Source organism: Exilibacterium tricleocarpae, assembly GCF_007004655.1.
GTDB lineage: Bacteria > Pseudomonadota > Gammaproteobacteria > Pseudomonadales > Cellvibrionaceae > Exilibacterium > Exilibacterium tricleocarpae.
In genome coordinates this window covers 1-51440 of record NZ_ML660117.1, presented here as the reverse complement: position 1 = coordinate 51440, position 51440 = coordinate 1, and the positions used below count along the sequence as shown (strand labels likewise).

Genomic DNA, 51440 nt, shown 5'->3' with positions numbered 1-51440 from the left:
CGCCATGTGCAGGCGCCGGTGGACTTTGCGGCGGGGATGGCGGCGTTGTCGGCGGCGGGGGCGGATGTGTATCTGGAGTTGGGTCCGAGCCATACGCTGGTGGGGATGGGGCGGGCTTGCGGTGTGGCGGCGCGGGCCTGGTTGCCGAGTCTGGTGCGCGGTCACGATGCGGGCACAAGCCTGGGTGAGGCGGTGGCGGGGTACTACGCGGCGGGCGGCCAACCGGACTGGGCGGCGTACTATGCCGGGCGCGGCTGCCGGCGTATCAGTGTGCCGACCTATCCGTTCCAGGGCAAAGACTACCGGATAAAGGGCCTGGATTCTTTCTATCATCCGAGTTTGGGTAGACCGGTCTCCGGAAATAAGACTGCGGTGAAAATCTATAAGTCGGCATGGGTCGAGCTGGATTTCGGTCTGAGCAAGGAGACGCAAACTGGTGGCCCTCTTTATACGGTTGTCTGCTTTGAAAAAAGTGACTTCATTGCGCAGCTTGGAAGTGTATTTACTGAGCTCGGCGGCGAAGTAGAGATACTCTGTATCGAGGATTTTCCCGCCTGTGACGACGAATTTAGAACAATTGAACGACTAACCGACAAACTCGGCGCTGTAGCTCCAAATCGCACGTATAGCGCTTTATTGGTTTTAGAATCCGACCTGGTTGATAAAGTTGGGCAGGATGCGGATGGGATAGACAGCGCCATCAATGACACCCGGATATTTATTGACCGGACAATCTGTGTATTAAAATCTGTCCTGGAGAGCACGGAGCGGGCGGAGAATACGAAGTTGCATATTGTCACCCGGGGGCAGTACAGCCCTGCGTCCGCGAGCGGCAGTACCGGTTTGGCCACTGTTGGTGGTCTGGGTAAAACTATCGCCCACGAGCACCCGGATATATTCGGTTCTGTCTGCGACATCTCGCAGGTGTATTCACAGCGAGACATTGCGCTGCTTTTTCGGGTTATTTCAAACCCCGGAGTTAATACCGTCACGATAAGAAATGGTCAGGTTTTTAGACAAGTACTGTCTTCTGTTGATCTACCATCGAGACCCGAAAAATCAAACCGATTTGTAAGCGACGAGGCTGCCTACATTGTAACCGGCGGACTGGGGTCTCTCGGTTACTCGGTTGCGAGGACTTTAGCCTCAGGGCCTGTGGGGAAAATTTTTCTGATCGGCAGAAGCGAACTCGACCAGAGTAAACAACAGAAATTGTCCGAATTAGAGCGTCTTTCTCCCGTTGAGTATGTGCGACTGGATATTGCTGACTACAAGCAAGTGGCGTTATTTTTCGATTCCATTCGAGAGAGTAGCCTCCCCGTAAAAGGTATCGTTCATACTGCCGGTATTCTGAAAGATGGTGTTACCAGTCAACAGCGTCGAGAAGACTTCTACAGCGTCTTCCCTGCCAAAGTCCAGGGCGCATGGAATCTACATAGGTTGAGCAAGGACTTGGAGCTGAGTTTTTTTGTACTATTTTCGTCGGTTGCAGCGACTTTTGGCTCTCCCGGTCAGGGCAACTACGCGTGCGCCAATAGCTTTCTTGAACAACTAAGCAGATACCGGCGATCGGCAGGCCTGGCCTCTACCACAATTAATTGGGGCGCATGGGCCGTTGGTATGGCTGACAAGCTGAGCCGTCAAGATAAACTGCGGCTGGAAAAAAGGGGCGTAGGCATGTTGGATGCCGATGTCGGCTCGCACTACTTTGAGGCAATTGTAACGGATTATGCCGAGCCGGTTATCGATATTGTCAGTATTGATTTTGAGAAATACGTGAGGTCTGTTTCTTCACCGCTGGTCAAAAGCATGGCAGCCCCTCTAATAGACACTGAGAATCTCGAGGCAGTGGGAGACTCCCCTGATGAGGGAGAGTCTGTGTCTTTCAAAGAAAAAATAAAGGGTCTGGATGAAAAAGAGGTCGTTGTTAAAATCAGAGAAAAGCTCAGGACAATTATTGTTGACCTGCTCGGTGACGAGTCTGATAGCCTCCTAATCGATGAGGACCTGCTCGAGAAAGGCTTTGATTCTCTCGTGGTAATGGACCTGGCCAATGCGGTGCAAAAGATATTTGATATTGCATTTTTTCCCAGGGAATTTTACACCAATTCAACTATTGAAAAACTGTCACAGCATATCGCCAGGGAAATTAACCTGGACTTTAACGATATGGATACCGGTAGAGCTATAGATTTTTCTATCAAGGGGATTGCCGGTGCGCGTGGCCCGGACGAGGACGAAAACGAAGAGAAACTCCCCAGTTCCATCTTCCTGTTGTCGAGCCCGAGGGCCGGTTCGACTTTGCTGCGTGCCATGTTAGCTGGACATTCTCATCTGTTTGCACCGCCCGAGCTGCACCTGCTGCCGTATCACGATATCACTCAGAGAAACTCTCAGTTAGAAGCCAGTTTGCAAAGCGGCTTGCAGAGAGCTTTTATGGAGCTGTATCTTATGGACGCAGAGGCGAGTGGTCACTATATCGAGAAGTTGATTGCAGAGAAGTGCACCATCAGAAGTATTTACCAAGAAATTATACAGTCGATAGGGGAGAAGACGTTAGTCGACAAATCGCCAACCTATGCTGTCAGTAAACAGGTTCTGCGCCGGGCAGAGACTCTTTTCAGAAAACCGAAATATATACACCTTGTGCGCCACCCTTACTCTGTTATTGAGTCTTTTGTCAGAATCCGCATGGACAAGTTCGCCTCGATTCTGTCTGGTGCTGCGGCAGAGACGCCTTATGAGATTGCGGAAAAGAGTTGGACCATCTCTAATCGAAACATTATTGAATTTATGGAGGAAAACGCATTAGAGGAAAGGCTGCATCTGGTCAACTACGAAAAACTTGTAAACAACCCAATTGATGAGCTGGTAAAACTATGTGAATTTCTCGATATACCTTTTGAGCAGTCGTTGTTGGAGCCTTTTGCAGAAGGACGCATGACAGATGGTATTCACAGTAATTTACTGTCAGTTGGTGATCCTAATTTCGATAAGCGAAAAGTGATTGACGCCGAGTTGGCTAATGCCTGGAAAAATATTGAATTGCCAAGGGTTCTCGATAAAACCACTTTTCTATTGGCGCAGCGCACCGGGTATACCTGTGAAAAGGAAAAAGTAGTTTACAAGAAAAAAGATAACGCTTTTGCCATGCGGGAAAAGGTTATCCTTTATAAGGGTACACCCCTTTGCGTTTGTGAATGGGGAGACAAAAACGCCCGACCGGTCGTGCTCCTACACGGTATTCTCGAGCAGGGTATGGTCTGGGATAAAGTCGCGCAACAACTTGCCGGCAACGATTATCGTGTTGTTGCGCCGGACCTCAGAGGGCATGCGAGGTCAGAATGGTCGGGCAGTTTACACCTGGTGGATTTTGTCGCAGATGTAAATCATATTGTTACGCAATACGTGGGGCAGCCGGTGTCTTTAGTGGGGCATTCCTTCGGTTCCCTGATTGCCTGTCTGGTGGCATACAGTCTGCCCGAGTGGATTGAAAGCACTTTATTGGTCGAAAGCTTTGTTCCGAAAGATGACGGGCGTTCTCCTTTGGACTTCTTAGAACACTATCTGCAAACAGTTGGAGATTCAGCTTACGGCACCGAATTTGATTCCGTTGAAGAGGCTGCGGATAGACTGAAAAATTCCTACCAAGGTATCGATGGTAACTTTGCCGCCGCTCTTGCCGGCAGGCTGTGTAAGAGACAGCAAAATGGCAAATATGTTTGGTCGATAAATCCCGGGGTTACAACAAGAGCGATAAACTCCGCCGGTTTTGGGGTGGAGGAGTATCGGTCGGTCGTTTCAAGCTTAAGCAGGCAACAGCGGTTGCACTTTTTCTTCGGTGAGCGAAGCAGAGCCAAGGAGGCTGTTCTGTCGTCCCTTAAAGAGCATGCGAAAGGTCTAGACGTAAGAATGTTGCCGGGCGAACACAATCTTCACATAGAGAGCCCTCAGCTTTTGGCGCAATCCTTGCTGGAGATTTTGCAAAGGGAGTCAGGCGGCAAAAACTTTGAGAACACCAATGACAAGCTGGAGGTTGTAGTGTAATGGCTTTAAAAGCGGAGCATATCCCAATACAACCCTCAGTGACGAGATCTTCTGATAAAGTTGGTGCCGGTGAGCTACTTGTGGATGCCTGCGAAATCTTTATCTCTATGATTTTTAGAGCAAGAGAGGTAAAGAAAATAAAACAGAATTATGCCGGCAGTCTTCAGGCAGATGATGCATGGTTGGTGATAAGTGGTTCGCAGTTAAAGAAAAACCAGAAGCTGCTGCCTTTTTTAATGGTCAGCGCACCAAGGTGGAATGTGCACGCCGTCATTATCGCGAGTCCTGTTTTTTCAGTGAAAGAAAAATTGGGGATAGAAACCGCAAGCCTGTCTCGCTTTTCAGACCTGTGGAATTTGTCTGTCATTGATGTTTCTACAAAGCAGCCGGTATGGAGCGGGATCTCGACCCGGACCAGAACCAAGCGAGTTAATGTGACTTTGTCTCCCGGTGCGTACAGAGTGGTGGTGAGATTGTATGAAAGCACAGGTGACCTCGACTCGCCCGTCTTGACACTAGACAGTGATAGAGCTTTGCCGGCTAGGAGGCTGGATCATGACAACAATGAATTTTACTCCAAGATGTCAATGGATAACTATGCTTTCTATAGGAGATTAAACCTTTTCCCTATAAGGTTGCTTAAGTACAGGAGGTATTTAAAGCAAGACCTTTTAAAAAGAATATTCTTGCCTGCAGCAGACCCGGGAACGCAATTTGAATTTGGCTACCTTGGTTTCGGCAAGGAGTTGGACGTCAGGTTTGATGATTTTGATTTTTCTAAATTCAGGGTCTATTTCTGTTTTTATAATGAGGCCAGTTTCCCGGTTTTTTGGTGTGCGGTTGAACATAAAGACTTTAGATACAGGGCAAAGACTGCGGCGGGTTGCTATTTATTGCGAATTCTGTCGCTTGAGTGCTGAAGTGCCGTTTTAACCTTCTCGTCAAAGTCGTATGCTTCACGACGTATTCGGCCGGGTCAGTACTACAAAAATCTTTAAGTTAATTAGGGTAGTGTTATGAAAATTTTTAGAAATTATATAGGCTTGAGTGTTACTGGCCATGACAATGCCATAGCGATTATCAACAGCGAAGGCGAGGTGGTATTCGCGGAGGCCGCGGAGCGTTACATGCAAAACAAAAGAGCTTTTTGCTGTCCTGCCGATGACTTTCTGAGAATAAGAAGCCTGATAGACGACTATTGTGAGCCGGGCGCCGAACTGGTCGTTGCAAAAACCTGGAGTGATACGGCGGTAAGTGCCCTCGAGTTGGAGGCTGCGAAAATCAAAGTGGAGATGAATAACAATACCGCTTATCCCTCTGTCTGGCAGCAGCGATACCTGGCTTACAAGGGCTTTATCGATCTTTTTCTGCCCAGTATCAAGGACGCGGCAAACAACATAAAGAGCTACGTTGAGGGCAGCCCAAAATGGCATATGAGTTCCCGTAGTTATGACCACCACTTGACCCATGCCGCCAATGGGTATTTTAGCAGCCACTATGACCGTGCTTTATGCCTGGTCATAGACGGATTAGGCGAGGCTACGGCGACAGGGGCTTATAAATGCGAGGGGAATATCATCGAACCGGTAAAAGCCCGGAGGGCGCCATTGGATGGGTTCGCGAGTCTGGGGCTGTTTTATGGGCTGACACTCTGCCAGCTCTGTGGCTTTGACGGGTGGAAAGGTGAGGAGTGGAAGGTTATGGGGCTGGCGGCTTATGGTCAAATGGACGAAGAGCTGTATCAGCTAATGCGCAATTATATGGTGGTTGACGGGTTTAGCTTGAGGTATACAGAAAACAGCCGTGACAACTATTTGAAGATTATGTCCAGAATGAGAAAACCCGGGCAGCCGGCCGAAGATGTCGCTGATGTCGCCTATACAGGCCAGCAGGTATTTGCAGAGTGGGTAAGCGAATTGCTGTCCAACCTTCACCAACTCGACTTCTGCGATAATCTGGTATTGGCGGGAGGTTGTGCGTTGAACTCTTCCTACGCCGGGAAAATTATCGAACATACGCCGTTCAAGCAGGTATATGTGCCCTCGGCCCCGGCGGATGACGGCAATGCGCTGGGAGCGGCTTTCCTTGCCTATATTGAGGACCATGAGCATTACAAGAAAGAAACTAAAGTACTTTCTGCATACCTGGGTTCGACGTTTCGCAGGGAAACACTGAGTAATCTTGAGAGGCACGGCAAGATTGCCGGGCTTACGCAGCTACAAGCGGGTGAGGCGCCTGTTATAGCAGCCAGACTGCTGGCGAAGGGGAAGATTATCGGGTGGGGGCAGGGGCGGGCTGAGTTCGGCCCAAGGGCGCTGGGTAACCGCTCGATCCTCGCCGATCCGCGAAATCCGCAAATGAAAGACGAAATCAATGCCAGGGTGAAATTCAGGGAAGAGTTCAGACCTTTTGCACCGTCGATTCTCGCCGAGCACGGCGACGAATACTTCGAGAACTATCAGGAAACGCCCTATATGGAGCGGACCCTGCGTTTCAAAGACAGCGTTGTCGACCTGGTGCCTGCCGTTGTCCATGCCGATGGCACCGGACGCTTACAAAGCGTGAAAAGAGAGTGGAATGTCGACTACTACGAGTTGATACGTGAGTTCTACCGAATTACGGGAATTCCGCTGGTGTTAAACACCAGTTTTAACGTGATGGGTAAACCTATTATCCATTCCGTTGAAGATGCGTTAGCTGTGTTTTACACCTCTGGAATTGATGTCATGTTTTTGGAAGATTATGTGATATCAAAAGATTCGAATCTTCTTGCGGCGGTAATATCGACATTTAAAAAAGATGAAAGTGTTTTGGAAACAGCGTAATAGATGGCGCAAGAATCTTCGGTTCTATGCGTTATTTTTCCGATGTTTGTTGACTGATTTCGCCGGCTTGTTAGTATCTGATAGTTTGGCAGATGAAATATAATTTTTTCTTAAAAGAGGGCCATTAGAGTGTCTGATGAAATTTTGAAAATACCAAAGACCATGGAAAAATTTTTCGGGGGCTCCGGCAAAATGGTGAAGCCATCGGTAAAAACCGTAGTCAGGTACGTGAATAAAATACCACGGGGAAAACTGGCCTCAATCGAGGCGTTGCGGGACAAGCTGGCACGAGTGAATAAGGTGGATGTGGCTTGTCCGGCGGGCACTATGAAGTCCATTAAAATGGCTATAAAGGATGAAGAGAAGTTATGCTATTGGCGCCTGATTAAAAAGGATGGCAGCCTTATCAGTCAGTTTCCCGGCGGTGTTAAAGAGCAACAGCGCTCCCTGCTCGAGGAGGGGATAGAGGTAGAGGAAAATAAGGGGAAACCGCGAGTAACGAACTTTGACAAGAAACTTTTTTCGTTTGGTTAAGTAGAACCGCTATTTGGAGGTGATTATGTCACAGAGCGAACGCCCCGTAATTTCTCATGTTTCTATTGGTACCAATAATTTTGAGAAAGCCACCGCTTTCTATGATCGTGTAATGGCATCCCTGGGGTTTGAGAAGACAATGGAGTATCCGGGGGCAGCGGCATATGGCAGAGATGGCTTGCCGATTTTTTGGGTTCAGACACCGGCCGATGGTGAAGATGCAACGGTAGGCAACGGCACTCATATCGCGTTCGATGCACAGGGCAGGGACATGGTTCACAAGTTCTATGAAGCTGCGATTGCGGCAGGCGCGCAGGGCCAGGGAGAGCCCGGCCCGAGGGCCGATTATGGAGATGCTTACTACGGCTGTTTTGTGCGGGATCTCGATGGCCACAAAATCGAAGCTACCTGGTGGGATATGTCGAAAATGTAAGCCCAGGTAACTTTGGATGGCTTATCAGGGTCCATGCCGAGATTTCTATAGGGCGGGAAGTTTCTACTGCAAAGGAAGGCATCTATTGCCGAAGGCTAGACAAAAAGTGCTCAGTAAAATAGCTGCTTTAACGGCCGATATTGAAATATTGCTGATGATATCTTTATAGTTTTTTTGCAGTCATAAACTGCGTTTTCATCTTTTTTTGAGTTTATTGGTTTCTAAACCATGCGTAACATCGCTCTGGCCTGTGGAGTGGTAAAGAGCGGTTTTGTTCGTGTAAACAGTAGGAGAGTAGTTGTAACGAGAAAGCAACAATCATGTTAAACCATTAGGAGATAGGTAATGAAAAAGGTATTTTGGTTTTGTGTTTTACTTGGCTTTTCTTTTAGTCAGGCGTCTTTGGGGTCGGCAGAGTTGGATATTGAGGGTTATGAGTTTTTTGATGAAAAAGCCTTTGACTCCCGATCTTTCAGCAACTTGAATCTTTTTGAGGTGACGAGTGAATACCGCACCTTTAACGGCAGTTTTAATAATTTGAGCAATCCCTCTGCCGGTGCGATCGACAGTGATTTAAAGCGTCTGGCACCGAATACCTACGGAGACGGGGTTTCCTCTATGGCCGGTGCAACTTTGAGCAGTCCGCGTATAATCAGCAATTATGTGATGAATGAAGATACGGTTCGGGAGAACCGGCGCCGGGCCAGCGCGTTTTTATGGCAGTGGGGCCAGTTTATCGATCATGACCTGGATTTAACGCCTGCTGATGAATCGGGAGAAAGTGCGCCGGTTTTTATTCCGCTTGGCGATCTCGCATTCGATCCCTTGAATACCGGTAATGTACAAATTTCTTTTAGTCGATCACTGTTTAATGAACAGACCGGCACGGGCGCGGGTAACCCGAGGGAGCAAATCAACAGTATCACCGCCTGGGTAGACGCATCGAGTGTCTATGGTTCTACCGCTGCACGGGCTTTTGCGCTGCGAACACTTGATGGCACGGGACGGCTGAAGACAAGTGAGGGCAACCTATTGCCTTTCAACGAAAATGGCATTCCCAATGATTTAGGGCCTAACGTGTCGGGTTCTCCCGCTGACTTCTTTATTGCCGGTGATCTGCGGGCCAATGAACAAGTTGGCCTGATGACCATGCATACCCTTTTTGTTCGTGAACACAACAGGCTGGTCGATCAGTTTAATGCCAGTGGTATATTCGGCAACGAGGCGTATGAGATAGCCAGGCAGCTCGTCGGGGCGTTTATGCAGGTTATCACTTATAAGGAGTTTTTACCGGTATTGTTGGGGCGCAACAATGACCTGGCACCTTACACAGTGTATAACGAGGCTGTGGACCCTAATATTTCCACAGAGTTTTCCACCGCCGCTTTCCGTCTTGGCCACTCTATGCTGAATCCTTTTTTATTGCGGTTGGATTCTCTCGGCAATGAAATAGCTGATGGCCATCTGGCTTTACGGGATTCATTTTTTACGCCCGATAGACTGGTTCGAGAGGGTGGGCTCGAACCTGTTTTGCGCGGCCTCGCGGCCCAGCGTGCGATGGATATCGATGTACAGATAGTTGACGATGTCCGCAATTTCCTGTTCGGACCTCCCGGCGCCGGCGGTTTTGACCTGGCGAGTTTGAATATCCAGCGAGGCCGCGATCATGGTCTGCCGAGATACAATGATGCCCGGGAAGCGATGGGTTTGCCGCGTGTGAACAGCTTCAATGAGATGAACGCTACCGGGGCTACCAAGAGAAAGCTCAGAATGGTCTATAACAGTGTGGACGATGTAGACCTGTGGGTAGGTGGTTTGGCTGAGCGTCATGTTCAAGGCGGGCTTGTCGGCGAACTGTTCCATGCGATCATCAAGGACCAGTTTACCCGCCTGCGCGACGGAGACAGATTCTGGTATCAACGTGTGTTTACAGGCAATACCCTCCAGGACATTGAAAATACCCGACTGTCTCACATAATCGTCAGGAACACCGATATTGGCCAAAATGAAATCGCAAGGAATGTTTTTAGGGTAGCAAACTAGTCACTGGCTGCGCAGGCCCTGCGGCGCTATTCATCTCTGGATAGCGCCGTATTGTTCCGCCTCTGCTTAGACCATTGTGCGACACAGCATACCCCTTACAAGCCCTCTCCAATAGGGGCTGGTAGAGTATTGCCGGGACTAGTCCTTCACAGGCTGGGTGTTTTTGTAGACTTCACTCATCTTCTGCTTGAGTTCCTGAATATCGGACTCCAATGTTTCCATTCTCGCGGCGCTGATCAGTTGTTCCTGGGCAAAGACATTGGTAATTTTTGCCTTAATTTCCCAAATCTCAATAACCTCATCCAACTTGAGGGTATAGGTTTTGAAGTCTGCATTGTCGCTTTTCAGGATAAGAAGCGACATGTCCAGTTCGTCCTGGTAAGCGCGCTTGGCGACAATGCCATCTTCGGCTATGACAATACACAATGTTCCATTTTCGAGATTCTCTGTGGTTTCCACTTTCTCAGCGACGACAATCTCTCGCGGATGAATTGTCGGCAGCATACTGTCACCTTCGATCTCGAACAGGCGGTAATTGCCCACCTCGTACCCCGGAATCTTGTAAACGTCCAGTGTACTGATAAACTCCAAATCCTGACACCGCTCGATATAACCTGCCCGGGCCTCTTCGTTAATCAAGGGGATCAGGCCCTCTTCATGGCTATTTGCAACCGACACATCAACTCCTGGTGACTCTTCTTTCATCAACATATCCCCGTCACCGTTGATCAGCCAGTTGCAGTTGACCGAGTAGGTATGGCTAATCTTCCTGATCGTATCCAGCGACAGCTTGGACTTCCCCGACTCAAGCTGGGACAGGGCGCCCTGGGTAATACCTACCTCTTCTGCGAATTCCAGTTGCGAAAGACACAGCCTGTCGCGAATATAAGCGATTCTCTCTTTGATGGCTCCGGGTGTTTTCATCATCATCAGTTTAAATATTACCAAGCTAATGTTGCAAATTCCATATTAGTAAGCTAATATGCCGGCCGTAAAGATAGATGGACCTTTGATATCCCTTGCTATTACCGTCCCGCTACTGTAAACCTTGGCACTTATCGATCTTGCGGTTACCAGCTTGATAGTGGGTTAGGCAGCAAATAACTGCCAGTGGTATGACCCGGAACATGATAAAACCTAGCTCGGTCGGGTAAATTGCAAAATTAATACCAGTGTTAGCCGGGTACTTAAGCCTACAAGACCATTACGCGCTGCCTGGGAGCAGCTTACTATGAGCCTATCACTTTCCGCAGATGTCGTTCCCAAGCCACAATTGATAATAGCCGAGGATGATCCAGACGACCAGATGTTAATGAAAGATGCCTTGGTCCAAAACGGGGTTCGGGAAAAGGATGTTCGTTTTGCCAGCGACGGCCAGGAGCTGCTCAGCTTACTGGCGTGTTCGGTGCAAAATCCGGCTATTATTCTGTTGGATTTAAATATGCCGCGCAAAGACGGCCGGCAGACGCTCAGGGAGATTAAAGGCACAGAAAGCTACAAGCACATCCCGGTGATTGTCTTCACCACCTCCAGCTCCGATGAAGATATCCTTCTAACGTATCAGCAGGGCGGCAATACATTTTTCACCAAGCCCTCTACCTTTGATGAATTGGTTGATATCTTTGCCCTGATTAAAAAATATTGGATAGAAACTGCAGTGCTGACAAGGTAATCTTACGGCAGTAGGGCACTTTCTGCAGAACTTTGGAAGTTTTACACAAACCAGGGACGCAAGGGCATACAAGCAATAGCGACAAATGGAGCCAATAAACAGTGGCATCAATACTATTAGTTGATGATGACAACGCTTTTGTTCAGGCCGCTGCTGAGTTATTAGACAGGTTGGGACATCAAGTGCAAACCGCAGCCAGCGTCAGTGAGGCCCGAGCGCTGGTCGTTGAGCGGCGTTTTACTCATCTTATTTTGGATTTGTTTCTACCCGATGGCAGTGGTTTCAATGTGGTTGAAGCGCTGCCGTCGCAGCGGGAAGACACCCAGATCGCCATAATCACAGGGCATCCGTCGGTTAAGTCTATCGGTATGACCTTGCACGGCCCCAACATCACCTATTTTATCAAGCCGTTAGAGCTGGAGGCGCTACAGTCTTTCCTGGCGGCCAATAGGGATGCGAGAAACACTGACGCCGCAGGTACCACCCTGCATTTCGGCTGTTTGGTGGGAGAGTCGGATTGCATGAAGGCGCTGTATACGATGATTGAGCGGGTTGCCGCCGCCCATGCCAATGTGATGTTGATGGGAGAGAGTGGGGTTGGGAAAGAGGTGGTTGCCGCGGCTATCCACAATGCCTGCGCGCCGGACACCCCCTTTGTGGCTACCAATTGTGGTGCCTTTGCCCGCGACCTGATTGGCAGTGAATTGTTTGGCCATGAGAAGGGTGCTTTCACCGGTGCGACGCATCGTAAAGCCGGTGTCTTTGAACTGGCTAAAAATGGCACCTTGTTCCTCGATGAAATCACGGAAATGCCCATTGATTTACAGCCTAATTTGCTGCGTGCGCTGGAAACGCAAAAGATTACTCGCCTGGGGGCAACGACCCAAACCGACATCCACTGTCGCGTGATATCTGCCACCAATCGTAAAGAAGCCGACATTGCCAGTGACAATTGCCTGCGTGAAGACTTGTATTATCGCTTGGCCGTATTTCCCATCCAAATTCCCCCCCTGCGAGAACGCAGGGAGGATATACCGCTGCTGGTCAGGCACTTTCTGGCTGATTTTAATGAGGTTCATCATACTCATATTGGCGTAAGCGATGTAGATTTACTCCGTATTCAACAGTACAGTTGGCCTGGCAATGTGCGAGAATTACGTCATCTCGTGCACCGGGCCTATATTATGGCTGATCCCGCCACGGGTAAAATCCAGCTACCTGAGCAGTTATCCTCGCCATTTTCGCGAGTTGAGGCGGCCGCTGAGTCGTCGCCGGCGAGCGGCTGGGTGGGCAAAACTGTGAGCGATGTGGAGCAGGAGCTGATCGAAAAAACCCTGGAGCACTTTCAAGGTGACAAAAGAAAAGCGGCTGACACACTGGGCATCAGTCTAAAAACGCTTTATAACAAACTTAATACCTATGTCCGGAACTAGTGATTGGGCCGATACTGCCGTGAGTGATGCAATTAACACCCTAATCCACGATCTGCGCAATCCACTGAATAACATCGCCATGAATGCTGAGTTGGGTAGCTTGATCTTGCACACCGATAGCTATGATAAAGAAAAGCTGGAAGAGCTGTTTGCAGTTATCGTGCGTCAATGCCGGCAATGCTCGGTTGAACTGGAGCGGTTAAAAGCCGCTGTTGACGAGTTGGCGAGTTAGGCTTGGCTATGCCACCCATCAAGTTGTTGATGGTTGACGACGACGAAGATGATGTGCTGATTATCCGGGCGTTATTAGACGATATTGGCCGTCATCGCTTTCAGCTCGACTACGCCACGGATTTTGCCGACGGTGAAGCGCAGTTAAAATCAAACACCCATGACCTGTGTTTGATGGACTACCGGCTGGGAGCCAGAGACGGTATCGAGCTGCTGAAGCGTGCTAAAGCCCTGAGCTTCACCGGTCCGATAATATTTTTATCCGGTATTCATGTCAATGAAGTCGATAATCGGGCCCTAAGAGCTGGTGCGGCAGATTTTTTGACCAAAGAAAATCTGACTGCGCAGACTTTGGAACGTGCCATACGTTATGCTTTAGGACGCAAAGAAGTCGAGATGGCGCGTATGGAGCAACTGAAGGCCGAAGCCCAGAGCCGGGCAAAAAGTGAGTTTCTTGCCTACTTAAGCCACGAGTTAAGGTCTCCTTTATCGGCGATATTGGGTTTTACCGAATTACTCTTAGCTCAGGTTTATAGCGCTCAATCTATCGATAGCAGCGAGTTGAGCGATAGACTTCGTATCATTGATCGCAATGGTAAACACCTGCTGGGGTTGTTCAATGATATGTTGGACTTATCCAGGCTGGATGTCGGGCAGTTGGCGCTAGAGAAACAACCGATTGAGCTTGCGGCCTTTCTTGCCGACATATATGCATTGGGCCACAGCCAGGCTGCAGAGAAAAATCTGACCTTCCATTTGGAACCGCCAAACATGGTTCCCCTGACCATCGTCTCCGATCCGATGCGATTGCGTCAAGTGCTGCTTAATTTGATCGGCAATGCCGTTAAATTCACCGATCGCGGTGGCGTTAGGCTGAGCGTGGACTGGATTGACAATGCAGACCACTGCCTTTTGCAGTTTAGTGTTAAAGACACCGGCATGGGCATTGCACCCGCCGACAGAGAGAGGGTTTTCCTCCCTTTTTTTCGCTCTACCCAGGGGCGGGTCCAGCCGCGAGCGGGCGCGGGTCTCGGTTTGGCAATCAGCAAGCACTTGGTGACGTTCCTCGGTGGTGACCTGTGGTTGCAGAGCCGTATGGGGCAGGGCAGTGAGTTCACTTTCTCTATAAATCCCGGCAATATCGATAGCAGCCGTCTACAAGCCCTTACTTTCGATGGTGAATTGGACGCGACTACAGAAAAAGTAGTCGTACCGCGGTTCTCCGGCAGTGTATTGATCGTCGATGACTTGCGCGATATTCGCCAACTGATTGGTCAATTTATCGAGACTACCGGCCTAGATGTCGTCTACGCCAAGAACGGACGCGAAGCGCTGCAGGCAGTCGCTCAGGCGGAACAGCGCGGCCGGCATTTTGCCGTTGTTTTAATGGATATCCATATGCCTGTGATGGGCGGCCTTGACGCTACTGTTAACCTGCGTCAAACAGGCTTTAGCAGCCCCATTGTTGCGCTGACTGCCGGGCATATAAAAGGGGATAACGATAGTCTCAGGGAGGCAGGATTCAGTGACTATCTCAGTAAGCCGGTGACTCGGGCCCGCCTATATCACTGTCTGGCTACCCATTTGGCGCGCCTGTCCGAGGGGGAGACCAGGTCGGAGCCAAAAGCCCGACAAACCATGCAGGTATTGGTTGTCGATGACGATGGGGATGCCGCGCAGGTATTGGCTGAGTGGTTGACCCGCTTGGGACATCGGGCGACTATCGCCAACTCAGCATCAGCGGCACTCGCTATTGCCGGCGCTGAAAAGATTGACTTGGCTCTGGTTGACCTGCACCTGGGGGAAGACGACGGTTATCAACTCTGTGCGCAATTGACCGCTCTGGACAGTGCGATAAGAATTGTCGTTATCAGCGGTGCCGAGGTGGATTTCTCCAAGGCGGCGGCAATGGGCGTTGAGAGGAGTGTTTTAAAACCAATCACTGCGGAGGTCTTAACCTCCATTTTGAGTGAGGTGGACTTCAATACACCAAGTTGAACGGCACTTTCCTCGCCGCGGGTACCGCTGTAACAGCCCGAAACCATTGCAAGTTTTTCAAAAAGCAACCAATTTACAAAGTCCTTGTATTAATCGAAGTGGCTTGGCCTGCTGTCTTTTCCTGCCTGTTAATAACCCTGCGGAATATCGGCATCATCCTATAGTGATCATTATGCCTGCCTAATGTGCCTGCGGCAGGACTAGGGGGTTAATCTTCTGATGAGCCTGCTTTTACCAATGGCAGTTTACGAAATCCGCCGGCAATAATTCCTAAGAATTAACTTTGGTACAGACCTTGCGTTAACCCGGGTGTGCAATCTCTAAATACTTCTAACCCTCTTGGAGGATATCGCTATGTTACATTGGGCTCTGATCTTTTTAATCGTTGGTTTGGTTGCTGCTGTTCTAGGTTTTTCAGGAATCGCCGGTGCGGCAACGAATATTGCCTGGATCTTGTTTGTTGTGGGAGTTGTTTTGGCTATTGTTTTCGCTCTTGTAGGTCGAAAGCCGAAAATTTAGCTTGAAAGTCGGTGCAGATATATCGTGTAACATCGGCAAGAAATGTGATCGACAAGGGTGAGCATATTGCCTAACATCAAACCTGACTCACGGCCACCACGTGCATTAGCCGTCGTCGAATGCTGTTGCTGGTTTCTGTCTGTTGTGCTGATTGCGCCCTACGGTTTAGCGGTAGTAGGCCAGTTTTTTTTCACATCGACTGCCGCTAGTGAACAGGATTATGGTGCCAGTGAGGTGGCTGCCGCTGCACAGACCTTGGACGTTGGCACTGTATGGTCTGTGCCGGCGGCGAAAAACCGGCAGGAAAGTCAAGCGGGTGGGCAACAAGACCAGTCACTCTGGTCAGTCAGTAGAAAGCTCGCTTATCAAAAATTGGTCGACAGCGGGATGGCTCCGGTCAGGTCTGGAATTTTGCATGTTCCCTCTCAAACCAAAGTCATTCCGGTTTTTGCCGGCGTCAACGAAGTCTCTATGACGCTTGGAGCGGGGCATCTGTTGGATTCCAGTCCGTTGCTCGGTAACGGCAATATCGCCGTTACTTCCCATAGAGACGGTCCTTTCCGGTTTTTAAAGGATTTGGTGGTTGGCGACCGGTTCTTATTGCAGGTGGGGAATACGATTCGGACTTTTAGTGTAAACCGACTTGCAATTGTAAAACCGGAAGACGTATCGGTTCTCAATCCTACCCAGGCGACTACGCTGACTCTTATCACCTGCTATCCCTTTTACTTCGTTGGTAAAGCTCCGGAGCGATACATCGTGCAAGCACGGCTGCTGCCTGTGACTGAGACTGGTGGTTAGGTGGCACAGTGCTATTAACTGTAAAAAGATTTTTCCTTTTAAAAATTTTTAGGAGAATTATTATGAGACACTCGGTTATAAGTATATTTACGTTTTTTTTGACTATTTGTTTACCATTACTAGGGTTGGCGCTGGAAAACGATCAACTGCGAGGCGAGATTATTGGCATGGACCAAAGCCGTCAACAACTTCAGGTTCGTGTACTGGAGGCTGGTGACCAGATGGCGTCCCGTGTCGATACTATTGAAACTTTTCGCCTCAGTCGAGACACGGAAATTGAGTACGAGCTGGACTCCTACGTATACGGCCCATATTTTTATGGTGAGCCGGATTTCGGCGATCTAAATATCGGTGACACGGTAATCTTGGATTTCGATATTGCAGCAAGGGAAAAGCCCGCTCGTAAAATCCGCAACCAAAAAACCCGAAATCAGGGGCTGGCGGATCGCGTCAGACAGAGCAATCGTAATCCTACTCCGGCGGAGAACAGGGTGGTAATGGCTGGCGCTGGCAGAGACCGCCTGCCGGATTCGGCCTCTTTGCTTCCGGCAGCGGCTTGTGTTGGTGGGCTGTTTGTGCTGCTCGGCTTAGGCTTGAGAAGCAGGCGTCGAAGCGCTGCTTAAGTGCTGCAGTTGCCATTGGTTTAGCCCGGGAGGCTACCGGGTTAAACTGTGAGTTTCAAACCATAGTCGGCGCAGATATATTGTTACTTTCATAAGGGGGCTCAGATATGCTGACGCTGGTATTGAAGTGTATGGTGAAGAAGTCGCCGGCTTTGACATTGGCTAAGTGTGCTTTCAGTCAAAACCGGCAATTTCTTATAAGACAGATGAGAGCGAGCTGGTTGAAGCCGGCTCGCTTATCTATAGACTCTGCTATTTCTGAGCAACCTTTAGATTGTTGACAACATCCTCAACTTCCTTATTGCGCACTGCGATTGCTTCTGCCAATGCTTTCTCTGCTGTTGTTTCAACGCGACCGGATAAGATCACTTTGTTCCTGTAAGTATCTACATTCACATCGAGACCACTGACGTTGGAGGATGCCAACAGCTCACCCTTTATTTCTGCTGTTGTTGAAATATCTTCCATATACTGAGAGAAACTGCGCCTTGATTGATCTGGGCGCTTGACTTTCTTTTCTGTACTCTTTTCCACTTTGAGTCGGTTGTCCACCGAGTCTATACCCTCGATACCAAGGGCAATATTCGTTGCCAGTTCTTTATGGGTGTCTGACTCGACACTTCCCGACAGTCTTGCCTCATTGTTGTCAACCGATATATCGATATCAAAGGCATCTAAGTGACGATTGACAATAAGGGCTGTTTCCAGCTTACCTTCGATCCAGCCATCCCGAAAAGCACTTTTGGTGTCTTCCCAATTTTGCTCGCTATCCTGTTTGAACTCCTGCCAATACTCCTTGGCGTTGCGTTTTTCTCCGTCCTGGATTGCGTGTTTCCCCTTCTCCCCGCTGATAGCGACGCTCGAGGCGGTCAGACAGGCAAGGAGAGCTGTTGCCGTTTTAACATGACTGGAAAGTCTCTTCTTAGTCATAAGTATTTCTCACTCCAAATTTTTGCTATGTTGGTTTCCAGCACACCCTCGGTTACCGGTGTACCCTGACAGAGTATTTGTAGCTATTTTTATGCCACTATGGCCGATTTCGACCGAATCTTATTCTTTAATGGAGAAGCTGAAGGGGAGTGAAGAAAAATTGAGTTCTTCAACTGGAACGCTGATAGGTCCGGCGTGTTGTAGAGCAGTTAATCCGATACCTGGCACGATAAATGACACCTGGCACGATAAGTGAAGGGGATCATACGATTGGTGCTAAGCGGTTTCTTAATCGGAGTTTTTTCATCATTCTCCCTGCTTTGCAAGACCCATATAGTTTTCGGACAGGCGGAAGGTAGAATCTCGCTTGCGTTTTTTATGTGTTGTCTGTAAGAAATACAAGCGGAAAGCCATATGGCAAAGGCCACGACCTCGAGATACCAGGTGGGTACCAGGTCTATGGTTACGCCTGTAAGAGTAAATTCAACGCAACCTGTGTAGCCTAGAGTTTTTCAGTTCTATTACGGAGTGGAATATGCACTACCCTGATGAAATAGCGCCGGATTTTAGCGATCGTAAAGTTGCCAGAGAGCTGCATCCATTACTGGCCAGGCGTTGGTCTCCAAGGTCGTTTAAGCAGTACACTATCAGTGAAGAAGATGTAGACACACTGCTGGAGGCCGCCCGGGTGGCGCCGTCTTGCTATAATGAGCAGCCCTGGCGTTTTTATCTTTCCAACCCTCAAAACTTTTCCGATTGCTTGAGTTTATTGGTGCCGGCCAACAGGCGCTGGGCTAAAAGCGCCTCTCTGATCGGCTTTATCGCTTCGAAAATCGCCTTTAGCCGTAACAATGAGCGCAATGATTACGCTGCCTTTGATTGTGGGGCTGCGTGGATGAGTTTAACAGTGCAGGCGCGATCCATGGGGTTATATACCCACGGTATGGGTGGTATTGATCATCAACAGGTTGCGAAGTACTTTGGTATTGACGATGCGTATCAGGTGATCTGCGGTTTTGTGATAGGCGTAGCTGATAGCCCGGAAGCCTTGCCCGATGAACTGAGGGAAAAAGATAAGCCCAGTCCGCGTAAGTCGCTAAGCGAAATAATCAGCAGTCGGTAATATGTATACCTAGTGGTCTGATCAGTAAATCTTTTCACTCCAAAACAGGTCTTGGTATCCTTGGTCGGCCCGGATTGAGACCTAAGTGCCACCAAAGTGAAATTCTTTTCTGGTCGAAGCACTAGTTTGTTTGAGTGAAGCGCCCCATCGGCTTGTCTTGGATCAATTTTATCCCGGTCGGGACCGATATGGCGGCGCAGTTGGGTCATAAACGCTTGGCAGAAGCGTTTGATTTCCGCGTCGCTCTTGTCGTGGGGGGCAAAACCAGAGTCATCTTTGGTACCCCCCAGAGGGCGGCCCGTCAGCGCATTGGTCTTATTTGTATCCGCCCCAGCCACCGCAACTTTTATACCAGAAAAGTTTTACTTATCGTTCAGGTTTTTATCAAAGATAGAGGCTATATGCCTCGACCTAGGCTATATAGCAAAAGCCGCTGGCCGATTTTGCGACTGATAAGCAAGCCGATGGAATCTGACCGGTTATGCTGCCTGGTGAAAGGCAGTGAAAGAGCGACCACGAGCGGGTCTTTCGACAGTTTGTAATTTTTACAATCGGCAACACCTACCGTTTTCAGTGGCTTGATTCTAGAAACTTTATACCCTACCATCTCACCACTATACATCCAGGTTTTAGTTACAACTAATGAGATGATTGCCAAGGTTATAAAAGAACACACTCACCTTGCCCACACCCAGGTAGAGCGCAGGATAGGCAGGCTGTTATTTGATCCCACACTGTGTGCCGGCAGATATTGCCATATCCTGCAGAGGTTCTATCACATACACAGTCAGTTGCAAGAACAATTTGAGCTGTATCCACTGACCCGACAGCTTATGAAAGACCGAAGCAAGCTGTCGTGGTTGCAGCAGGATTTGGTGGCGCTCAACTGTGACAGCGAGCCGGTATCGCTGGCTGGTGAAAGCTGTCCCGGTATACAGTTGCAAGGTCAAGCGGCGGCACTGGGCGCTATGTATGTGGCGGAGGGATCAACGCTTGGGGGGAAGGTGATTGCGCAGCGACTGAAAGCGCTGCCCTGGCTCAATGTCGCTGCGGGGTGTCCACATTTTTTCCAAAGCTACGGCGGCGCCCGCGGAGAAAAGTGGCGCGAGTTCCTCGAGGTCCTCAATGGTTATGCCCGCGACAACCCGCAGCAACAGCGAGCCGTCCTGTCCGGAGCAGAAACCACATTTAGGTTTTTTAAGGCGATGTTTGTTCGCCTAAAGTGCTCTTGCCCTGCCTAGCAGGCCTGGTTGTCCCGATAGCCGCGCCACCTGCTGTGGCCATTGATACAAGGCCGGGTATGTTATTCTGCTCGTTTTACTCTTAACCGATCGGATCATAAAATGCCTACCGACAGTGATTCAATTCAAGCTCAAGCAGGTGTCACCCTGGACAATTGTGCCGAGGAGCCCATCCATATACCGGGTTTGATTCAACCTCACGGTTATTTGTTAGCTTTAACACCTGAGCAATTAACGGTCAGGCATGCCAGCAGGAATGCTGCGGTGTTGTTTGGTATGGAATTTGATCAGTTACTTGGGAAAAGTCTTGCAGAGCTATTTGATGACGAACTCTTCAAAACGCTTAGCCACCATGCCACTAATCATACCTTGCATAAAATCAATCCAACCCAGGTAGTTCTGGGGGAAGGTGAGCACAAGAAGTATTTTGATGTCATAGTCAGTGATAGCCAACAGTATATTATTATGGACATGGAAGCCTCTGACCCCCATATCGGAGTCTTCTTTGAGGCTCAATATCATCGAACTCAAAACTTTCTTAACACAGTGATTAACCTGCAGTCGATCAATGAGATATTCGATTATGTCGCTGAGGAAGTGCGTGAAATCACCGGCTTTGACAGGGTCATGGTTTATCAGTTTGATAAAGATTATAACGGTGAGGTGATTGCCGAGGCGAAAAAAGCCGAACTCAACTCCTTTCTCAAGCAACACTTCCCAGAGTCGGATATTCCGGCTCAAGCCCGCGCACTTTATTTGAAGAACAGGCTGCGTCTGTTGGTTGATACTGATGCCGAGCCTGTGCCTTTACACCCGAATGACGAAGATGTCGATCTCGGCAGCAGTACGCTGCGCAGCGTCTCACCGATACACCGGCAATACTTGCGTAACATGGGTGTGTGCGCGTCGATGTCGATCAGCATCACCGTCGGTAATCGTCTCTGGGGCCTGATCGCGTGTCATCATTACGGGCCTCACCTGGTACCTTTTCGAGTGCGTGAAAACGCCGCTTACTTGGGGCTTACGCTTTCTCATCTGGTGGCTGTAAGGTCGCGGGAACAGCGAAGCCTATTGGAGGCCAGGGCACAGACGATGCTGGCGTCCGTCACCGAATGCCTGTCACAAGAACAACACTTCCTGGAGGGATTGAGAAAAGCAGCGGATAAAACTATCGCGCTTTTCAATGCCTCGGGAATGGCCTGGCGATTGAATGGTGAGATTGATACGTTTGGCGATACACCGGCGCAAAGCGATATCGAAAAGGTTTTCACTTGGTTTCATTCTCGAATAGAGATTAGCGATACCATTTTTCACTCCGACCAACTGAGTGCTGAGGACCCGGTATTCGATACACTGAGTGAGTACGCCAGCGGGGTGTTGATACTACCTATATCAGTGAAAGAACAGCATTATATCATCTGGTTCAGGCGCGAGCTGATACAAACGAAAAACTGGGGTGGAAAACCGGAGAAAGTCATCGAGTTTGTGGATGACGGCAGCCACCGTTTAATGCCTCGAAGCTCTTTTAAATTATGGCAAGAACAAGTTCGCAACAAGTCTTTACCCTGGTCAGATGTCGAGACTATCAGTGCTTTGAAGCTTCGAAACATTGTTATTAACTATGTCTTGCTGCATAGTGAAAAGCTCAAAGAAATCAACCAAACTCTGGAGCAAAAAGTTAGAGAGAGAACCACAGAGCTCGAAGAGCAGATGGCCGTCAGAAAAAAAGCACAAAGAGCGTTGAAAAGGGCCCTCTCGGAAGCAGAAGCCTCTAACCAGCAATTGGAACAGTTTGCTTACGTTGCTTCCCATGATCTGCAGGAGCCTTTGAGGAAAATTCAGTCTTTTGGCAGCCGCATACAGACCTTGGTGGAATCTTATGATGATCCGACCTTAAAAAACTATCTCGACAGGATGATCGCCGCCGCCAACAGAATGCAATTGCTTATCAAGGACTTGTTAAGTTTTTCCCGCATCAACCGGGCGACGAAAAGCCTCGAAACCTTCGAGCTGGCTTCTTTAGTCAATGAGGTCGTTTCTGATCTCAATGTTCTTGTGCAGGAGAAGAGGGCGGAAATATCTGTACGCGACTTATCTGCTATCAGGGCGGACCGGTCACAGGTTTACCGGTTACTGCAGAATCTAATACAGAACTCCTTGAAATTTTCTCGCGAGGGCGTAACACCAAAAGTCGAAATTTCCATTGCTGAAGAGACCGGACGATACCGGATTTATAAAATCGTCGATAACGGCATTGGCTTTGAGCAACAGTACAGCGATCAGATTTTTGAATTGTTTCAACGATTGCATGGCCGTAGGGAGTATGAGGGAACCGGGCTGGGGCTGGCAATCTGCAAGAAAATTATGGCCCGACACGGCGGCGCCATTTGGGCCGAGAGTCTGCCCGGTGAGGGAACAACAGTTTTTCTCAAATTTAAGTTATAGAGCTGATGCGCGCATCTGAACAGTGTCCGGCATTCGGAGTTTGCCGCCTATTTGGATCTGGTAAATCCAAAAAATATATTAAAATCAATAAGTTAAAAAGGTTTCTATAATAGATTGTCCAATGGCGCTGTGCGTGATCGCCGATTCTACAACGCTGTGAAAATGGCCATTTCTAACCGGAGAATGGCACTGGAATATCGGTCAACATGATCTGCAACCTTTTTATATGAAAATCGTATAGTCAAATAACGTCCGATTTGGCTCAACCGGAGCTTCGGTGGTCTGTCTGCTCTGCAACTGTATATGACCTTGGTGGCGTAACAGAAGCTCACGCCCAACTGGCGTGAAACACGAATGCAGAACCAGTAATCACGACGACGCCTCAAACAAACAGGTTTTGATCGCCCGGATAGTAATAAACCAAAACTTCAGGAGTATCTCGGTGGCTGGCAATTTGTACGGTTTAAAAAAGTATATCCGGTCTGCAGGTAAACTCGCGTGTTGTGGAAACTTCCAATACGTTCTCGATGGTAAACTCGCAAGGGGCAGTCAGCCCAATTATATGTCGGGAGACAAAGAACATTCCGTCACCGAGATTGATGTACAGCAGTTTAAGCAGCAAAGAATTGGCTGCATTATCAGCGCGAATCACTGCAGAATGGACGATAATGGGAAGCGTCGACTGGGAAAGGCCGGTATCGGCTTCTTTCATTTCAAAGTAGTGGATTTCGCAGCGCCGGCACCGGCGCAGCTACAAAAAGCAGCCAACGTTATTGAACTTTTCAGCAGGCGAGGGGCAACGCTGGTTTATTGTGGTTTCGGCCAGGGAAGGACAGGTAGCTTTATCGCCGCATGGGCGATGCTGAGGTATATGAAGTCACTTGCCGGCGATATCGATGAAATGTGCAGGGAGTCCTTCCTGAAAAGTAATTTCGGTGTGGAAAATCTCAAGCAGACGAACGCAGTCAGGGAGGCGGCCGGCCTTCCTGCTCTTACGGGCACCGGTCCTACACCTGGCTCTTTACCGCCGCCAGGCTCCAGCGCTTCCTGGACACCGCCGGCAATGGCAGGTTCAGGCGCTTCCTGGACACCGCCGGCAATGGCAGGTTCAGGCGCTTCCTGGACGCCGCCGGCAATGGCAGGTTCAGGCGCTTCCTGGACGCCGCCGGCAATGGCGGGTTCGGGCGCTTCCTGGACGCCGCCGCCACTGCCGGATTTATCATCAGGCGACTCCTGGACACCGCCCGCAGCGATGTTTTCTACGGGGAGTGCTCCGCCGCTCCCCCCTTCGCCCGCGCCGCTGCCCAAGGTACCTGCCTCGGGCCGGGGGCCCAGTGGCCTTGGTTTTCCCGACGACGATAATTTTGGCATGCTGTAGTTCGCCGGCCTCAGCAGTGGCGGACCTGCCCACAGTGTTCTCAATCAAGACCAGTAGGACTGGCGCAGGCATCAATAAACCGGCGCAACCCTCTTAAGTAGGTGCCATTAAAGGGCCTGTTTTCAAAACAGGCCCGTCGTTGTTGATCGACCAATTGCCGTCGACCGTTCAAGAGGGTTTTGGGCGTTGGCGGCAATCTCTGGCAACCGTTGTGGAATGCCTCTTGCGGTAAGCTGTCGGTGTAGTCCGCGTTATTCTTTTAAAGGACGTGCTGAAGTGGCGATGGTTCTTAAAACCCACCGCTTCGGCAATATCGGCGATGCTGAGTGGAGCGGTTAACAGCAGATGCTTAGCCTTATTAATACGGTACTCATTTAGAAATTCTTTTGGACCTTTGCCGATCAGAGCTTTCAGTTTATCCAGTAAATGGCCTGGACTGATATGTAGACAACGCGCCAGCTTTTCAACAGTGGTGTTGATATCCGTATAGTTGTCTTCTATTGCCGTTTCCCATTTCTCGATAAAGACCCTGTCCCTGGGGGTGAGGCCAGCCATGGGACGGCTGCCGGTGGATACAGGCTGTTGCTCCAATAACTGCTCTTTCAGTGATTCCTGCCGTCGCCTTTGCAACGACCACATAGCGTGAAGGCGTGCTCTCAGCTCGTTACCGTCGAAGGGTTTGGTGATATAGTCGTCGGCCAGTTTGTTCAGACCGGTTAACCGGCTCTCTTTGTCGCCTTTAGCCGTTAGCATAAGCACCGGGATATGCGCAGTGAGGAGATTTTCGCGCAATTGATCCAACACATCAAATCCGGACAAACCCGGCATCATAACATCGCAGATAACAAGGTCGGGCGGGTGTTGGTTAGCCATGGTGATACCGGTTGCGCCGCTTTCGGCGCATTCGCAACTAAAGTCTTGCTGTAAAAGCTCTGCCAAATAGCACAGCATATCCGGTGTATCATCGATAATCAGCAACCGCCGTTTGGCGCCGCTGGCGGGAGAGGGTTTATTGGGAGACCGTGTGGTGTCATTCCGGTGGGTAAATACCCGACCCAGGTAATCGATCTGCTGTTGGATTTCCGGTGCCAGTGTTGTCGGTGTCGATAGCGGCGGCGGTGCGGGTATTTCGGTCACCGGTAGATGGACCTGAAATTCGCTGCCAACCCCCGGTTCACTCTCCACATGAAGCTGCCAGCAATGCAGATCGACCAGTTGTTTTACCAGGGCCAGCCCCAGACCCACGCCTTCGACACTCTGACCAGACCCGCGAGGCAGACGGGCAAAGCGCTCAAAGATGGAGCCCAATTGATCATGGGGTATCCCGACGCCGGTATCTTTCACGCTGATGGTTGCCGTCTTGCCCTGGCGGCTGAGGGTAGCTGTTATGCTATTGCCGCCGGGTGTGTATTTGAAGGCATTGGCGAGTAAGTTGACGATCATCTCTTCGAGCGCCTGATCGCATGCCAGCGTGTGGATATTGGTTTGGATATGGTAATCAAAATCCAGCCTTTGTGAGTCGGCGATACTCTGAAAGGATTGGCACAGTTGATCAGTAATATCGCTCACCGACTGCCTTTGCAGTCGCGGTTTTTGTACATCATCAAACTGCTGCAGGCGAGATAGCATCAGTAACTGCTCCACCAGCGCGGTTAGCCGATCGGTGTTGCGTTCGGCGATTCGCAGCGCATTCTTTTCCGCCGCTGTGTTCAGGTTTTCGATCGCACGGCTAATCGGGCCGCGGATCAGGGTCAGCGGGGTACGCAGTTCGTGAGAAATATTGGCAAATAATTCATTCTTTGTTGCCAACAAATGTTCAATGGTCTGTTTTTGCCGGCTGATTTTTTTATTGCGGCGCTGTAACTGGTCTTTCCGGCGTGTCACTTCCTCGGTGCGTTGATACACCTGCTTTTCCAACTCAGCGGCACGTAGTCGCAGAGTGCGGGTGCGCAGTTTGTAAAAACTAAAGACTATACTCAGCAACAGCAGAATATAAGATACGGAAGCCCAGCGAGTTTGCCACCAGGGTGGTAAAACAGTGATTTTAAGTTCGGTGATCTCGGGGCTCCAGTCCTGCTCCGACCAGCCGGCCTTGACTCTGAAGGTGTAGTTTCCGGGCTTTTGCAGGGTAAAGGTTGCCACACGGTTTTGTGCGTTGGTTGAAATCCACGCCTGGTTTTGGGTGACCCCCAGCATTTGGTAGGCGTATAAATGATTGGTGTTTGAGTAATTTAGCGCGGAGAATTCAAAGCTCAACATATTTTGGCGGTAATCGAGAGTTAACTGATCGGTGGTTTCGATCGCCTGCGGCAGGGCTTTCGAGCCGGGCGCTACAGGTCGGTTAAACAGGCGCAAGCCGGTAATGCGGGTGGTAAGCGGGTCAATGGTTTTGGCCAGTATATCCGGGGCAAAATAGAGCAGGCCTTCCGGGGTGCAGAAGTACAGATACCGACTGTCGGCCGCCGGGCGTCTACAGGTATTAATGCCAATGGTAAAGAGATCGCTGTCAAGTTGGATTTGATTGAACTCCCGGTCGCCGATGCGGAAAGCCGCCAGGCCTTTTTCGCCGCCGGCCCAAAGCCGATTGCCCCTGATGGCGATATCATAGACTTTATTGTTAGACAGCCCGTGACGGCTTGTATAATGAGCGACGATTCGGCGGTCTTTCAGTTTGAACAGGCCCTGACTGGACCCTACCCAGAGAACATGATTGTCGTCTGCCGCGGCGGTAAAAATAACGGCGTCGTCAAGAGGGGTAGTGTGTGTCTCGAGGTTGTACTGGGCCAATACCCCTGTCTCTGTCAAGTAGTATAGTCCCTTTGCGGTGCCGACAATAACCGTCCCCTTGTAGAGGTGGATATTGGTGGTATCGCTATCGCGCCTTTGTTGTGGCGACGGACCGGTTTGATAGAGCGCTGCCTGTTGTGAGTGAGTATTCCATTTTATTAAACCGTAGCGTGAGGACAGCAGGAATTCCTGTGGATTGAGCGCCATTGCGTAACTCAGGTTCTTAGTCGACTTTTCTCTCAGCGGCTCTACCGCCGAGGTAAGGTTGGTGATTTGTCCGGTCTCTCTGTCCAGCATGAAAAACCCGGTCGAACTGGTCATCCAGACTTTGTTGTCCGTCCCTACCGCATCAAAAACCGGTTTGATGCCGGTGTGGTTTTCGTGGCTTGCGCTTTGGGTATGGTAGATGCTGAGGCCGCCCGCTGTGCTGATTAAGAACTGGTTGTTATTGCTGAGGTTAGCCCCCCAAACGACCCTATTCGGTAAGTGGTGTCGGATCATAAAAACCGGCAGCGATAAATCGATACTATTCACTGAGTAGTGACCGATCCAAAGGCGATTTTCTGCCGCATCAAAAAATAGCGTGGCAAGATTATTGGAACCCAGGCTGTTGTCGCTGTTTGGGTAAGCGTTAAACTGCTGCACGGTTCCATCCCCGGGGAAGTATCGATAGAGCCCGTGGCCTCTTGTCGTTATCCAGAAATGGTGATTTTTGTCGATAGTGATATCGGTGAGTTGCTTGTCCTGCAAAACGGTTGCCTGCTTAATCGATCGTTGGGTGCGAGGGTTAAATTTAATCAATCCCCCGCCCGTCAATAGCCACAAGTGGTCGTCGAGGGATACGATAGCGGTAATTTCGTTGGCTGAACCCAGCTTTTCCGTCGAGAACGTATAGTGTTTGAGTTGTCCGGTGTGCTCACGGTAATGCAGTAAACCGTTTTCGCGGGTACCGAGCCATAAACTATCGCCCGCTCCCTTGTAGACCTGCGTAATGTTATAGCCTTGCAACACATTGTTGATTGCACCGGACTGGAGGTCGATGGCATCGAGCCCGCGGACGGTTGTGACCAGGAGGCGCTTTTTATCCAGCAGAAGGGAATTGATGTGATTGTCGCCTATAGTCCCCTGACTTTTGCTGCTGTGGAAATAGTGGGTGATTTTTTCGGTTTTGAGGTCGAGTCGATTCAAGCCGTTATGTGTCGCTATCCAAAGCCTCTGGAAAGGGTCCTCGACAATGTCCTCGACATAAAGGTTGGAAAGGCGTAATGCGGCTGCTGCATCATAAGTATAGTCCCGAAAGTCATAGCCATCGAACCGTGCCAGTCCGCTGGCTGACCCCAGCCAGATAAAGCCTTTGGTGTCTTTGAAAATTTTGCGGACGTTAATGGAGGGCGGCTGCAGCGAATCAAACAGGTAGTGGTCTGCGGGCACACCGGCTGCTGTATTCGCCCACAACGTCTTACTGGTGGTAATGACACAAGCGGTTATCCAATAACACACCTTTAGTATTCGGTTTGCTGTTGGTGTTGCCATACTCAGGGAACCGGGTTTCTCGGTCTCCGGGCTGACCGGGAGCTGATAGCGAATACAAGGTTATACCTGCTTGATATCCTATATGCCATGCCGATATTTCGGAGAACCCAGGTATTTATGAACTTTTTCCCTGGAAATGTGGTAACGGCCTGAGTTCGAGGTCTCTACACTGATCGAGGGAAGCTGTTTGGCGCGGACCTTTGCACGATGCGGTGTATTGTTTAGAGCTGTTGAACGCATAGGAGACCCAGGCTATTTGTAATGGGTGGCAGCCAATCCTGTGCAAAACTGGCAGGGTTTTTGTATTCACAGCCATTACGGCCTATAGGCTCCAATCGGAAGGTATATAGGAAAAACAGATGCAACGGGTTGTACGGCAGGCGGGAAGATAAAGATACGGCACAGGGAAGCACGCCGCTACAGTCTCGCCTAAGGCCGACTCTCAGCCCGGTTCGCCACTTGCGATGACCGACCCTCTGGTCTGGTTTAATGGGGTGACCCAGCCTGATGTCTGATAATAACGAAACTGACGACCAGCCGTTCTCACAACGAAAATTAGAACGCAGCTTTTCTCGCAGTCTCAGTCGCTATAAAACGGCCGCAGCGTTTGCCGCCGGTGTTACGCGCATTATCAAGCGCCTGGGTTACTCAGACTACTCCTTTATAGGGCTGTCCAGCGCTGACAATCCCAGCGGCAGGACCGCCCTGATCTCGAGGATTTTGCTGACAAGCTACGGAGGACAGGCCGGTCAATGCGGCTCGGTAATGTTCCAGGCTGTTGCCGACAGTTTACGCAATCGCCATCTATCCATGCTGTATCTTTTTATAGCCAGCCTCCGTGTAGACAACGAATTGACGGGTGCCGGCAAAGAGCGGTATTTGATGATTGCCGACGCGGGGGGGGCACGCTACTACCTGGCACCCTGTGGTGTGCCGGCGCTCAGAGGTCGGGTTTCGGTTGACCTGTGTGGGAATGCGGGTCGGGACGTCGAGAAAACAACGCCGCAGATAAACGAGCTGCACCCACTGGATATACTCGCCGGAGTCGTAGAGGCGGCTGCCAAGGAGACGCTTCCGGCTATTTTGCGTGACGCGGAAAATTCGGGTAGACGCAAGCTGACGGCCCGACCAAAGCGCTTGCTCAATACGATAGCACACCGGGATGTGAGCCTGCGGGAGGCGGCCGATATCTTGTGCCTGAGTACGAATACTGTCGACAAGCATATGGCGGCGGCTAAGTCGGCTTTGGGCACCAAGACCATTGCCGGAACATTGTGGTCGGCGGCGAAGCAAGGCGTGATTGAGGATGAGTCCTGTTAGCGGCGTTGTGGTACCCCTCACGGCGTCGTATCGGCATTTTCTCAATGCTTTGATAATACCTAACAAGCCGGTGCTGAACTCCGAGGGTGTGCTCGACCGCTGGGTGCGGTGCTTGAATCCTTTGCGGCGCAGGTCAATGAAATCTTCGCCGATACGGCAGTGCCCGCCTGCTCCCCGGCCGCTACCGCGCAGGCTACCGCTGCCCTGGTGCAGGGCGACCGCTGGACGACCATCCCCTGGCTCGCTACCTGGTGCGCTTGTATATCGAACAGGGGCAGGGCATGCTAAGCGCGCTGAGTGCCGGGGAGCTTGCGCAGTGGCTCGATCCTGAGGGGGATGTGGACGGCGATGGTGTGAGCAATGCCGATGAGTTAGTGAACTATGCGGATGAATTGGAGGCGCCGCTCTGAATGCCAGGGTAGGCATTGGGCTGTCGATACCGGATTGGTGAATAATGCATACGCGGAGCTGGCAGCATTTTACTTTATTTGTTCGTGCGATACGTCATAGTTGCGACGGTATGAGGGAGGATGCAAGAGGGTGCCTTTAGTGACTTATGAATTATTTTTGCACCAGGTGTCCTGTTTTCTCTCTCGATTCTGTTAAAAGCGTGACGTGCGGAATTTGCACGAAACTTTTTTGGGGGATTATTATTTTGATGAGATATTATTCGCTACATCTACCGTTATTACATTTTTCACTACGTTTTTTTAGTGTGCTGGCCATCAGTATGGGGTTGCTTTCAGCTCTTGCCTGGGCCGCAAAGGGCCCGGGAGATATCAAAAGTGTGGATAGCTGCCCGGCGGGTTACCGCGCCTCTCATTGGCCTGAGCTTGACGATGTTTGTATTGCCCAAGCCGTTACGAGTCCGGTATATCCCGCTGACGGCGCAGGTGAATGTTGGGGCAACCTCGTGCGCCCACGAGGCACGAATTTCTGTGTCGGCGCAGATTCAATACGTATCAATATTGATCCGGATACTCATAAATACCTTTTAGATGCCAGTTTTGGCGAGTGCAAAAGCGGTTATGATGAGACAGAGGACGGGCGTTTTTGTATTGCGCAGCATCTGACGCTCGCCCTGACCGAGGGAGAAAACGGGGAGAAAAAAGCACAACTTCGCCTGCCTTCTTTTACATGCGGGGCCGATGATCGGCGCCTGCCGGGAGCCACAAACTGCACGCCGAGGCCGCCCAGGTTGAGCTGGTCCGCCAATGCGCTGGCCTGTGCCCCGGGCTCTCTCAGGGCGGTTGGTTTGCCCGAACAGTGTATGACGTTTGCGCTGGCAAAGGCGATATCGACCGACAGCCCCATTTTGCCTGTGTCCATGGCACCTTGTCCCGAGGGCACCAAGCGCTATGTCAGCGGCGGTATGTGTTTTCCGAAAAATGTTATGCACTTCTGTACGCCCGATCCTGCTCTACCGAGTAAAGTCATCGCCGTGGTTACTGACGATGGGCTGGACAGTTGTCCAATCACGCGCAATGCCTCGGTGGTACCCTATCCCTCGACAGATGGCTTGGGCGTCAACAAGTTAGTGCAGGCAGTCGCCTGTAATGTATACAAAGGTGGGCCGCAAGGTGCCGGGCATGTCAACCTCTCTTGTCCGGAGCCGGTGGTCATTGATGATGTGGTGTCACCCTAGGTCGGATCGTCCATAGGCCGGCTCGGGTGATGTCCCGGCCGGCATCGGTGTCGCACAGGGCAGTGGCGCCGCAGGCGGGGAGCTGCGGCGCCTTATCTGGCGAGTGTTGAAAGTGTGGTGCGACCGAGAGTAAGCAGTTGCTTGCGCGTCCCATAGTTGAACAGAGGGTTTTGATTCAAGACTGCCAAGCCCTGCGTCAGGTGCCGTTCGGCCTCACTTTTGTCTCCCTTGATACTGGTTGCCAGCCCCAACAGCACCTGAGTTTCGGCGATCATACTGTGCTGTGACGGGTAGCGTGCCGAGCGCAATTCCAGGGCCGATCTTAGCAGTTGCTCCGCCGCATTATGATCGTTCAGCTCCAGGAGTACCTGGGCGTATCCCACCTGGGCCAATGTAAAACGTATATTGCCGGCCGGCATAATGCGCAAGGCTTCCTCGTACACCGTCCGTGCTTTCTGCAGTTGCCCCTGTGCCAGCGCTAAAGAGGCTATTTGACACAAGGCTCTGCCGATGATTTCGCCGCTTTCTGTATGTTGTCGAAATAGCTCTATCATCTTGGTGTAATGGCGGTCCGCTTCCAGATGGTGGCCACCGTCCTGCAATACGGCCCCGAGCCACAGATGGTTATCGGCCTGTACCAGTGGCGCCGGTTGAGCGGACTCGGCCTGTAGATCGACGGTGTTGCGCAAATAGCGCTCCGCATCTGCCAACTCCCCTCGTCGATAAGCCAAAACCCCCAGTGTTTTCAAGCTGTAAGTAATGTACAGGTGGCGCTTGTCGAGAATTTTCTCCTGCATTTTTAAGGCTTGCTCGGCGAGCGCCTGTGCCTCATCAAAAACCTCCATGTCGGTGAGCATGGTGGCAAAGTTCCTTACATAGAGGCTGTAGTAGGAGTGCTCCTCGCCCAATACGGCCCGATGAATACCGATGGCTCGCCTCATATTTTCCCGGGCGGCGGTGAAGTCGCCGCGAAAATGCTGAATCACAGCCAGATCATTCAGGGCTGAGGCCAGCTCCTCGTGCTGACCGTTGTCAATCGGTTCCAGAATCGCAATGGCTCGCTGGAGGTGTTTGATAGCGCTTTCGTAATTGCCCTGTTCGTAAAACAAGTAGCCGTAAAGGGAGAGTGTCTCCGCATATTCGACGCTTTCGGTTTCTCGTGAATGATGGTATATGGATAGACTTTCCTCCAGTAAGGCTTTGGCTTCCGTACCACGGCCTGCATATTGATAGGAAAACGCCAGTTGGGTGAGTGTGGTGGCGAGCCCGAGGCTTTCAGGTCCTTCCAGTTCACGTCGTCGTTGCAATGCTTCCTCAAGCAGCCTGGTACTGTCCGCCAGATTGCCCTGACTGAAATAGATTTCGCCGATCAGTGTCAGCATATATGCCTGGACTTCGGGGATATTATTCAGCTCTGTGACAATTCTGTCCTGCCCCTGGTCCAGCAGGGCCTTGGCGGTGATGGTCTCCAAACCGGCTACATTGGGGTCTGCCGCCTTAAAGATATTGACCAGAAAATCCGATACCCGCTGCGACTTGTTCTGCTCTATCTGGCTTTTTTCCAGTGCCATGCGAATCTCATTGGCTTGATAAGTCATTGTCGTGGCATAGGTGCCGAGCAGGGCGAAGAATACCGAGACCACCGAAACCGGGCGCCAGTGGCGGCGCAGATATTTCTTACTTTGATAGGCCAGGCTTTGCTTCTGGGCCGTGACGGGGCGGTTGTCGAAGTAGGCAATGATATCGGCCCTTAACGCTTCCACCGATGGGTAGCGCTCATCGGGCAGATGCTTGAGCATCTTCAGAACGATGGCATCCAAGTCGCCCTCAAGTTTCTTGCGTCGCTTTTTGGGTTCTGCAAAACAAAGCTGTCTCGCTGGCTTATCTCCGGTTTTCGACGTATAGATATCGGGGCTGGTTATCGCGACACTTGGCGGACTCGGTTCTTCCTCGCAAATCATCCGGATCAATTCGGCCAGCGACTTGGCCCGATCCTGGTACGGTTGTCTGCCGCTCAGCAGATAGTAAGTCACCAAACCCAATTGATAAATGTCAGTAGCAATGGTGATATTGCCGTTTTGCAACTGCTCCGGCGCGGCGCAACCCGGCGTCAAGAGCTGCTCGCCGGTTCGGGTCAGGTTCGTATCCTGTTGGGTGTCTAAGAGTTTCGCAATGCCAAAGTCAAGTAGTTTTATGTGGCCTTGTTCTGTCACAAAAATATTGGAAGATTTAATATCCCGGTGCACAATCAGGTGCTTGTGAGCAAAACTGATCACATCTGCCACGCGCAGCAAGAGTCGCAGGGTATCGTCGACATCCAGTTCCCGCCGATCGCAGTAGCGGTCCAGCGGCTCCCCGGCAACATACTCCATAACGAAGTACGGGTGACCCTCTTCGGTCAGACCACCGTCGTAGAGCTGGGCGATGCTGGGATGTGTCAACGAAGCCAGCAGTTGCTGCTCCTGCTTGAAGCGGTCCAGTGCCATATCGCTTTTATGTCCGCTCCACAACAGTTTGATGGCGACTTGCTGTTCGAACTCTCCCTGCCTCCGCTCGGCGCGATACACCACTCCCATGCCGCCGCGACCTATTTCTTCGCACAGGTGATAAGGGCCGATATGCATATCGTCGAAATTGGGTTGCGCTGCCGGTGGGTGGGTGTAGTCCAAATATTCCTGCAGCAAAGGCTGGGCGAAGTCGGCGGCGGGCTGCTCTATATAGTCCGGGGCGTTTTGTTCCGCATCCAGTAGCGCCTTGACTTCACTGAACAAGTCTTCATCTCCTGCGCACAGCGAGCGCAAATACTCGGTCTGGTTTTCGACAGGTTGATCGAGAACGCGATCGAGCACCGATTCGATGGTCTTCCATCTTTCTTTTGATAGTGTCATGGTTATACGGGCCGCTGTTACGCAGGTTGCCTGAGCACCCGTACCAGCAGGGCCTTCGCCTTTTTCCAGTTGCGTCGCACCGTGCGCTCGTTAACGCCGAATACTTCCGAAATCTCCGTTTCGGTCATACCGGCAAAAAAGCGCAATTCTATAATTTGGGCAAGCTTGTCATCGAGCGCGCGTACTTCTTCCAGAGCTTCGCTCACCGCAATTAACTCTTCGGCGTTGCGATGTGATTGCATCAGCGTTTCGTTGTAGGTGACCTGAAACCAATCGCCGCCGCGTTTCTGTGCCTGCTTTTGCTCGGCGTAGTTAATGATGATTTGCCGCATTGCAGTGGCGGCAAGAGCGAAAAAGTGTGCTTTGTCTTTTACCTCGAGCTGCTGCGGCCTGATCAGCTTCAGATAAGCTTCATTGACCAGGGCGGTGGTGGAGATAGTGTCGACCGACCAGCTGCCTTGTAGTTGTTTGCGGGCAATCTGTTTTAGTTCTTGGTAAACCGCCGCATAGACTTTTCCCAGTGCTTCGTTTCGGTCCTTGCCACTGGTTTTTAACAGGGCTGTAATGTCATCCGTCGATGTAGACATATGGAGACTCTGTCGTTGTGTGTTTATGTCGTTATGGGTTTATAGGGCGCTATAAACACGAAACTGAAATGCCATACCTACAACATGACACTTGAACGTTCGTTTGTAGTCGCGATTCGGAATAAGAGTCGCAGGTTAAATGCATGTTGGTTATTTGTCTATACTCGAGGTCTATAGTTTACGGGCATTTTAAGGATGTATCACCGCCGTTTATCAATTTTGTCGAGTGTATACAGTGTCATCGGGTATCTTTGCTGCGGGTGGATTTTTTGTTAAACAGTAATGAATAAACAAATAAAGAGAGGCGCGCCACGGATACTTCACCGATTAGGGCATCGCAAGCGCTTTGCTTATTGACAAAGCTTCCCTGGTAGTAGAATAAGATGTCGCTGCGGCGGACTTTCTTGAACGAAAATTTATTTTTGATGGCCAGGCGCAGTCGGTGGCAAACGTTTTCGTCGTCGGTCCAGGTTTTTGTCGGTTAGATGGGTACCAGATACATGCTACGATAGTTGGCGGGACTATTTTGGTAGTGGTGTAGGAGGTTGAGCGGCGGGCCGGCGGAAAAACCGGTTGGCCCGCAGATTTTTAAAGTATTTTGGCCGAAAACGCGTCCCTGACTTGTGTTTGGTTTGCAGCGGGTCCTTTGCGCGCAAAACCACGGTGAAGTGCGGTCGGTCTTGTTGTGTGACTGCCTTAGCGGTTTAAAACATGGGGTCTGACACTCTTTACGATTGCCATCACTTCACCTTTTTCCCGCTCGCCCGCATCGACTTCCTCGAGCGTTGCCTGCAGGCACTCGCTGACGGCGTCAAAATGCATATCGCTCAGGTCCAGATGCTTGTGCGCTTCTCTGAGGTCTTTGCCTGTGTAGTTATTGGGTCCGCCAAAAGCGAGCGTCAGGAACGCTTTTTGTTTCTCGAGTTGTCTTTCCATATCGGTATTGTCGAAAAGATGGCATATGCGCGTATCGACCAGGACTTTTTCGTAAAACTTTTCAACCACGGCTTTGATGGCGGGCTCTCCACCCAGTTTTTCATAGAGTGACATTATGTGTCTCCGTTTTTTTAAAGGCTGGGGCTGGAATACCGGCCTCCGTTCGTTTATACAGGAATGCCCCGGATCTCAGGACACAGATGGCGGCGGAGGTCAGGCTCTTGCGAGTTTTCAATGCACTATAGCGAACCCATTGATTGTTGAAAACAGCGTTTCCGGGTGCTGGCGTAAAGTCGCAACTACTAACTACTACTAGGCAGAAAGGCGAAAAGTGGAAAAGGGGGACACTGCGGTTTGGGGTCGTGCGGTTTGGGGTCGGGGGGGGGGTGGTTTTGTGAGGCTGGGTGTTGGGTGTATAGAAAAAGACACACCCCCACCCTTTCTATTATCGCACCCCGACCCCTTGGGATGCAAGCACCCCGACCCCTTGGGATGCAAGCACCCCGACCCCTTGGGATGCAAGCACCCCGACCCCTTGGGATGCAAGCACCCCGACCCCTTGGGATGCAAGCACCCCGACCCCTTGGGATGGGACCACTCCCCACCAACGAAGCCACCATCGTAAATTCACTTCGTTGCTTAGAAAGTGAAGTCGGAGTCAAGTGGTATAGGTGCCATTGTTGGTGAACGTGGAACCCCTCGAGGGGGTCGGAGTGCTTGAATTTAGACCAGAAAAAGCCTGGTCAAAATTCAAGCACTCCGACCCCGCACCGTGCGACCCCGCACCGTGCGACCCCGCACCGTGCGACCCCGCACCGTGCGACCCCGCACCGTGCGACCCCGCACCGTGCGACCCCGCACCGTGCGACCCCGCACCGTGCCGCGACCCCGCACCGTGCCGACCCCGCACCATGCCGCCGGGAGAGGCGGCGGTAGCGCCATTACCGCCGTTCCGTTTACTCTCTTTGCCCCTTTCTCCGACCGGTATGGCAGCGTTAACACATTGAAATACAAAGAGTAAAGCATTGTCGCCAGGCTGCGGTTGACTAGTGCAAACCAAACAACCGGGCTCTCTCCTCGGCGTAGTTGAACGGCTGGTCGCTGTCCTCAGCGGCGGCCCGGCGCTCATCCAGTGTCTGGTATTTTTGTATTTCCTCATCGGGCATGAAGTGCAAGCAATCTCCCCCGAAGAACCAGAATAAATCCCGTGGAACAAGTGGGGTTATATGGGGATAGCCGGCGACGATCCGACAAATCAGCCATTGGCCCTCATAGAGGTAATCCGGGGTGCCTGGCGAAAATTTAAGCAGCTCGGTAGCCCGTTGGATAAATTCGCTGTCCTCAGTGCTGTTGCTGCCCTGCAAGAACGGCGGTTGCTGCTGCAGGGCGGTCACCAGGGTTTCCAGGAGTTGTCGATGATGGAGTTGATAGGATGTCGTCATGACAGAGTGCCGAGCGGGGGATTAGTGGTGGCTATTGTATGCGAGTGTCGAGGTGGTTGCATTATTGGTCCCGGCGGGGTTGAATAGGGCCCCCGCGGCAGGCGGTCCGGTTATTGGGGGCCTGCTGGCAGCACCTGATTGCGGGATCGTAGTTTTTTTAGGACCTTATTGATCGTGACAGCTCTATGACGACATCGGCATTAACCATTTCGAATCTGCGCAAGACCTATGCCGGTACTTCGGGCCCGGGCTTTGAAGCCCTTAAAGGGATCAGCCTCGAGGTTGAGCCGGGCGACTTCTTCGCCCTGCTCGGCCCCAACGGCGCCGGTAAATCAACCACCATCGGTGTTATCTGCTCCCTGGTTAAAAAAACCAGTGGCGCGGTAAGTATCTTCGGCAAAGACATCGACAGGGATCAATCCGGCGCGAAACAGCAGCTCGGGGTGGTCCCGCAGGAGTTTAACTTCAACCAATTTGAACGGGTGCAGGATATTGTCATCAATCAGGCCGGTTACTACGGTCTGCCACGGGAGTTGGCCGGGCAGCGGGCGGAGAAATACCTGAAACAGCTCGGGTTGTGGGAAAAGCGCGCCGATGCCGCCCGCATGTTGTCCGGTGGTATGAAACGGCGGCTGATGATCGCCCGGGCGCTGGTGCACGAGCCGCGGCTGTTGATCCTCGACGAACCTACCGCCGGTGTCGATATCGAGCTGCGGCGCTCGATGTGGGCGTTCTTACAGGAAATCAACGCCAGTGGCACCACCATTATTCTGACCACCCACTATCTGGAAGAGGCCGAGAGCCTGTGCCGGAATGTGGCGATCATCGACCGCGGGCAGATTGTGGAGAACACCAGCGTCAAATCTCTGCTTAAAACATTGAATCGCGAAACCTTTATTCTCGACACGCGCGAGCCCATCGCCAGTTGTCCTAAGGTGGCGGGGTATGAAACGGTGGTGGTCGATGATCACTGTCTCGAGGTGGAAGTCGATAAAGGGCAGTCACTCAACGAATTGTTTGCCGGTCTGTCGTCTATCGATATTCATGTGATCAGTATGCGCAACAAAGCCAATCGGTTAGAGGAATTGTTCGTCAATCTTATCGACCAACACCAGGCGACGGCCGCGACTGAGAGTAAGCGGGTGATGTCGTGAATCTATCAGCACAATGGGTGGCATTCAGTACCATCATTCGCAAGGAAGTCCACCGTTTTATGCGTATCTGGATGCAAACGCTGCTGCCGCCGGCGATCACCATGTCGCTGTATTTTGTGATTTTCGGCTCCCTGATCGGCTCGCGCATCGGCAGTATGGATGGCTTCAGTTACATGGAGTTTGTGGTGCCGGGCCTGATCATGATGTCGGTTATCACCAACTCCTATTCCAACGTGGTCTCATCGTTTTACAGTGCCAAGTTTCAACGCAGTGTTGAGGAAATACTGGTTTCTCCCACCCCCAACTATGTGATTTTGCTGGGGTATGTCTGCGGCGGCGTGGCGCGGGGTATGACCGTGGGGCTGATTGTTACCTGTATGTCATTGTTTTTTACGGATTTGCAGATTTACAGCTTGCCGATTGTTATCTCGGTGGTACTGTTGACCTCGGTGCTGTTTTCCCTGGCCGGTTTTGTTAATGCCGTGTACGCCAATTCTTTTGATGACATATCCATTGTTCCGACCTTTGTATTGACGCCGCTGACCTATTTGGGAGGCGTTTTTTACTCGATCTCCCTGTTGTCGGAATTCTGGCGTGGTGTGTCGATGTTGAATCCGGTGTTGTATATGGTCAATGCCTTCCGTTACGGTATCCTCGGCATCTCCGATATTGATGTGACCTTTGCGTTTGTCGGGGTCGCGATTGTCGTGGTCATTTTGTTCAGCTACAGCCTGCATTTGCTGGACAGTGGTAAACGTCTGCGGGCCTGAAACAGCCGTTGGTCCGGGTTTACAGGCGCTCTTTTCAAAAAAAGTGTAAAACGTAGGTCCTCACCACACCCACTTGGCAATGGACGAGACAGTTTGTTATGGCTGATGATTTGCTTTCGAGTAAGCTGGGCAAGCAGACCGATTATGTGACCCAGTACACACCGTCGTTGTTGTTCCCCATAACGCGGCAGGAATCCAGAAAACTGCTGGGTATCGAGGGCGACCCCCTGCCTTTTGTCGGCATGGATATATGGACAGCCTATGAGATGTCCTGGCTCGATAAAAAAGGCAAGCCCCAGGTAGCGATCGGCGAGTTTCGGATTCCCTGCCAGAGTCCGTCCATTATTGAATCCAAATCCTTTAAGCTCTACCTGAACTCGCTCAATCAGACCCGGTTCGATTCCGTCAGGGATGTGATCAGCACGCTGGAGAGCGATCTTTCGGTGGCGGCGGGCGCCCCCGTTATCGTCCAGGTCACGCCGCTGGCGCAGGCATTGCAGCGCGGTCTCGGGCACTACACGGGTGAAAACCTGGACCAACTCGATGTCGAGGTGCAGGACTACCAGCCCAACCCCGAACTGCTGAGGTGCGATCGGCCCGACTATTTTGTTCACGAGTCCCTCAACAGCGACCTGCTGAAAACCAATTGTCCGGTCACCGGGCAGCCTGACTGGGCCAGCATCTATATCGAATACCAGGGCGCCGCCATCGATCGCGAGGGTTTACTGAAATACATTATTTCTTTTCGCTCGCAGCAGGATTTTCACGAACACTGTGTGGAGCGCATCTTCATGGATATTTCTGCTCGCTGCCAACCGCAGAAACTCACGGTTTATGCACGTTATACCCGGCGCGGCGGGGTGGATATCAATCCCTATCGCAGCAACGAGAGCGGTGAACCGGAGGATTTTCGCCTGGTCAGGCAGTAGGGCCGCCATTCGGACCGATCCTAAGTAATGACTTTTTCCCGCAGTTTGTCGGCGGCGGTCTCCAGTGATTCGATGACTCTCTCCTTGTCGTAATTGCGCACCTTCTCCAGATCGAGGTGGAGGTTAAAGCCCTCCGCGTTGTCCTCGAAATAACTCTGCTCCTTGCCCAGGTCTTTGCGGAAATCGGCCACCTGGTAAACCTTAACCGGGTAGCTAAAGCCCTTCACCAGAATATTGCCTTTATCGCGGCACATAATCACGTCCTTCACCAGCGACCAGGTTTCGTAGGAAATCAGTATCTCCCCCGGCTCCGCCGCGGATTCCAGACGGCTGGCCAGATTGACGTGGGTACCGAGCACGGTGTAGTCCAGGTGGTGGTTGGTACCGAAGGTGCCGACAGTGCAGTAGCCGGTATTGATGCCCATGCGAATGCGCAAGGGCTTGCCGACGCCCTGGTTGTACCACTGTTGTTGCAGCACCTTCATGCGCTTTTTCATAGCGATGGCCATCGCCAGGCAGTCCAGCGCATCGGCTTTTACGCCCTTGTTGGAGCCGTCGCCGAAGGTAATCATAATGGCATCGCCGATAAATTTGTCGATTGTACCGCCATGATGGGTGGCGATCTTTGCCATTTCGGTGAGGTAGGTATTGAGGATATCCGTAAGGGTTTCGGCTTCCAGCTCTTCAGATAAACGACTGAAACCTTTGATATCGGAGAAAAACACCGTGAGGCGTTTGCGGCAGGTTTTCAGTGCCTTGTCGTCGCCTTTGTTGACGGCGTTCCAGACCGGCGGTGGCAGGTAGCGCGACAGCTTGTAGGCCCGCAATTTATATTTGTGCTGCTCGTTTTGCAGTTGTTGGTTTTGGCGGCTGAGGGCGGTGGTGCGTTCGAACAGGAACAGACCGTAGGTAACAAAATAGATCACCGCCCCGGTCAGACTGACGGCGTTGAATTCCCACTGCCAGGCCAACGGCCAGGCCGGAGGTTGGATCAATACGCCCGCCCCGGCGCCGACTGCCAGGCCTAACGTATCTCGCGCCCAGCGTCGCATACCGCCGTTTAGCAGCGCGTGAAACTGCAGGCAGATGACCAGCAGGATGCAGGGCAGGGGGCTGAACGCGGTTGCTGCCAGCGCCGCACCGATCAAGCCTGCATCGGCGCTTCCCATCCAGGCTTTCAGTTTTTCGATCCGCTCGCCGGCGACGTTTTTTTCCGCCAGCAACGTGGCTACTGTGTAAACTACCATCAGCACACACAGGGCGGCGGCGCCGGCGTTGAGTTGGGCCCAACTCAGGGCCTCGGCCAGGGCACCGGCGCCGGTGAGGATGAGTATCACGCGAAAGTAAAGTGGCGATACAACTCGGGTGCTTTTTTTATGCTTACCTGACGATTCGTTATCCATGCATGAGAACTGGCAAAAAGTTAGTATATCAACGACTTTGTTTTTTTGAATAAGACGGGTCGGCTGTCGGCGGCGACCCGGCTCGGGGTCCGATTCTCTCATTGTTGGACAATCGGTCAAAATGGGTATTAGACGCGTTTTTGCAATTTTTGTCCATGTTACAGGCCCTTATCCGATGTGCATGACCGCTTGCACAGTGCCACATACGCTGCTTCAAGGTCGGTCTGCTGTTGCTGTAAAGAGCGCAACTGCGCCTGTGTTTTCTCCGTCCCGGCGATATCGGCGCTACTGCCGCCGCCCGGTGTCTTTGGGTCTGGTTGCAACGCGGTTTGTTGCTTCAGGGTCACTAAGGCCTGCAGCATCGCCTCACTCGCGGCGGTAAACCGCTTAACCATGGCCATGACAGTTGCCATGCGCTCGATTTCCTGGCCGCCGCCCGCTTTTAAGATGCCGGTGTTGGGCGCTGTTGTGTAGAACTGAATAAGCTGTTGCAGTTTGGTTTCCAGCACCGGCCAACTCGGTGCCGTGTTTGCGCTTGAATGCAGGGCTTCTTTTTCGGCAATCAGGAAGGCGTGACGCAGGGCCGCTATCTGGCGCGGCAGCGGTGTTTCGGGATTCAGGTCGAGGGCGATATCCTGATCGGCATTGAGCCCCCGGTGGTAGTGCCGGGTCAGTGACAACTGTTCGTCAATGGTCTGCCGATAGCTGCCGGGCAGGGGGTGTTGTGGGGCGGAATCAGTCGCGCGCAAGTCGTCTGTCAGTTGCTTTACTTGCTGTTGCAGGGAGGCGGTCATCTGTTTGAGATTACGGGCGCGTACCAGCAGTAAAACGCACGCGGCCGCGAGCAGAAGAAAAACCTCTACCACCGTAAATACAACGACGTTGGACACCTGCATAGTGTGGAACTCTCACTCTGTTCCGGTTGTGGCTGCCACTGTGGTGTGACCAGAAACCCCGGTAATTCCAGGGTATTTTCCACTGTATTTCGAGTATGGTCTAAATGTGCGACAGATGCGAATATAGGTTGATCGAAAAAGTAAACGCCCCTATGATCCGGCGCGATCGGGCTTTTATGCTATTGATAATGGGCTGCTGGAGGAGATGCGTCCGGCATTTCAGTGTCCGGTCGATGGCATTCGAACGGTAACCGAAAGATGGGGGTGGTGTTATGACGATGGATGCCTTGACGGCATTGCAACAACGGGTTTCGAGTCCGCGGCTGACCGCCCCGGCACCCCGGGGACAAGCGCTTGAGGCTATTTTTGCAGCCGCCTTGCGGGCGGCGGATCACGCCAATATGCGTCCCTGGCGGTTTTTGGTGATCGAAGGGGAGGCCCGGCATGCGCTCGGGCGGTTGTTTGTGGCGGCGCTGGAGGCCGACAACCCCGCCGTTGAGGCGGCGCAGAAGCAGCGGGTGGCAGATAAACCCCTGCGCGCGCCCATGGTACTGGTGGCGGTAGCGCGGTGCCGGCCCCATCCGAAGGTGCCGGAATTGGAGCAACTGCTGTCGGCCGGCGCTGCTGTCCAGAATATGATCAATGCGGCCTATGCCCAGGGTGTGGGTGCCTATTGGCGCACCGGCTCCATGGCTTATGACCCACTGGTGGCTCAGGGCCTGGGTCTGGAGGAGGGCGACAAGATCGTCGGCTTTGTTTATCTGGGTACACCCGTGGGCACACAGCGGCCGTTACCCGATTTGGCGGTAACCGACTTTTTCAGCCACTGGGGCGACCCCTGAGATCAGGGGCCTCGCGAAACCCGGCCTCCAGGGGAGTGCCCGCCGCCGGGCGTTGCGTTTGCCCCACCACTTGTGTACAGTTAGCGCCGCTTTCGCGGGGCCCATTTAATCGATCGATACCTGGTGCCGGCGCCTGACGCTTTGGCGGTAATGAAAATGTCAGCGGCAACCGCGATAGCAGTCGTACAGAACAAGCTGGTGAGGTGTCCGAGTGGTCGAAGGAGCACGCCTGGAAAGTGTGTAAGTCGAAAGGCTTCGAGGGTTCGAATCCCTCCCTCACCGCCATATTCTTTCCCCGTATTGTGACAGCTGTCGTGCAATATCGGTTGTGGCGCAGCGCCGGCCTGTCGTCCGGTCCAATATCCGTTTGACATTTCTTTGAACCCACCTGTCGATCCGTTTCGGGTGGCGTCGGTGTCGTGCCGGTCGCCATGGGGCTGTGGCAAAAACTGCGGCGGGAGATTCGTCCTGCAGTTGAGCCTATATGCATCGCCGGGCGTTGTGTTGATGGTCAAACGCAGCACTTCGTGCTTAACTTCAGGTGAAGGCGGTCGGCGCCATGGATAAACGCACTGTCTAGATGACACCATTAAAGATAACAACGCGTATTCTCTACAGGGTCCTGTTGACTATCGGCCTTGTTGCCTCCCCCTACGCGCCGGCGGAGACGGCGCCATTGTCCCGCGCAGACCTCGTCGATGCCCGCCAGATCGACAGGCAGTGGCGCGGGCCGCGCAGCGGTCCCGCCGCCGCCCCGGGCAAGCGTATCCTCTACCTGGCGCAGGATTTTCGCAACGGCGGTATCCTGGGCGTGGCCGAGGGGGTCAGGGAGGCGGTCAAAGCCATCGGCTGGCAGCTGGATGTTGTCGATTTACACGGGGCCGATCTGGCGGACGTTGACACCTGTCGCCGGCTGCTGTCGTTGCAGCCGGATGGTTTAGTGACGGCCGGTGTCGATGCCCGCAGCAACCTGTCCTGCCTCAGGCAATTTCAGCGTTTGCAGATTCCCGTTGTCGGCTGGCACGTGGGTCCCGATCCCGGCCCTATCAGCGGCACCCCCGTGGCCATGAATGTGACCACCGACAATCTGGCGGTGGCCCGCCTGGCGGCGTCGGTGGTTGTCAACAGCACACCGGGGCAGCCCACCGGCGTGGTGATTTTTACCGATGGCAGATTTGACATCGCCCGGCGCAAAGCCGACCTGCTGGCCGCCATCATTCGCCGGTGCGAGCACTGCGACTTGCTGGCGGTGGAGGATATATCGCTGGCGGAGATCGCCTTTGCCGGGCGCGCGGTGGCCGATGACCTGCTGCGCCGCTTTGGCCGGCGCTGGACCCACTCCCTCGCCATCAACGACCTTTACTACGATGCCATCGCGCCGGTGCTGGCCCTGAAAGGCGGTGCCCGCGACCAGATTCAGAACGTCTCGGCCGGCGACGGCAGCCGCTCTGCCTATTTGCGCATTCGCCTGAACAGCTTCCAGGTTGCGACCATACCCGAGCCGCTGTGGTTGCAGGGGTGGATTCTGGTCGATGAACTGAACCGGCTGTTTGCCGGCGAGTCGCCGGACGGATATACCCTGCCGGTTTACCTGGTGGACCGCGCCAACATCGATCGACATGGCGGTGAGCGCAATGTGTTTGATCCCGACGTCAACTACCGGCGGGTTTTTCGTGAAATATGGAACCGCTAGCCAAAAAGGACATCGATTCAACGTGTTTGGCCACAGTTTGAGAACCCGAATTGCGCTGGCACTGTTGTCCCTGGTGCTGGTGGTTTTGCTGAATAGCGCCCTGGCGTGGTTTTTCCACGCGCGCTACGCTGCGGCGACTGAGGAATTGTTCAGCCGTGACCTGGTCCGTATCGACTATGCCAATGCGCTCCTGGTCGAGGCAGAGCGGCTCGAAACCACCGGGGTTCGCCTGCTGCGCACGGTCCAATTTGCCACGCTCGAGGAATTGTTCGACCGCCTGGTGGCCCATGTCGAGCGGCTGAATCAGACCACCTTTGAGCTGGTTCGCGGTGAGCCCTCGGTCGACAGTATCAGACTCTACCGCGCCACCCAGAATGTGCTGGCCAGCGCGAACCTGGTGTTTCAATTGCGCTCCTCCCACCTCGGGGCCGAGCGCCGCGGGGTAGAGCCGACAGCGTCCGACTCGGCGGCGTTGACAGATATGTACCGGCAGATGTTGGCGGACTTGCGCGAACTCACCGGGTTGACCACGGCGGTCCAGGAATACATTTATAGCCAAAGCCGCTACAAATTTGAGCGCGTCGCCCGCCAACACCGGGTCTGGGTTTGGATCAGTTGGATACTCGCTGCCGGGGCGCTGCTGCTGGCGCTGATAGGGGGCTGGTGGTATACGGGGCGGCGGGTCATCGAGCGGCTGGCAGTTATTCGTGCGGCGCTGACTGCGAACCCGGCCGCTGGCGGCAACTGTGAATTGCCGGTACATGGTCGGGATGAAATCGCCGCCCTGGCGCGGTCTGCCGAGGAGGCGCTGCAGGCATCGAATCAACTGGCGCAGCAGGGAGACCAGTTGCGGGATTTTGCCCGCTCCGCCGCCGATTGGTTCTGGGAGTTCAACCGGGAATACTGCTTCACGCATTTATCGCCGGCGTTTTTCGAGGTGACCGGACTGGCGCCGGAGACGGTGATCGGTCGCTCCATCAACAGCCTGTTCAAAGATACCCGGGTTGCCGTGCCGGCCGCCGTGTTGCGCAAAGCCCGGCGCTATGTGCTCAGGCGCAACGCCTTTCGCGACCTGCTGATGGAATATCGCCAGCGTGAGGACAGCGTGCGTTTCTACCGCCTCACCGGTGTGCCGCGCTGGCGTGACAACGGCGATTTCGCCGGCTTCCGCGGCACTGCCATCGATGTCACCGAAGAAATCCTGGCACGGCGCCGGCTCGAGGTCGAGGCGGTTACCGACCCGCTGACCGGTGTCCACAATCGCCGCCGGTTTATGGAACTGTGCGCGCAGGAGTTTGCGCGCTGGTTGAGAAGCCCACGGCCGCTGTGCCTGGCCATTTTGGAGATCGATCACCTCAAGGCCATCAACGACCAATACGGCTATTTGGAGAGGGACGCGACCCTGATAAAGTTTGCCAGTGTCGCGCGCGATATGGTGCGCCAGGCGGATATCTTCGGGCGCCTCGGCGGGGAGGAGTTCGGGCTGTTGATACCCGATACCGACTTGGTGGCCGCCGAGGTCTTCTTGCAGCGCATTCGCAGCGCCGCCCGCAGCATCGACCAGTTGCCCAGTCCGCCACTGGCGCTGAATATTGGTGTGGTGGAAATCAACGGCGGCGACACCAGTGTGCAGGCGCTGCTGAGGCGCGCCGATAACGCCCTGCGCCAGGCCAAAAAACCGGATCACAACCGCGCCGGTAACCCCTGACCGGCCGCCACTTGCAATTTTCCCGTTGACCCCAATTAATAGAGCAACGTAGTGCCCGCCGGTCAGTGGAGTGAATGCATGAGTTCCAATATTGTTGAAATAACCCAGGAAAACGCCCAGCAAGTCCTGATTGACGGATCGCACCAGCAGTTGGTGATGGTGGATTTTTGGGCGGACTGGTGCGCACCCTGCAAATCGCTGATGCCGGTGCTGGAGAAGCTGGCAGGTGAATATCAGGACCAACTGGTGCTGGCGAAAGTCAATGCCGATGAGCAGCAGATGCTGGCCGCCCAGTTCGGGGTGCGCAGCCTGCCCACGGTGATGCTGCTGAAGGATGGCCAGCCGGTGGACGGCTTTATGGGCGCGCAGCCGGAGTCGGCAGTGCGGGAAATGTTGGAAAAGTATTTACCCAATGCCTGGGACCTGGCGTTGGCGCAGGCCCGCACCTTGATGGCTGAGACACAGTTCGGCACGGCCTTGCCGCTGCTCAAACAGGCGCTGGAAGACTCCGGGCAACAGGCCGATATCGCGCTTGCCTATGCCGAATGTTTATTGGAGCTGAATCGCTGTGAAGAGGCGCAAGCCGTGCTCGATACCATCAAGCTCGCCGATCAGGACGCCCAGTACCAGCAGCTGAAAGCGCAACTGACTCTCAAGCAGGAAGCGTCCCGATCGCCGGAAGTCGAGGCGCTGGAGCAGCAGTTCAAAGAAGACCCGGAAAATCTTGAACTGGCCTATCAATTGGGAGTGCAATACAGCCAAAACGGTCACCAGCGCGAAGCGCTGGAGACGCTGCTGGCGATCCTGCGCAAAAATATCGGCTTTAAGGATGGGGCCGCCAGGACGGCTTATATGGACATACTTGCCACCCTGGGCAAAGGGGACCCGCTGGCGGTGGAGTACCAGCGCAAGGTTTATACACTGCTTTATTGATGCCGTGCCCGGGGCTGAGAGCTTGGCTGGTCACCGCGCCTGGCGGCGCCGTTGACACCGGGCTTACGGCGCTGCTGGTGGGTGGCGCGATACAGCGTCGTATCCAGGCGGCACTATACCAGCATTTTGCGGGCGCCTTTGACAAAGGTCTCTGTATCCACATCGATTTTGCCGGGTATTTCAATCCCCTTGATGGCCGCCGGCCGCGCTGCGATAGCGTCAATCCAGCGCTGCAGGTGGGGCAGGTCGTCCACCGCCACCCCCGACCAGGCGTAGGTGCGCACCCAACACCAGTTGGCGATATCGGCGATGCTGTAGTCGCCGGCCAGGTACTCATTGTGTTCCAGGCGGGTATTGAGCACCTCAAACAGTCGCCTTGACTCTTTTTGATAGCGGTCGATGGCCGCCTGAATTTTTTCCGGGAAGTAGCGGTAGAACACATTCGCCTGGCCCATCATCGGGCCCACTCCGCCCATCTGAAACATCAGCCACTGCGTCACCTGCGAGCGCCCCTTGGCGTCGGCCGGCAGCAGCCGTCCGGTTTTTTCCGCCAGGTAGAGCAAAATGGCGCCGGACTCAAACACGGCGAAGTCGCCGTTGTCCCGATCGACAATGGTGGGAATGCGGCCGTTGGGGTTCAGCGCCAGATACTGGGGTGACTTCTGCTCGCCGTCACTGAGACTGACCGGAATCACCGTGTAAGGGACTTGCAGTTCCTCCAAAGTCACAGAGGCTTTCCAGCCATTAGGCGTGGGGGATGTGTAAAGATCGATCATAGTGAATATCCTCTGGGCGCGGCGGCTTGGATTTGGCACCGGAACGACCGGTTAGTTATCATAGGGTTATCCAACCGATTGGTCAAATACGCGCTATAATGCCACACCCAGCCACGGGTCACCGGAGATACCAGCCATGCCCCGCCCGATTGCCTTCGAGCCGGAGGAGAAACTACACACTGCCATGCTGCTGTTTTGGCGCAAGGGCTATGCCGCCACCTCACTGGCCGATCTGGTGGCGGGGCTGGGGATCAACCGATTCAGTATCTACAACACCTTTGGTGACAAGAGGACACTATTCCAACAGGCTCTGCAGCGCTATCGCCGGCAGGTGTTCGAGGCCTCCATCGAGCCGTTGCAGGCGCCCGCCCGGGGGCTGGTTTGTCTGCGCGACTACCTCGATACTCTGGGCGAGCGGCTGTTGACGCCCGGTTTTGGGGAGCTGGGCTGCCTGCTCCAGAACACAGCGCTGGAGGGCGGCGCGGTGGACGCTCTGGCGCGGGACTATGTGCGTGAGACCCTCGGGCAGTTGCAGGCCGGCCTGGCGGCGGTACTGGCGGCGGCGCGGGAGCGGGGCCAACTGCCAGCCGATTACGATATCGATGCCGGCGCGGCCTTTTTGCTGGCCCAGGTGCAGGGTATGGTTATGGCGAGAAAAGTGGTTGGCGCCGAAGCCATGCAACAGGCGCGGGCATTTATGCTGTGGCAAATAGACTGCTGGGAAGCGGCGGGGAGGTGCAATGGCAGCGAATCCGAGGCCTAGCGGGTTGTGGCTGGCGCTAGTGCTGGCTGGTATTGCCGCTCTGACTGTGGTGCTGTTGGTGGGTCGAGTCGACCGGGGCGATCGTCACCCGGGTGCCGCGCCGGCGTCCGCCACAGCCACTGGTATAGTTGCGTCGCAGCCGCCGGCCACCGAAGCGGGGTCACCTGGCGCCGCGCAGCCGCCGGCGCCGGACGCCGGCGTATCGACACCAGCCACCGCTGGTGCAGTGATGCCGGCACCTCCGGCGGCAACCGGCGATCATGCGCCGGTAGATCATGCGCCGGTAAAAAAAATCAGCGATATCCTCACCCACAGTCACGCGGGCCTGGTTGCGGAACCGGTTGCCGGCGGCGGTGAGAAGGTCAATTTACGGGGGCGTTTCGGCGGTGCGCCGGTGGCCCGGCGCCAGCCCGACGGCGGTCTGGTTATCGAGCACTACAAACCCGCTGCGCCGCCGGAGGAGTAGCGCTCCAGGTTATCCGGCACACCGTCGCCATCCGTATCGGCCTTGATGGGATCGGTGTTGTAGCGGTGCAGCTCGGTGGCGTCGTCGATCTGGTCGCCGTCGCTGTCCGCCCGGTTGGCGGCGGTACCGAAGCCCAGTTCCTGGGCATTGCTGAGCGTGTCGCCATCGCCGTCCTGATCGGCATCGGCAACCCGCGGGTTGGTACCGTTCAGGACTTCCCACTCGTTGCTGAGGCCGTCGCCGTCCTGGTCGGCGTCCCGCAGGGGCCAGGCCATATCCAACATCGAGCCGATATCCAGCGCCGAAAGCAGCCGCACACCCAACTGCGGCGTGTTGGGCTCCATCAGTTCCTCAGGTGCCAGGGTCCCGGCCCAATGACTTAGAGACGAGCCCTCGTCCAACGTAGCGGGGGTGAACATGGGGACTGCCGTCACCGCGCCGGCGCTGACGGCGCCGAAATCCAGGGTGTCGATGCCGGCGCTGACCGCGGCGCCGCCCCAGACGGTCTGCGAGGTAATTGCGGCCTGGCGCTGGCTGTTGCTGAGCGCGCTGTAGGGGACAAAACCGGCATCGCGCAAATTATCGGTAAAGGTGTCGTTGAAGCCGTTCAAGAGCCCGCCCGTATTGATATCGATCAGGGAGATAAAACCGAGTCCGTGTCCGAGTTCGTGCAGTACGATATGCAGCAGGTCGATCTGGTTGAAGCCGGCATTGCGGTCGAAACCGTAGTAGAAATTCGCGCCGCCCAGACAGCCGGGGGTGCCCAGGCTGCCGTTAAAAACCGCCTCGATGTCCCGTTCATCGGGGCCCAGGTCGACACCGGCCAGGGTGTTGGCCAGGGCCGATACATACCAGGTGTCGTTTTTGGGGGCGCCGCGGAAATTGCGGAACACCGACACCGGGCTGGCCACGCCCACCACGGCGGATGTGTTGTCGCATTCGAGGGCCTCGAAGCTGATATCGAGGGCGACATCGACGCGGATATCCAGCACCGCGGCCCAGATACGGGTCGCTTCGCTGATCACCGCCAGGCGTTGCGCGCCGACGCTGTCGGCCGTGTTGCCGCCGACCGGTGCGGCGGGTGTGGGGTCGTTAAAGCCGGTGCCGGGGGCATCGGATACAGTCACACTAAAGCCGTCGGGGAAGCCGGCCAGGCCGCTGGCGCTGCCATTGCTGTTGGTGTCGTTGTCACTGCCGCCACCGCCACCCCCGCCGCAGGCGCTCACCAGCAGGCACAAACCGAGCAGCGTCAGCCCCTGCCGGCAGTAAGAGCGGGAACCGGCGGTGTTGACTGTCTGTTTGGATGGGGGCATAAGCTCGCAGGTGCTCAAGACGGTGGTTTAGTCACTATCGATAATTGTAGGATACCGAGACGCTTTGTTGGTTCATCCAATCCACGAAAATGGTTCGCGCCGGGGAATGCCGTGCAGTTTCGTACCTTGGCTACGGGTGGCACCACTTGCGGTGGCAAGGTGTGGGGACAGGTTTTACCTGTCCCCTTAGAATGGTGCCACTGCCCTTTCTTGAGGCACCTCTTCCAGCGGGAGGAAGATCGGTAGGTAGGATCGGAGTAAGCGGATAGTGGTGCCTTCGTTCACTGGGAGTGGTCCCTCTTGAAGGGGTCGGGGTGCTTGAATTTTAAAAACAAAAAACCCGGGTAAAAAAAAAAAAAACCAACCCCCCAACCCAAAAA

Annotated in this window: 40 protein-coding genes, 1 tRNA gene and 1 pseudogene; 30 read left to right on the top strand and 12 right to left on the bottom strand. The window is 53.1% G+C overall.

The features are described from left to right. Nucleotides 1-18: 18 nt before the first annotated feature. The 6 genes from FKG94_RS27405 to FKG94_RS27380 all read left to right on the top strand — a co-directional run bounded on the left by FKG94_RS27405 (nucleotide 19) and on the right by FKG94_RS27380 (nucleotide 9882). Nucleotides 19-4047 carry an alpha/beta fold hydrolase gene (locus FKG94_RS27405; protein ID WP_218943662.1) on the top strand — a complete coding sequence of 1343 codons (4029 nt, stop codon included), beginning with the start codon at nucleotides 19-21 and terminating at the stop codon, nucleotides 4045-4047. Continuing rightward, on the top strand, nucleotides 4047-4967 hold the full coding sequence (locus tag FKG94_RS27400; RefSeq protein WP_142930146.1) for a DUF6208 family protein: 921 nt from the start codon (nucleotides 4047-4049) through the stop codon (nucleotides 4965-4967). Before FKG94_RS27405 ends, FKG94_RS27400 begins: the two co-directional genes overlap by 1 nt. A 96-nt stretch (nucleotides 4968-5063) precedes the next feature. Beyond that, on the top strand, nucleotides 5064-6872 hold the full coding sequence (locus FKG94_RS27395) for a carbamoyltransferase family protein (RefSeq protein ID WP_142930145.1): 1809 nt from the start codon (nucleotides 5064-5066) through the stop codon (nucleotides 6870-6872). Nucleotides 6873-7001: 129 nt separating this feature from the next. Beyond that, nucleotides 7002-7406: an MGMT family protein gene (locus tag FKG94_RS27390; RefSeq protein ID WP_142930144.1), complete on the top strand. Its 405-nt coding sequence runs from the start codon at nucleotides 7002-7004 to the stop codon at nucleotides 7404-7406. Between the two features lie 25 nt (nucleotides 7407-7431). Continuing rightward, complete coding sequence (locus FKG94_RS27385; protein WP_142930143.1) at nucleotides 7432-7839, top strand: VOC family protein; 408 nt, start codon at nucleotides 7432-7434, stop codon at nucleotides 7837-7839. 345 nt (nucleotides 7840-8184) lie between these two features. Continuing rightward, entirely contained in the window at nucleotides 8185-9882 is a 1698-nt protein-coding gene (locus FKG94_RS27380; RefSeq protein ID WP_142930142.1) for a peroxidase family protein, read from the top strand. 138 nt (nucleotides 9883-10020) lie between these two features. Here FKG94_RS27380 and FKG94_RS27375 read toward each other — a convergent pair whose 3' ends face one another. Beyond that, the gene (locus FKG94_RS27375) at nucleotides 10021-10812 is read right to left on the bottom strand and encodes an XRE family transcriptional regulator (RefSeq protein ID WP_142930141.1); all 792 of its coding nucleotides are present in this window, start codon (nucleotides 10810-10812) and stop codon (nucleotides 10021-10023) included. Nucleotides 10813-11113: 301 nt separating this feature from the next. On the opposite strand from FKG94_RS27375, the gene FKG94_RS27370 reads away from it, so the two are divergent. The 7 genes from FKG94_RS27370 to FKG94_RS27340 all read left to right on the top strand — a co-directional run bounded on the left by FKG94_RS27370 (nucleotide 11114) and on the right by FKG94_RS27340 (nucleotide 17159). Further along, nucleotides 11114-11554, top strand: a complete 441-nt coding sequence (locus FKG94_RS27370) for a response regulator (RefSeq protein WP_142930140.1) — start codon at nucleotides 11114-11116, stop codon at nucleotides 11552-11554. Nucleotides 11555-11655: 101 nt separating this feature from the next. After that, nucleotides 11656-12987, top strand: a complete 1332-nt coding sequence (locus FKG94_RS27365) for a sigma-54-dependent transcriptional regulator (protein ID WP_142930139.1) — start codon at nucleotides 11656-11658, stop codon at nucleotides 12985-12987. Between the two features lie 19 nt (nucleotides 12988-13006). Beyond that, nucleotides 13007-13219, top strand: a complete 213-nt coding sequence (locus FKG94_RS27360) for a histidine kinase dimerization/phospho-acceptor domain-containing protein (RefSeq protein WP_246125445.1) — start codon at nucleotides 13007-13009, stop codon at nucleotides 13217-13219. Nucleotides 13220-13227: 8 nt separating this feature from the next. Further along, on the top strand, nucleotides 13228-15216 hold the full coding sequence (locus FKG94_RS27355) for a response regulator (protein WP_142930137.1): 1989 nt from the start codon (nucleotides 13228-13230) through the stop codon (nucleotides 15214-15216). A 354-nt stretch (nucleotides 15217-15570) separates the two neighbouring features. Next, a complete protein-coding gene (locus FKG94_RS27350; protein WP_142930136.1) occupies nucleotides 15571-15735 on the top strand; it encodes a DUF1328 domain-containing protein in 165 nt (54 codons plus the stop codon). Between the two features lie 66 nt (nucleotides 15736-15801). Then, nucleotides 15802-16536, top strand: a complete 735-nt coding sequence (locus FKG94_RS27345; RefSeq protein WP_142930135.1) for a class D sortase — start codon at nucleotides 15802-15804, stop codon at nucleotides 16534-16536. 62 nt (nucleotides 16537-16598) lie between these two features. Continuing rightward, nucleotides 16599-17159, top strand: a complete 561-nt coding sequence (locus FKG94_RS27340) for a hypothetical protein (RefSeq protein WP_142930134.1) — start codon at nucleotides 16599-16601, stop codon at nucleotides 17157-17159. Nucleotides 17160-17411: 252 nt separating this feature from the next. Here FKG94_RS27340 and FKG94_RS27335 read toward each other — a convergent pair whose 3' ends face one another. Next, a complete protein-coding gene (locus FKG94_RS27335) occupies nucleotides 17412-18089 on the bottom strand; it encodes a BON domain-containing protein (protein ID WP_142930133.1) in 678 nt (225 codons plus the stop codon). Between the two features lie 535 nt (nucleotides 18090-18624). Between FKG94_RS27335 and FKG94_RS27330 the strand changes: the two genes are divergently transcribed. Beyond that, a complete protein-coding gene (locus FKG94_RS27330; protein WP_142930132.1) occupies nucleotides 18625-19212 on the top strand; it encodes a nitroreductase family protein in 588 nt (195 codons plus the stop codon). Between the two features lie 230 nt (nucleotides 19213-19442). Here FKG94_RS27330 and FKG94_RS29300 read toward each other — a convergent pair. Continuing rightward, nucleotides 19443-19550, bottom strand: a pseudogene (locus FKG94_RS29300) (hypothetical protein); the annotation flags it as partial. A gap of 309 nt (nucleotides 19551-19859) precedes the next feature. Between FKG94_RS29300 and FKG94_RS27320 the strand changes: the two are divergent. From FKG94_RS27320 to FKG94_RS27310, 3 genes are all read left to right on the top strand, one after another. Then, nucleotides 19860-20453, top strand: a complete 594-nt coding sequence (locus FKG94_RS27320; protein WP_142930131.1) for a biliverdin-producing heme oxygenase — start codon at nucleotides 19860-19862, stop codon at nucleotides 20451-20453. A 102-nt stretch (nucleotides 20454-20555) separates the two neighbouring features. After that, nucleotides 20556-22898, top strand: a complete 2343-nt coding sequence (locus FKG94_RS27315) for an ATP-binding protein (protein WP_142930130.1) — start codon at nucleotides 20556-20558, stop codon at nucleotides 22896-22898. A 442-nt stretch (nucleotides 22899-23340) separates the two neighbouring features. Next, entirely contained in the window at nucleotides 23341-24276 is a 936-nt protein-coding gene (locus tag FKG94_RS27310) for a protein-tyrosine phosphatase family protein (protein WP_142930129.1), read from the top strand. A gap of 168 nt (nucleotides 24277-24444) precedes the next feature. On the opposite strand, the gene FKG94_RS27305 is transcribed toward FKG94_RS27310, so the two are convergent. Continuing rightward, nucleotides 24445-28494: an ATP-binding protein gene (locus FKG94_RS27305; protein ID WP_179957837.1), complete on the bottom strand. Its 4050-nt coding sequence runs from the start codon at nucleotides 28492-28494 to the stop codon at nucleotides 24445-24447. A gap of 609 nt (nucleotides 28495-29103) precedes the next feature. Here FKG94_RS27305 and FKG94_RS27300 point away from each other — a divergent pair. The 3 genes from FKG94_RS27300 to FKG94_RS27295 all read left to right on the top strand — a co-directional run bounded on the left by FKG94_RS27300 (nucleotide 29104) and on the right by FKG94_RS27295 (nucleotide 31561). After that, nucleotides 29104-29916 (top strand): helix-turn-helix transcriptional regulator, encoded by an 813-nt coding sequence (locus FKG94_RS27300; RefSeq protein WP_142930127.1) that lies wholly within the window; start codon nucleotides 29104-29106, stop codon nucleotides 29914-29916. Nucleotides 29917-30197: 281 nt separating this feature from the next. Further along, complete coding sequence (locus FKG94_RS29425) at nucleotides 30198-30326, top strand: hypothetical protein (protein ID WP_281284286.1); 129 nt, start codon at nucleotides 30198-30200, stop codon at nucleotides 30324-30326. Nucleotides 30327-30829: 503 nt separating this feature from the next. Further along, nucleotides 30830-31561, top strand: coding sequence for a hypothetical protein (locus FKG94_RS27295; RefSeq protein WP_142930126.1), 732 nt, complete (start codon nucleotides 30830-30832; stop codon nucleotides 31559-31561). Between the two features lie 92 nt (nucleotides 31562-31653). Here the strand turns inward: FKG94_RS27295 and FKG94_RS27290 are convergent, their stop codons facing one another. The 4 genes from FKG94_RS27290 to FKG94_RS27270 all read right to left on the bottom strand — a co-directional run bounded on the left by FKG94_RS27290 (nucleotide 31654) and on the right by FKG94_RS27270 (nucleotide 37414). Next, a complete protein-coding gene (locus tag FKG94_RS27290) occupies nucleotides 31654-34449 on the bottom strand; it encodes a serine/threonine-protein kinase (RefSeq protein WP_142930125.1) in 2796 nt (931 codons plus the stop codon). 17 nt (nucleotides 34450-34466) lie between these two features. Beyond that, nucleotides 34467-35036 carry an ECF-type sigma factor gene (locus tag FKG94_RS27285; RefSeq protein ID WP_142930124.1) on the bottom strand — a complete coding sequence of 190 codons (570 nt, stop codon included), beginning with the start codon at nucleotides 35034-35036 and terminating at the stop codon, nucleotides 34467-34469. Between the two features lie 696 nt (nucleotides 35037-35732). Further along, nucleotides 35733-36086: a group I truncated hemoglobin gene (locus FKG94_RS27280; RefSeq protein ID WP_142930123.1), complete on the bottom strand. Its 354-nt coding sequence runs from the start codon at nucleotides 36084-36086 to the stop codon at nucleotides 35733-35735. A 932-nt stretch (nucleotides 36087-37018) separates the two neighbouring features. Next, the gene (locus FKG94_RS27270) at nucleotides 37019-37414 is read right to left on the bottom strand and encodes a PA2817 family protein (RefSeq protein ID WP_142930122.1); all 396 of its coding nucleotides are present in this window, start codon (nucleotides 37412-37414) and stop codon (nucleotides 37019-37021) included. 185 nt (nucleotides 37415-37599) lie between these two features. Between FKG94_RS27270 and FKG94_RS27265 the strand changes: the two genes are divergently transcribed. The 3 genes from FKG94_RS27265 to queF all read left to right on the top strand — a co-directional run bounded on the left by FKG94_RS27265 (nucleotide 37600) and on the right by queF (nucleotide 40267). Then, nucleotides 37600-38568: an ABC transporter ATP-binding protein gene (locus FKG94_RS27265; protein ID WP_142930121.1), complete on the top strand. Its 969-nt coding sequence runs from the start codon at nucleotides 37600-37602 to the stop codon at nucleotides 38566-38568. Further along, the gene (locus tag FKG94_RS27260) at nucleotides 38565-39338 is read left to right on the top strand and encodes an ABC transporter permease (protein WP_142930120.1); all 774 of its coding nucleotides are present in this window, start codon (nucleotides 38565-38567) and stop codon (nucleotides 39336-39338) included. Before FKG94_RS27265 ends, FKG94_RS27260 begins: the two co-directional genes overlap by 4 nt. Nucleotides 39339-39436: 98 nt before the next feature. Further along, nucleotides 39437-40267: an NADPH-dependent 7-cyano-7-deazaguanine reductase QueF gene (gene queF / locus FKG94_RS27255; protein ID WP_142930119.1), complete on the top strand. Its 831-nt coding sequence runs from the start codon at nucleotides 39437-39439 to the stop codon at nucleotides 40265-40267. Nucleotides 40268-40287: 20 nt separating this feature from the next. Here queF and FKG94_RS27250 read toward each other — a convergent pair whose 3' ends face one another. Then, a complete protein-coding gene (locus FKG94_RS27250; RefSeq protein WP_142930118.1) occupies nucleotides 40288-41670 on the bottom strand; it encodes an adenylate/guanylate cyclase domain-containing protein in 1383 nt (460 codons plus the stop codon). A 158-nt stretch (nucleotides 41671-41828) separates the two neighbouring features. After that, entirely contained in the window at nucleotides 41829-42566 is a 738-nt protein-coding gene (locus FKG94_RS27245) for a hypothetical protein (RefSeq protein ID WP_142930117.1), read from the bottom strand. A 272-nt stretch (nucleotides 42567-42838) separates the two neighbouring features. On the opposite strand from FKG94_RS27245, the gene FKG94_RS27240 reads away from it, so the two are divergent. The 5 genes from FKG94_RS27240 to trxA all read left to right on the top strand — a co-directional run bounded on the left by FKG94_RS27240 (nucleotide 42839) and on the right by trxA (nucleotide 47742). Next, nucleotides 42839-43408 carry a nitroreductase family protein gene (locus FKG94_RS27240; protein ID WP_246125443.1) on the top strand — a complete coding sequence of 190 codons (570 nt, stop codon included), beginning with the start codon at nucleotides 42839-42841 and terminating at the stop codon, nucleotides 43406-43408. Between the two features lie 197 nt (nucleotides 43409-43605). Further along, nucleotides 43606-43693 (top strand) — tRNA-Ser (locus FKG94_RS27235). A gap of 295 nt (nucleotides 43694-43988) precedes the next feature. Beyond that, nucleotides 43989-45101, top strand: a complete 1113-nt coding sequence (locus tag FKG94_RS27230; protein ID WP_142930116.1) for a substrate-binding domain-containing protein — start codon at nucleotides 43989-43991, stop codon at nucleotides 45099-45101. A 37-nt stretch (nucleotides 45102-45138) separates the two neighbouring features. Further along, nucleotides 45139-46809 (top strand): GGDEF domain-containing protein, encoded by a 1671-nt coding sequence (locus FKG94_RS27225; protein ID WP_179957836.1) that lies wholly within the window; start codon nucleotides 45139-45141, stop codon nucleotides 46807-46809. A 78-nt stretch (nucleotides 46810-46887) separates the two neighbouring features. Next, nucleotides 46888-47742 (top strand): thioredoxin, encoded by an 855-nt coding sequence (gene trxA / locus FKG94_RS27220; RefSeq protein ID WP_142930114.1) that lies wholly within the window; start codon nucleotides 46888-46890, stop codon nucleotides 47740-47742. 113 nt (nucleotides 47743-47855) lie between these two features. On the opposite strand, the gene FKG94_RS27215 is transcribed toward trxA, so the two are convergent. Beyond that, nucleotides 47856-48518 (bottom strand): glutathione S-transferase family protein, encoded by a 663-nt coding sequence (locus tag FKG94_RS27215; RefSeq protein ID WP_142930113.1) that lies wholly within the window; start codon nucleotides 48516-48518, stop codon nucleotides 47856-47858. A gap of 136 nt (nucleotides 48519-48654) precedes the next feature. Between FKG94_RS27215 and FKG94_RS27210 the strand changes: the two genes are divergently transcribed. Further along, the gene (locus FKG94_RS27210; RefSeq protein WP_142930112.1) at nucleotides 48655-49281 is read left to right on the top strand and encodes a TetR/AcrR family transcriptional regulator; all 627 of its coding nucleotides are present in this window, start codon (nucleotides 48655-48657) and stop codon (nucleotides 49279-49281) included. Then, nucleotides 49259-49747 carry a hypothetical protein gene (locus FKG94_RS27205; RefSeq protein WP_142930111.1) on the top strand — a complete coding sequence of 163 codons (489 nt, stop codon included), beginning with the start codon at nucleotides 49259-49261 and terminating at the stop codon, nucleotides 49745-49747. The genes FKG94_RS27210 and FKG94_RS27205 overlap by 23 nt, the downstream gene beginning before the upstream one ends. Here the strand turns inward: FKG94_RS27205 and FKG94_RS27200 are convergent. Further along, nucleotides 49717-51060, bottom strand: a complete 1344-nt coding sequence (locus FKG94_RS27200) for a thrombospondin type 3 repeat-containing protein (protein ID WP_142930110.1) — start codon at nucleotides 51058-51060, stop codon at nucleotides 49717-49719. The two genes, FKG94_RS27205 and FKG94_RS27200, sit on opposite strands and share 31 nt — an antisense overlap. Nucleotides 51061-51440 lie beyond the last annotated feature (380 nt).

Bases quoted from the DNA above. Each gene is read 5' to 3' on its own strand.
- FKG94_RS27230 (WP_142930116.1), top strand. From the start codon at position 43,989: ATGACACCATTAAAGATAACAACGCGTATTCTCTACAGGGTCCTGTTG.
- FKG94_RS27400 (WP_142930146.1), top strand. From the start codon at position 4,047: ATGGCTTTAAAAGCGGAGCATATCCCAATACAACCCTCAGTGACGAGA.
- FKG94_RS27250 (WP_142930118.1), bottom strand. From the start codon at position 41,670: ATGGATAACGAATCGTCAGGTAAGCATAAAAAAAGCACCCGAGTTGTA.
- FKG94_RS27290 (WP_142930125.1), bottom strand. From the start codon at position 34,449: ATGACACTATCAAAAGAAAGATGGAAGACCATCGAATCGGTGCTCGAT.
- FKG94_RS27215 (WP_142930113.1), bottom strand. From the start codon at position 48,518: ATGATCGATCTTTACACATCCCCCACGCCTAATGGCTGGAAAGCCTCT.
- FKG94_RS27205 (WP_142930111.1), top strand. From the start codon at position 49,259: ATGGCAGCGAATCCGAGGCCTAGCGGGTTGTGGCTGGCGCTAGTGCTG.
- trxA (WP_142930114.1), top strand. From the start codon at position 46,888: ATGAGTTCCAATATTGTTGAAATAACCCAGGAAAACGCCCAGCAAGTC.
- FKG94_RS27245 (WP_142930117.1), bottom strand. From the start codon at position 42,566: ATGCAGGTGTCCAACGTCGTTGTATTTACGGTGGTAGAGGTTTTTCTT.
- FKG94_RS27330 (WP_142930132.1), top strand. From the start codon at position 18,625: ATGCACTACCCTGATGAAATAGCGCCGGATTTTAGCGATCGTAAAGTT.
- FKG94_RS27315 (WP_142930130.1), top strand. From the start codon at position 20,556: ATGCCTACCGACAGTGATTCAATTCAAGCTCAAGCAGGTGTCACCCTG.
- FKG94_RS27270 (WP_142930122.1), bottom strand. From the start codon at position 37,414: ATGACGACATCCTATCAACTCCATCATCGACAACTCCTGGAAACCCTG.
- FKG94_RS29425 (WP_281284286.1), top strand. From the start codon at position 30,198: ATGCTAAGCGCGCTGAGTGCCGGGGAGCTTGCGCAGTGGCTCGATCCT.
- FKG94_RS27200 (WP_142930110.1), bottom strand. From the start codon at position 51,060: ATGCCCCCATCCAAACAGACAGTCAACACCGCCGGTTCCCGCTCTTAC.
- FKG94_RS27335 (WP_142930133.1), bottom strand. From the start codon at position 18,089: ATGACTAAGAAGAGACTTTCCAGTCATGTTAAAACGGCAACAGCTCTC.
- FKG94_RS27395 (WP_142930145.1), top strand. From the start codon at position 5,064: ATGAAAATTTTTAGAAATTATATAGGCTTGAGTGTTACTGGCCATGAC.
- FKG94_RS27320 (WP_142930131.1), top strand. From the start codon at position 19,860: ATGATTGCCAAGGTTATAAAAGAACACACTCACCTTGCCCACACCCAG.
- FKG94_RS27300 (WP_142930127.1), top strand. From the start codon at position 29,104: ATGTCTGATAATAACGAAACTGACGACCAGCCGTTCTCACAACGAAAA.
- FKG94_RS27350 (WP_142930136.1), top strand. From the start codon at position 15,571: ATGTTACATTGGGCTCTGATCTTTTTAATCGTTGGTTTGGTTGCTGCT.
- FKG94_RS27340 (WP_142930134.1), top strand. From the start codon at position 16,599: ATGAGACACTCGGTTATAAGTATATTTACGTTTTTTTTGACTATTTGT.
- queF (WP_142930119.1), top strand. From the start codon at position 39,437: ATGGCTGATGATTTGCTTTCGAGTAAGCTGGGCAAGCAGACCGATTAT.
- FKG94_RS27380 (WP_142930142.1), top strand. From the start codon at position 8,185: ATGAAAAAGGTATTTTGGTTTTGTGTTTTACTTGGCTTTTCTTTTAGT.
- FKG94_RS27210 (WP_142930112.1), top strand. From the start codon at position 48,655: ATGCCCCGCCCGATTGCCTTCGAGCCGGAGGAGAAACTACACACTGCC.
- FKG94_RS27240 (WP_246125443.1), top strand. From the start codon at position 42,839: ATGACGATGGATGCCTTGACGGCATTGCAACAACGGGTTTCGAGTCCG.
- FKG94_RS27280 (WP_142930123.1), bottom strand. From the start codon at position 36,086: ATGTCACTCTATGAAAAACTGGGTGGAGAGCCCGCCATCAAAGCCGTG.
- FKG94_RS27385 (WP_142930143.1), top strand. From the start codon at position 7,432: ATGTCACAGAGCGAACGCCCCGTAATTTCTCATGTTTCTATTGGTACC.
- FKG94_RS27375 (WP_142930141.1), bottom strand. From the start codon at position 10,812: ATGATGATGAAAACACCCGGAGCCATCAAAGAGAGAATCGCTTATATT.
- FKG94_RS27285 (WP_142930124.1), bottom strand. From the start codon at position 35,036: ATGTCTACATCGACGGATGACATTACAGCCCTGTTAAAAACCAGTGGC.
- FKG94_RS27265 (WP_142930121.1), top strand. From the start codon at position 37,600: ATGACGACATCGGCATTAACCATTTCGAATCTGCGCAAGACCTATGCC.
- FKG94_RS27370 (WP_142930140.1), top strand. From the start codon at position 11,114: ATGAGCCTATCACTTTCCGCAGATGTCGTTCCCAAGCCACAATTGATA.
- FKG94_RS27355 (WP_142930137.1), top strand. From the start codon at position 13,228: ATGCCACCCATCAAGTTGTTGATGGTTGACGACGACGAAGATGATGTG.